Here is a 57,544-nt window from a genome sequence, read left to right as displayed (position 1 = left end):
AAATCAATGACACTGAGATCGCCTCCCCAAGTTGGCATGGGTTTCTTCATAAAAATTTCAAATGAACGTAATCTAAAATCAAGCATCCATTGTGGTTCATCTTTCATTTTGCTGATGCCAATTACTGTGTCCTTAGTCAAGCCTTTCTTGCTAAGGTGGACATACATTTCTGTAGAGTCTTTAAAATCATATTTTGAATAATCCATGTCAAGGTTTTCAGTTGCCATGAGCAAAATAACCCCGTTATATTATAAATACATGAGGAAAAATAGGCGGAGCTAAATAGGATGAGCTAAATTACTTGTTCAAGATTTTTTTGAGTTCTTTGATTTTTTCTTGTCTTTCTTTTTGTCTTTCTTTTTGTCTTTTTTCTTGTCTTTTTTCATATCTTTCTTTTTCTTCTCTTCGATTTCTAGCTCGATTTCAATTTCAGTCTCTATTGCTTTTTCACAATGGGGACATGTGATATGGATCTTCTTTTTAATTTCATACTCCATAATTTGAAAAGAATTCCAAAGTATTAGAATTTGATCATTAATTATGCAATAGTAAGGGTATTTTTCATGGCTTCAAAAGCACCTGCAACAGTGTGAACTTCAGCTACGGTGTTTTTAACTTTGAATTTCTTTAGTTCATCAGAAGTGAATGGTCCAATAGATATCACAGATAGTTTAGCAAGATTATCTAGCAAAGAATTTTCATCATAATCTTTAGTCATTATTTCAAAGAATCCTCTAACTGAAGATGCACTGGTAAACACTACACCATCAATCTTGTTTTGCGAGAACAGCTCCCTAAATCCATTCCACTGAGAGGTATCTCTAAATGCACAAACATCATACAAATGAATTTCAAAAACATCTATTCCAATTTTGTTTAGTAGTTCTTTAAGAAAAGGAGTAGATGCGCCACTTCTAGGAACTATAACCTTTTTTCCAACTGCATTGAGTTGTGTGAATAATTCTCCAACACCAACAGACGAGAATGTTTTTTCAGGTTGATGGTTAACTTTGATTCCTTGTGCTTCAAGAGCAATGGTTGTTTTTGGACCAACTGAGATCACAATGGTATTTGCAATTGCCAGTTGTAGAGTTTCAAGTTTTCCAGAGTCCTTTGCAGTATCAAATAACAATTTTACAGCCTTTGAACTCATAAAAACAGAGTAATCAGGATTGTATGTTTTTACAGAGTCTAGAAATTCATCAACGATTTTCTCACCCTTACTAACTAGTTCAATAGTTGGCAATGCTATTGGGGTTGCATTGTTTTGTTCTGCAAGAGATATGAATTCAGAAGCGTCATCACGTGAACGAGTAATGGCTATAGTCTTTCCATCAAGCATCATTTCCACCCAATAGTGTCTGACAAATCAACAACGTTTCCAATTATAATATTAGCAGGAGGGGTTATTTTGTTTTCTTTGACTTTTTTTGCAATGTTTGTAACAGTTCCTTTGATCATTTTTTGTTTAGGAGTGGTTCCATTTTGAATTACTGCAACAGGTGTTTTTTTATCCATACCTCCTGCGATAAGCTGTTTACAAATAATATTGATTCTAGACAATCCCATCATGATTACTATGGTATCTACGGATTTTGCAAGTCGCTTCCACTTTACAATCTCTTGTTTCTTTTCAGGATCTTCATGACCAGTTACAAAGACTACTGAGGATGCATGTTTTCTATGAGTGAGAGGGATTCCAGCATAAGTAGCTGAACCAATTCCAGAAGTGATACCTGGAACAATTTCATATTTTACCTTGTTTTCTTTGAGAAATTCTGCTTCTTCACCACCACGTCCAAAGATTATTGGATCCCCACCCTTTAGTCGGACAACACTCTTTTTTGATTTTGCATATTTTACCATCAAGTCATTTGTGGTATTTTGATGAGTAGTGTCATCACCTACTGCACGACCAACATAGACTTTTTCGGTCTTTTTTGGAATCATTGAGATGATTTTTTTGCTTACCAATCTATCATACAAAACAACATCTGCTTTTTGTAACAATTCAACTGCACGAAGTGTAATTAATTTACTGTCACCAGGTCCGGCACCAACAAGATACACTTTTCCAGTCATGTCTTATTCCATTCCTCTACTTTTTCTCTCCAATTTAATGCAAGATCATTTACTCCTTTCTCACGGAGTTCTTCTCCTGCACTTTTACCAAGAGATTTTGGATTATTTTTATCTCCAGTTTTGGTTACAGATAGTGATTGTTTTCCATCAACAGAAAACGCTGTCACAGTCAGAGTCATCTCAGAACCATTGGACTTTGCATATGCCCCAACAGGGAATCTACACCCAGAATCAACAAAGTCAGATAGTGCACGCTCTGCTTCTATTTCTAAACGAGAATCAAAGTCTTCGATTTTTTTGAGCATCTCAATAGTTTTAGAATCATCAGCTCTCGCAACAATTGCAATTGCACCCTGGCCAGGAGATGGAGAAAAATCATCAGTGGATAACTCTGTATATTTCACATCAACACCCAATCTTGTAATTCCTGCCTTTGCAAGAACAATTGCATCATAGTTTTCGCCAGATGTTTTTTTGATTCGAGTCTCAATGTTTCCACGAATTGGTTTAACTGTAACATCAGGTCTTTTTCTAGATACCTGAACTGCTCTTCGAAGTGAGCTTGTTCCGATTACAGAACCAGACGTTATAGAGTCAAGAGAAGAACCATCTTGGGAAATAAAGACATCATTTACTGTTTCTCTTTTAGGAATACAAGCTAGTATCAGGTTTTCATCTAGTTCAGAAGGAACATCTTTTAGACTATGAACTGCAAAGTCGACTTCTTTTTGTGCAACTGCTCTATCAATCTCTTTTTCAAAAATTCCTTTTTGGTCTATGGTAAATAATGGTCGGCTGTCTGTATCGCCTTTTGTTGTAATTGTTTTGATTTCATATTCTGCATCAAGATGTACTTTTTTTAGTTCCTCAATTACCAAGTTTGTTTGAGCAACTGATAATTGACTTCCTCTTGCACCTACAACATACTTCAATTTTTCACCGATTTTAGTGCCAAATGATATGCATCAAGTGTTTTGTTTAGATCGTTTTCTGTATGTGCATCAGACAAGAATACAACTTCAAACTGAGAAGGTGCAATGAATATTCCTTTTTTGAGTAGAGTCTTGAACAATTTTTGGAATTTCTTTGCATTTGCTTTCTTTGAGGTTTCATAGTTTGTAACAGGTTTGTTTGTAAAGAAAATCTGGAACATTGAGGCTGTAAAATTGATTTGATGAGGAATACCCATGTCAGTCGCCATATCGTCTAAAGCAGTAGAAAATAAGAGATTGTATTTTTCAAGTTTAGAGTAAAGTTTGTTTTTGAGTTTGTTTATTGTTTTGATTGAAGTAATTGCTGCACTAACGGATATTGGATTACCAGCAAATGTGCTTGCCTGATAGACTTTACCTCCAGGAGAAAGCAAATCCATGATCTCTTTTTTGCCACCTACTGCAGAGATTGTAAATCCATTGCTTAGGGCTTTGGCCATTGTAGTAATGTCAGGTTTTATTCCAAAGTGTTGTTGTGCACCACCTGGTGCGACTCTGAATCCAGTAACTACTTCATCAAAGATTAATGGGATGTTGTTTTCTTTTGTTATTTTTCTCAAGTCAGATAAGAAATTTTTCTCAGGTAAAATCAATCCCATGTTAGCAAGAATTGGTTCAACAATTACTCCTGCAATATCTTTATTTTTTTGAATTGTTTTTTGTAAATCTTCAATGTTGTTGTATTGAACAACCAAAGTATTCTTTGATACTTCATCTAGTCCACCATCAGAAACTGAAATTCCATTGTGTGCTGAACCTGATCCTGCTTTTACTAAAACAGAGTCATGAGCTCCATGATAACATCCTTCAAACTTGATTATCTTTTTCTTTTTTGTAAATCCACGTGCAAGTCTGATTGCAGTCATTGTAGATTCACCGCCAGTGTTCATTAATCGAACTTTTTCAATTGATGGGAAATTACCGATGATTAGTTTTGCAAGTTCAGTTTCTGCTTCTGTAGGGGTACAGTAAAGGGTACCTTTGGTTAGTTGTTTTGAAACAGAATCAATGATTTCTTTTCTTCTATGTCCTAAAAGCAATGCACCATAACCATTACAAAAATCGATTAATTTTCTATTATCAGCATCCCAGATGTATGCACCATCTGCCTTTTTTGTGAAAAATGGATATGGTTCAAAGTATCTAACAGGACTATTAACACCTGAAGGAGTCACTTTTTTGGCATCTGAGAATAGTTTTGAATTTGTCAACATCATAGTCTGAATTAGGTCATTATTATTCGTAAAAGCCTAAATTTTGAGAATTTTCATGCTCAAAACTATGCATAAAGATACTCATCAGTTTTTTCTTTTTTGCACCAACAATTAGGGCTGCATTGACTGTCTCTATTTTCAGACATGACTTGCTCCTTTTTGATTCTCCCTATCATTGCAACTTGGATGAATCGCCGTTGACTCTCGTACAACTTGTTTTATAATGTCTGCAACTTCTTTCGACAGTAAGATTTTCGAAAATGAATAAGCATCATGCTCAAGGAAGCGGGCAGCAGTCATTGATTATAATAATACAAAATTTGTTAAAACATGATTGTAATTATTTTATGTAAAAAACTAAAACATTGTAATCTATATAGAAATGCAATCATCTTAGTTGATTGCAAATATCGTCACAATGAGGACAAAACAAAACATCTTCAGCAAACTTTCCGCGTCTTAAGATTTCAGTATCATTATTACCACATTTTGCACATTTGATTTTTTGCATATTGAGAGTTGATTTTGAGATCTAAAAATAATTTCTAAAGGATTTACGTAAATTATGTAAAATTGATCAAATTACATAAAATTATGAAGCTATAGCGATTGCAACATTACAACTATGATATCGAAGTAATGTTTTTTGTTTGCACTCAAGACATATTTCTTGTATAACAATATTACATGAAGAACATTTCAAATAATTGTTTAAACTACTACCACATTTTCTGCAACTCTCATCAGGCATTATGCAATAATAGTTTCTTTTAATCTCCAATCAAAATCTCGCAGTAAGAAAGAAATTTTCTTTGCAACATAATTTGGAACTACATCCAAATCACATATTACAAGAATTTGCCCTTCTAAATAAGGAAAGATAAATTCCAAAAGGGTTTCTCTTTGAACAGAAATATAATTTAGAGGTCCAATAAGATCATCAAATTCTTTACTTAGTGAAGTTTGAAGACTTCGTTGCATGAAAAACATCTCAACTTCTTGTTTAGACATCTTTGTGAGGATTCTATCATTGCGAAATTGGAACTCAGTGGATTTGCCATTCTTGTTTAAAGAAGACACAAAAAAGATTCTCTCATCTGAGGCTAGAATGTCTTGGCATAGGCGCAAAATTGCTTTATTTCGCTCAAGATTAGATGACATCATCACAAATCATAGGTACAACTGTGACTAAAACACGTGGTCTGTAGATTTGATAAGACTAAGGAAACTATGAGGGCTATGGTTTTTCTATAATTCTTCTCTTCTTTGTTTTTCAAATTTGCCCTTGAACAAAAATGCCACTATTATGGTGCCAACAAATGGAGCAGTCCAATAAAGCCACAAGTCATTTAGAGTACCAGAAAGCAAAGCAGGTGCTAGAGCCCTTGCAGGATTCATAGAAGCCCCGGAAATAAATGCTAAAAACAAAATATCTAATCCAACAATTCCTCCAATTGCAACACCACTAAATCCTCTCAATCCTTTTGTATACACTACATAGAAGATTACTCCCATAAGCATTGCAGATGCCAATACCTCAACTGGAAAAATTAAGGATAGTGAAAAATCATAATTTGGAGCATTTGCCCCAAGATTTGCTTTCTCACCAATAACTTTCATAACAAATAGAGAACCTAATAATGCACCAATAATTTCTGCTGCAAAATAATACAAAATCTGAATTTTTGAAATATGTCCTGTGATATAATATCCAATTGTTACTGCAGGATTGAAATGTGCAAGAGATATTTTTCCAAATGAATAGACACCAATTAGTAATGCAATAAATGGTGCAACAGCTGCAAAAGGAATTCCCAATTGTCCATCAAAAAATTCTGCATCATAAACAATAGAGCCAGTTGCAAAAATAACAAGAATGAATGTTCCAATTAATTCAACCGTAAAGATTTGTAGATTTGAGTATGTCATTATTTGTGCTCTAAGTTTTTTATCAGATTCATTACTTCATCTTTAATTTGATCACGAATTTCTCTAATTTGATCAAGTTCTTTATTTTTAGGATCAGATATGTTCCAATCAATTACATCCTTGACAAATAATGCAGGACATGATTCTTTATCCATACAACCCATATTCACAGTAATAGATTTGGAAATCATTTCATTTGTAAGTTCTTTAGGTTTTTGATTCGTAATATCAATACCAACTTCGTTCATTACTTTAATCACATTTGGATTTAGTTCAGATCTAGGCTGAGTACCGGCACTTAGGACATCTATGTTAGGCGCAAATTTTCGTAGAAATCCCTCTGCCATTTGACTACGTCCTGCATTTTCAACACAAACAAAAAGAATTTTTTTCATATCTCAAAATAACATTATTTTATTGCCTTTATTACAAGACTGGAGATTTTTCTGCCATTAATTTTTTCTCCTTCCATATAGGATCTTTCTTCCAGTATTTCGATCTTTTCAAATCCTGCATTTTTAATGCATGAGAGATAATTTTCTTTTGTTAGGGCTCCATCAATACATTCACACCATTGATCCGAATTAATTTCTCCAGAAGGCAATTCTATATCAGTAATTAGATCAGAGATTACCATTCTTCCATTTTGTTTTAAAATTCGAAATACCTCTTTGAATGTATTTGTTTTATTTGTTGTAAGATTAATAACACAATTACTAATTACTGCATCAACAGAATTAGGATTTAGAGGAATGTTTTCTTCAATATCTCCTTTCTTAAATTCAACATTGGAAAAATTTCCTTTTAATGCATTTTCTCTAGATTTTTCTAACATTTGTTCAGTCATATCAATGCCAATTGCTTTTCCGGAATCCAATACTTTTTTTGCTGCCAAAAAAATATCAATTCCAGCTCCAGACCCTAAATCAACTACAACTTCTCCTTCCTTAAGATTGGCATGGTTTATTGGAGCTCCACATCCAACTCCCAAAATTGCTTCTTGAGGAATTGATTCAAGATCCTTTTGATCATAACCTATCAATTTTGTTGCATCAATTGGAGAATCACCACTTTGGCATTCACCAGGCATGCAACAACAATCGTTATTCCCAGATACAACTATCTTGGAATATCTTTTCTTAATATCATCTTTAATCGAATTTTCCATGTCATGGTTTACTAAGTAAACTATTAAAGTTGTCAAGTATAAAGCAATACAGTAAGTGTAACTATGGAAACTAAAGGAAAAAGACTACCAGTTATTGAAAACAAATGTGAGTTTACAGGCTATGATGCATCAAAATTGTTGACAGAGACTTCAACCATCAGAGAATTAATTACAAAAAGAGCAACACTTGAGATCTTATTTCCACTATGTTGCACAACCGAACCAGTTAGACACAAACAATTCAAAGAATCACTCAAAGGGATAAGCAGTAAGACATTATCCACTAGATTATCTGAGCTTGTTTCAGAAGGAATATTGGAACGACAAACATTTGCAGAGGTGCCTCCACGCGTAGAATACAAACTGACAACCAAAGGACAAGAGCTAATTGAATCAGTTTCTAGTTTACTTGATTGGATGAGAAAATGGTCTAAGAAATAATTATTTAATTTTAAAATCGTTAGAATTTTTCTATTCTAACTACACCAACATCACTAACATAAAGTACAATAGCATAATTTGCAAATAGAGTTCGAGATATTTCCTCGACAACATCTTGTAATTTTTCTTCTCTCATAATTACTTCAACTTTGATATTCTTTTCATTTTTCAATCCCTGTCCACGTAAACCACGTGCCCCATTTCCATCAACTTCATAAGTAGTATATCCAGTGATGTCATGTTTTTTGAGAATTTCAATAATATTTTCTTGTGCTAAAATCTCACAAGTAATTGTAAGTAATTTAACATTGTATAGTTTCATTAGAATCCCTCTGTAATGAAATTGAATAAGTCTATCGCTCCTTCTCCAGAGTGAACAAATGTGGATATTGTAAACAAAATTGGTAATGTTACAATGATGTTAAATGGAAAAGTTATTCCCAATGCAGATGTAATATACAAACTTGGTTTTGCTTGAGGAATAGCATGACGTAAAACTGCAGGAGCGGCAATAAACGAAGCGCTAGCCATGAGTAGTCCAAACATCACTGCACCGCCCACACTCAACCCTAGTGCAGTTGAGACCAGTACACCAATAGTTCCATTGAACAGGGGTATGATTATAGCAAATGCAGTAAGAAAAATTCCTACTTTTTTAATATCATCTAATCTTTGACCAGCAATTATTCCCATTTCAATCATGAAAATTACTATTGCACCAGTGAACATATCATCAAATACAATCTTGATTGGTTCAAATCCATCCTTACCGATGATATAACCAATTACAATACTGCCAAGAAGAATTACTATTGCTTTTCCAGTGATTGATTCATGTAGGACTTTGGATAGTTTTGTCTTTGTTTGATTTAATCCAATATCAATTTCTGTGGAATCATCATCTGAAAAAGACTGCTTCTTTGCTTTGATCTGTTTTGCTACTGCCATATTTGTCATAAATATTGCCAAAATGAATGCAAGAGGTTCTAGTACTGCAAGAATTGCTGCAATATATCCTTCAGAACTTACTCCTTGATTTTTTAAAAATGACAAACCGACAGAAAAGTGCACTGCACCTACTGCACCATAAGTTGATGCAAGTGCATAGGAATCAAAGAGATTGAATTTTCCCAATCGTCTCAAAATTTGATAGTGATTTAATGTAAACAGTAATGACAATCCAATTGCAACAAACATCGGAATCAACATGTTTTCAAATCCAGTATTTCGCATCTCTATTCCACCATGAAGTCCAATTGCAGCTAACAAGTAGATTGGTAAGAATTCTGAAATTGCTTCAGGAATTTTCAAGTCAGATTTTATTCGAGCTGCAATAATTCCAAACAAGAAGAAAAGAATTATCGGAGTAAGAAGATTAGCCTGGATTAGTTCTAGTATTTCCATTTGAATATTTCAGCCAATTTTTGGCTGAATAAAAACCAAGGTACGCCTAGTCAGACTTTGTGTGAGATGCGATTCTAGCCTCACTTGGTCTATGTTTTCCAGTAACGATGTAGTTGATTGCATCGCTCATAAACACAGCATGGTCACCAATTCGTTCTAGATATCGTAAGAGTAATGCTTCAGCTAGAGCACATTTTGTATTGTTTGATTCAATGAGTTTTGGCAATCTATCTTTGTAGATTTGATCAATTACCTTTTCATCTTCACGAATTTTGACTGCTTTTCTTACATCAAGTTCTGCAAAAGACATTACAGCTTCTTTGATCATGTGTTTTACTTTTTTTGTAGATTCAATTAGTGAGGCATTGGTACATTCTGAAACATCTCCAAACAAATCACGTACTTGTGTAATGTCATATGCATATCTACCAAATCTAGCAAATGCATAAGAGATTTCAGTTGATGAACGAATTAATCTAAAGTCATCTGCTACTGGTTGGAATTTTAATAACATGTCAAAAGTCAAGTCTTCTACTTCATAGTATTTGGAACGAATAGAATCAGAAAGTGCAAGGACTTTATCCATAGTATTTGTTCCATCAAGATACGAATCTATTGCAAGTGAAATTGATTCAATTACCATATCACCCATCTCTGCCATGATAAAAGACAGTTTTTGTAAAGAAGGATCAATTAAACGAGTCATTATCCAAACTGACCCTGAACATATTTTGCAGTTAATTCATTTTTAGGATCTGTAAAGAGTTTCTTTGTTTCTCTAAACTCTATCAAATCACCAAGATACATGAATCCAGTATAATCAGAAACTCTGACTGCTTGTTGCATGTTATGGGTGACAATAATTATTGTGTATTCTTTTTTGAGTTCAGTGATTGTTTCTTCAATTTTTTGAGTTGCAATAGGATCAAGGGCAGATGCAGGCTCATCCATCAATAAAACTTCAGGCTGGATTGCTAAAGCTCTTGCAATACATAGACGTTGTTGTTGACCACCAGATAATTCAATTGCGGATTTTTTCAAATCATTTTTTACTTCATCCCAAAGATATGCCATCTTTAGAGAATCTTCTACAATTTCATCAAGAATTCTTTTGTCTCTAACACCATTTAGTTTCAGTCCTGCAGTTACATTATCATAAATTGACATTGTTGGGAATGGGTTTGGTTTTTGGAAAACCATTCCAACTTTTCGTCTGTGATAAATTGGATCAATTGACTTGTCATAAAGATCAATATCATCAATCATTACTTTACCATCTACATGAGCATTTTTTGTCATATCATGCATTCTGTTCAAACAACGAAGAAACGTGGTCTTTCCACATCCAGATGGACCAATCAAAGCAGTAACAGATTTTTCTTTGAATTTCATCGTAACATCTTTTACAGCTTCAATACCATCATAACTAATTGTGACATTTTCAGCAATCATCTTGTATTTTTCAGAATCAACTGTTAGAGTTGGATCAGATGTAACCTGTGTTTCCATATCAGTTGGTTTTATGCTCAATGCTGTCAATTTTTAGTCTTACCTCCTTTCTTAATTAATTGTCCGAAAATTCCATTCTTTCCTTTCTTATTTGCAAAAAAGTATCGTACAGCAAGATTGATTCCAAGAATTATAAATATCAGAACTAATGCAGAGCCCCATCCTTGTAGTTGAGCGCTATCATATGGTAATAAGGACAATCTCCAAATTCTTAATGGAAGCGCATCCATTGGTACATCCATACTACTAAAGAATTGACTACTTCCAAGAATAGTCATAATCAATGGCGCAGTTTCTCCACCAATTCTAGAGACAGATAATAAAATACCAGTAATCATACCGTTTTTGGCAGCAGAAATTACAATTCTAAAGGTAATCACCCATTTTTTGAGCCCAAGTGCAGTTCCAGCTTCACGATAAGTTACTGGAACCATTTTGAGAGATTCCTCAGTAGTTCTTGCAACAATAGGAAACATAATCAAAGATAATGCAAAAGCTCCTGCCCATACAGAAAAGTGCCCAAGAATTAATACAATCATCAAGAATGCAAAGATTCCAAGCACAATTGATGGGAATTCCATAAACACATCATTGAAGAATCGAATTGACTTTGCAAGTTTGTTATCACCATATTCAGAAAGAAAGATTCCAGACATTACGCCAATCGGGACTCCAATCAAACTAGAAAGACCAATGATTATCAGAGTGCCTTGAATTGCAGGGCCAATTCCTCCTTCCCCTGAACCAATTGCACCAGGGGTTTCAGTTAGAAATTCATAGCTTATTGCAGCAATGCCATTTTTGAAAACTTCAACTAGAATACTACCTAATGGAATAATTGCAATAATAACACATGCAAAAACAATAATCCTAACAACTTTATCAACAACTAGACGCTTCTCTACATTTTGTTTAAACATGGCACGATATTCTTGCCTTCTTTCATTTGTAGTACTCAATTGTTTATTGCACCCTCCTTTACTTTGAGCATTCTAGTAACTAGTAGATGAGCAACAACATTGATTGCAATTGCAATTAGTAACAAAACTAGTGCAACACCAATTAATGCAGGAAGATGTAATGACGCAGGAGATGCTTCAACAAACTCGTTTGCAATGATACTAGACATTGTTTGACTTGGTTTGAAAAATGATGAAGGTATTGCAGCAATGCCTGTAGCATTTCCAATCAACATGGTGACAGCCATAGTTTCGCCTACTGCTCTACCTAAACCAAGAATTGAAGCACCAATTAGACCAGTTTTAGAATATGGAAATACAGCAAGCTTGAACATCTCCCATTTTGTTGCACCCAGCATGTATGCAGCTTCTTTTTGTTGTTGAGGAACTGCTTTCATTACTTCTCTAGCAACAGCCGACACTGTTGGAATAATCATAATAGCTAAAATTACACTTGCAGTAAGAATATCTAATCCAAATGGAGTTCCAGAAAATAACCATATTGAATCACCAAATGCATCATGAAGTGGTTTTTCTACCCAATCTTTGAAATAAATTCTAAAAACAAACAAACCCCAAAGTCCGTAAATTACACTTGGCACTGCAGCTAATAGTTCAACAACAAATCCTAAAGGCCCACCAATCTTTGCAGGGGCATCAGAGATAAACATGGCAATTCCAATGCTCAGTGGAACGCCAATCAGCATTGCAAGTCCAGCAGTAGCTAATGTTCCAAAAATATACGGTAATGCACCAAAGGATTCACGTCCTTCTACAGCATTCCAATCAGTGCCAACAATGAATCCAAGTCCATCTTCTTCCCAAATTGGATAAGACTCTGAAAATAATTGGAAAACCAACAATGCAACCATAACTAAAACATAAACACCAGCAACAGTAGCACCAATTTTGAAAATTTTATCAGAGATTGGACGTCGATTTGGCTTTTCAGGTTTTAGTTTTATCTTTCCCACAATTTTGGGCGCGAATTTGATGTTATCTAGGATCTGATCATATTTTATGAGAACATCGTAGTTCTATATAGATCCTAAACTAAATTGTAAATAAGAAAATTTTCTAATGGAATTTAATTGGAAACCATTGAAAGTACAAAGCAAACTAGGCGTATTCAGCTCAGTGGAGGTTCCACATACATTATTTCATTACCAAAAAACTGGATAGAAGAATTGAAGATCAAAGTGGGTCAAAACATTACAATTGTAAAGAATTCTAATCAATCATTAACATTATTTTCAAATGAAAAGACCAGTACTGAAAAAAAGACAGTTGCAGTCATCCCATCCAGCCAAAAAGACACAGGAGACTCGATAAAGAGAAAGATAATTGCAGCATATCTGAGAGGGTATAACACCATTGAGATAAAATCAAAAGGGATCAGACTTCCTGCAGAACACACTAGAAATGTCAGAGAGTTAGTCAGGACAAGTATGATCGGAACTGAGATTGTAGAATCTAGTTCAGAAAAAATTTCAATTCAGGTTTTAACTAGACTGCCAGAATTATCATTTGAAACCGCATTAAAGAGAATGTATCTTATGGCAAGCAATATGGTAAGAGAGTCCATTGAGAGTATTGATGAAGAAGATGATATTCATGCAGATGAAGTGGTAAACATGGATGATGAAGTAGATAGATTTGGATTATACATGAGACGTAATCTAGTATTGGCAGTAGAAAACGAAAATATACTACAAGACATGGGATTAAGAAAACCGTCAGATTGTCTTGGGTACAGAGCAATAGTTACAAGAATTGAAAGAATTGCAGACCATGCATCACATGTAGCAAAAAGGAAAAAATTCATTGAAGGAAAACTTGATACAAAGTTATTTAATAAAATCAAAAAATTATCTGAGGAATCTTTAACAGTATTTGAAGAAGCAATCACAGCAGTTCAAAATCAAGATTTCATTAAAGGGGAAAAAGTTGCACAAAAGGTTGCAGACATCATCGAAGATGAACGACAGATAATGTCCAAGGTTTCGGATTCTGATAAAAATTCCATTTCAATCAGATTCATCCTGCAAGACTTGAGAAGAATTGCAGAATATTCAGGAGATATAGCAGAGGTAGCCATAGATGAAAATATTCAAAGTATCATCAAAGAAGAGTAAATTTTAAAAAAATTTAGATATAAGATAAAGAATTTTTCAAAAAAACTACCTAATTTGTCAAAAATATATTCGTCATATTAGATTTAACAGATTATTGCCTATAGTATAATGAATGATTGAATGGTTCTCTCAAGTATTGTGTTGGAAACATGAAGGAGTAATTGACTCATCAACGATTGCAAATGCATACATTTGGTTGACTGCACACTTTGGTGATGTTGCAGGATATACCAGCTGCAATGTAAATCATATAATGACTATTTAACAAGCCAAACTAAAACAAGTAAATGATTTTTCTAGTGTTTACTAAAAATAAAAAAAGAAAGGATGAATCTACTCTACGTAGAAGCCTCTATTCCAATCTTGGGTATTTCTAAGATCTACAGATGTAATATTTTCTGCAGAATCTATTTCTAACATTGCATCATAGATAGGATTGTTTGGATGATATCCTTGACATTCAAAATCAATGACAGTCTCTAAGGCAAATTTGTTTTTGACATAGCTTTCATCTTTGTTAGGATCGGTCTCAACAGTATAGTCTGTTGCTCTACAATTGTTATAATTGAATCCACGAATTACTTCACCATTAGAAATAATTGCCACATCAATATCTGCAAGTTCTCTATTCTGAGTACCAATAATACCTTGAACTTTTTGATTTTTATCCAGGTGGTTGTAAAGCAATGGATAATCACCCACAATTCCTCTTAATTCAAGAGTTGGGTAAACAGTCTTTCTAGTAAATGCTTCAGCAGCAACATCTCTGTCGCCATTGTCGTCATTAACTTTTTCAGTTGCAGTCAATACTTCATTTTGTTTAAACATTGAAAACTCTATTGTTTCAACTCCATCTCCAAAAGTAAATGTCGTGATTACATCTAATCCACGATCAGTGTTTTGCAATGATTCCTCGTAAACGTTAGAGATTCCAGATACTTTCCAGATAGGGGTGTCACCATATAGTTTTTCATAGTTGTCGTTTATTGGATCAAATCCTGAACAGACGAAATCCATGGTATGAACAACAGCAAATCCACTCTTACCTGTAAATCCTTCTTCTTTGTCAGTTTGGGTTGTAATTTGTGAAGAATCTACAATACAGTCTCTGAAATCAAATCCTCTAAGAACATCATTACTACTAACAAATTCTACAGTTGCATCAAAGTCTTCATTTGAAGCATATGTAGTACCTGAAATATTTCTAGAATTCTCAATTGCTTGATAAAGCAATGGATAGTAATCTAAAATACCTTGTACTTGGAATTGTGCAATAGTTCTTGTTGAGGATTCTTGATATGCTGAAACCAGATTAAATACTGGAAACTCTATTTTTTCAGAGCCATGATCAAAATTAAAGGTCACAAAAGTGCTTGTGTCCTTTGCAAATTTGAATCCAGATTTACCGTAATCAGTTAGAGATGTTGTTGGCATTACAAATTCATTCATAGAATTTACACCACTGCAAACAAAAGTGATTTTATCTACAACTGCAAATCCAATGTCTTTGAAATAACTCTCATAGTCATTTGAATCAAGAGTTTCAACGTTGTAATTATCAACTCTACAATTGTTATAATCTAATGATTTTACAGATTCACCATCTTTCATGAAATCAGCATTTACATCAAAGTATTTCATTTGATAATCAAATGCGGCATTTGAGAATCTATACTTGTATGATTCATCCAAAGCCTCATGAAGTAGGGGAGATTTTGTGACAGTCCCCTCTACTGAAAATGAAACACCAGAATCATCTACAAAGTTTTCACCCATATTAAAGACAGGAAATGAATATACTTCAACACCATCTCTGAATGTGAAAGTTAAGACGGGAGTAACATCTCCAACCATTTTGTAACCTTCACTTTCTTCAGCAAATGCATGAGAGCTTGCAAAAGCAGCAAATGCAATTGTTGCAATAATGCTAAACACTGCAATGTTTTGTACGTTTTTAATAGTCATTGAAAATCATAATGAAATTATATCTATAAGCTGGATCCTTATTCTATCCGTATGTATCATAATGGTAGATAGACATCGTATTACTATATAGAAAATATCAAAGAAGATTCTAAAAAACTAGAATAAAAATTTGGAGCATGACTTGAGAATTTATTTCAAAAAAATAAAAGTAAAAAGAAAAGAGTTTAGACTTTGAGAATTCCTTCTTTAATGAGGAATTGTAGTCCGTTTATATAGTCTTGATCAGATATCAATCCTTCTGACCACCATTTTGCATTATCTCTAATCCATTTTGGAATTTCTAAACTATCAGACATTGCTGATGCTTTGTAATCCCAAAGAATTTCACCATCATAGGTTACTTTGGATAATCCTTGTTTTCCTAGTTCTACTACTTTATCAGCCAGTGGAACATACAAGAGACTAGAAGAGAATTCTTGACCATCGGTAATCATCCAATGTATCATGTGAATGACTGCTTTTGCTTGCTCTTTGTTTTTAGTAACTGGTTTTAGATCATCATACACAAGTAGGTATGTGAAACTAGCAAGAGGATAAGAATCTGGACCAGGTGCATTTACTAGAGATACTCCAACCCAGCTGTCTTCAGCTGCAGGTAAAGAATCTGCAACCCCACTAGATGCAGCAGAGATGCTGTCTAATGTTGGTTCGATAAATGAACTCTTGTCACCATTTTCAATGAATGCAAAACTCATTCCAGTTTGGAATGCATATGCAAGTTCAATGTATCCAATTGCGTATTCAGTTGACTTTACAATTCCAGCAACACCTTCATTTCCTGCAGCAGCAAGACCTGAAGGCCATGGAACAGATTTTCCTTTACCTATCTGTTCATCCCAAGTTGGGCTAATAGTAGATAGATAATCTGTAAAGATGAATGTGGTTCCTGAACCATCTGATCTGTGTGCAGTAACTATTTCCTTATCAGGTAAATTCAAACCTGGATTCTCTGCAGTAATTGCAGGATCATTCCATTTTGTAATTTCACCTAAGAAGATTTTAGCTACAACATCTCCAGTTAGTTTTAGTCCTTTGTCTGGAACTTCAGGAACGTTGTATACTACAACTACACCTCCAATTGATTCTGGAATGTGTAATGTTCCTGTAGCAATTTCTCTTTCAGCTTCACTCATTGGTTTATCTGATGCTGCAAAGTTTACAGTTTGTTCAATGTGCTGTTTGATTCCACCACCACTTCCAATTGATTGGTAGTTTAGATTTACGTTGTTGTATACATTGTTGTATTCAACTCTCCACAAATCAATTAGTGGGAATGGAAATGTTGCGCCTGCTCCGGTCAGATCAAATTGTAAATTGTCTGGTGGAGGTGCAGGCATTGCATCGGCATTGGCATTAAGAGGTGGTACGATTGCAACTAATGCTGCGATCATCAGTATTGACGTTATTTGTCTTCTCATTGAAAGAACATGTTTTGAAATTTATTTACAAATAACAATCATAGATTACGGGAAAACAAGATCACTCTATTAACTATATAGAAACACTATTCGTTGCAGTTTAGGATAACATTTTCTAGAGAGTCATAACAGTTGTCATTATCAGAACCACCATCAAGTACATCAGAACCTGTTCCACCATAAATTACATCAGAGCCAGAATCTCCTTTGAGAATGTCATGGCCACCATTTCCATTAATGGTGTCATATCCGTCATTTCCATAGATAACATCATCACCATCTCCACCAAAGATGCAGTCATTTCCTTCTAATCCACTAATGATATCATTTCCTTCTAATCCAAAGATTAGATCATTACCCGAAGTTCCTTGAAGAACATCATTTTCATCAGTTCCAACTACCATATTATAATCAGAGTAGACATTACCACATGCAAAGACTGTAACATGTTGAAAATCTTCAGCGGTGTTTCCAGCATTATCAAATGCAATCCAAGTCACTTTATTGACACCCAAAGAAAATTCCTCAGGAGCATTGTTCAAGATTGCCTTGATTCCACTTTGAGAGTCATCTGCAATTGCTTCACCTATAGATACAGGAGTAAATAGATCAGTTGCTTCTAATTTGATGTCACTTGGAGCCATGATTGTAGGATCAATGTCATCAGATTCATAACCTTCAGTTACTTCTGGGGCAATAATTTCAGTTGTTTGAACAATTTTTGTTTCATCATAAAATGGAGTTTCAAATAATTTTACTTTATGTGCAGTAGAGTCTACTACCAATAATTCACCATAAAATCCCAAGGCAATATTGGTTGGATCAACAAAGGAATTACCATATGGTCCAAGTTGTTCAAATATATCTAAACGTAAATTATCATCAAGTTCAAGATACAAAACTCTATTATTTGCAGAGTTTACGACAAATATTTTTCCATCAGAGTCAATGGCAATTCCTTCAGGTGCAAAGACATAGTTTGATGCACGTAATGGATGAGATTCAATTAAAATTCCATCAGAGGTAAATATTTCAATTTTACGATTTCCCTTGTCTGCAACATAGATATTTCCGTCCTCATCAACTGCAATACCACTCAAAATAAGAAATTGGTCATGATTCATGCCACCAGAACCAAAGGATAATACAAATTCACCACTAGTAGTAAATTTTTGAATTCTATAATTATCAGCATCTATAACATAAAGAAAATCAGAATCTACTACAATACCTTTTGGAGACTTAAATTCACCTGCATTATTACCGTATTTTCCCCATTCATCTACAAAGATTCCATCAAGAGTGAATTTTTGAATTTTATGCAAGTTTTGATCTGCAACATAAACAAATTCAGAATCAACTGCAACACCAGAAGGATGATGGAATTGACCTGCTAGTCTTCCACTTTCTCCAAACTCAAGAAGGAATTCACCAGAACTAGAGAATTTTTGAATGCGTTTATTTCCCAAATCACTGATGTATGAATTTCCTTCAGCATCAACTGCGACAAATTGAGGATGTGAAAGGTGTCCAGGAGTTAAGATTCCAAATTCTCCCCATTCAGCAAGAAAGTCATAATCGCCTAGAGCAAAAGATGGAGTTATAGTACCAGATAGTAAAATTGCAGTAATTACGGCCACAGTAGCAGTGATTGTTTTCAACAGATAGTGATTTCAAAATTTCTCAAAGATCAACAGAGTTAACAATTGTTTGATTTTTTGTCAATTTTATCTCAAAATGGCTTGTTTACCTCACGCGTAAACACATAGCTTGCAAGTCCAACCATCACCAAAACAAAGGCAAAGATTATTCCGAGGCTAAGAAGAATGGAAACATCACCTTCAGACACACCTGTCATCATCTCGCGTACAAGCAAGACAGTATAGGTTACAGGATTTAGTTTTGCAATAGTTGCAAGCCAGTTTGGAAGTAACTCTAGTGGGAATAATGCAGGACTTAGCATGAATAAAGGCATTCCAAGAAAATTGATGACTCCCCAAAAAGTTTCTTGAGACTTGGCAGTAGCTGCAACCATTACAGAGATTCCAGAGAATCCCAGAGAAAACAAAATTACAATTGCCATGATAGGTGCAATCATTATTGGATTGGGAAATGTTACACCAATTGCCAAAGCAATTCCCAAAATCAAACTAGCTTGCAGAGCTGCAATCAAAGATATTGCAGACATTTTTCCTAGTGCAATGGAAGAACGAGAAATTGGAGACGTTAATGCTTTATTCATAAAACCATAACGTCTATCCCACAAAGTGTTAACGCCACCAAAGATACTTGTAAAAATTGCAGTAAGAATAATGACACCAGGTGCCATAAATTCAATGTATTCTCCTTCAAAACCAACTGACTGAATTAGTGGTTGGGTTCCTGAAAATGTATTTCCAATAACTATAATCCAAATTGCAGGTTGTATCAGTCTAATTAAAACACCACTTCGAGATTTTTTGTATCTCTTGAGTTCCCTCCAAAAAATTGTATAGGTATCATACATCAAAGTATTCATGCACGTAACCTCTTCATTTTTGCATGTTCTCTTTTCCGATTATACGTTCCATCATCATCTCTAATTTCATGTCCAGTGTAAGAGATGAAGACATCATCAAGTGTGGGTTGAGTCAAAGAGATAGAAGTAATTTTAATTGCAGTGTCTGAAGAAATTTGAAAAACTTTTGGAATCACTTCAGTTCCATTTGATACAAAGAGAGTAAGTTTAGAGCCATCTTCGTTGATTTTGTTTACAGATTCTATTTTTTTGAGTTTAGACAAAAAGGAATCTCTAGAATTGTTTTCTTCAATTACAATGGAAATAACCTCATTTCCCATAGCATTTTTCATGTTTTCAGGAGAATCAATGACTTGAATTTTTCCACCATCAATAATTCCAATTCTATCACAGAGTTGATCAGCCTCTTCCATGTAGTGAGTTGAAAGAAAGATGGTCATCTCAAACTCATCATGAATTTTTTTGATATATTCCCAGATTTTTCGCCTAGTCTGAATGTCAAGGCCCACAGTAGGCTCATCAAGAAACAGAACCTTTGGTCTATGCAGTAGCCCACCTGCAATATCCAATCTCTTTCTCATTCCACCCGAATAAGTTACAACTGACTCGTTTTGTTTGTCAGAAAGTTCGATTAAATCTAAAACCTCATCGATTCTTGAATCAATCTCATTTTTTGGAATATGATTAAGTTTTGCCTGCAACAAGAGATTCTCACGTCCTGTGAGATATTCATCAACAGTAGTTTCTTGTTGTACATATCCAATGTTTTCACGAACCTTTTTTGGATCTGACATTACATTATATCCAGAGATCAAAGCTTGTCCAGATGTTGGTTTTAGCAAAGTTGTCAGTATCATCATTGTAGTGCTTTTTCCTGCACCATTAGGTCCAAGAAATCCAAAGATCTCACCATTTTCAACAGTAAAGGAAATATCATCTACAGCAGTTACATCACCAAATGATTTTGTCAGAGATTTTGTTTCAATCGAATACAACACATAGATCGCATTTTTCAATTATAAATTGCTAAGGATCCAATTTCAATCCACAAAAAAATTTAAGGAGTGATTTTAGAGTTTTTTGTATGAAAGGATTATGCCAAAAATGTCACTCATCAAACGTTGAGGTTGCAGTAAAGGAAGGAATTCCTGTTTGTGAAAACTGTGCAAAGAAAACAGATTAAGTGTATTTTTGAAAAAAGAAATTAAAAAAGAATCATTCAAGATTCTTGAATTCTTCTTTGGTCATTCTTAAAATGACTTTTTCTCCAATTCCCCAAATTTCAGATTTGGATAGAATTTTTGAATGCATCAATCCATCTGATACTTCAATTGATTCTAGTTCATTAGTATCAGGGTGTCTATGCAATCTCTTTACTTTACCAATTTTATTTTGGTCAATATCAATTACAGGAATTCCTGTTCTGACAGGAGGTCTACTAAGAAGCAATGTCTCTTCAGAGAATTTGTCAATGTAATCATCTGAGAGAAAATAGTCCTTGTTAAATCCCTGGTGGATTGTAACACCAGATACGGTAAGTGTATCTTGATTGATGTGAATATGTTTGACTTTACCGTACTGTATTCCTTCTCGGTCTATGACCTTTTTTCCAGTAAAGGTATCTGCAGTGGCCATGTTTGATGGCATTCCTTCGAGTTTTACTGACATGGCTTGAAATGTTGAGATTTGCTTATCATACCAAATATCAGAAATTTCTAGCAATGGGGTTAAATTACTTGACAGAAGAAATTTACGCATGAAGATTTCTGAAGATTTGTTTCGACCAATTCTAATCACCAAAGGAAGGAAAACTGGAAAAGAACACAGAGTCATGCTAAGAGCAGTAAATCATAATGGTAAAATCTATTTTTCAAGACACAGACCAGATGGGGATTGGTTTCAAAATGCATTAGCAAGCCCTACGGTAAAAATTCAGTACAAAGATTCAGTTTTTGTAGGCCAGGCAAAAGAGGTAACTGATGAGGAATTAAACAAAAAAATTTCTGAATTAAAATATCCAGGAGAAGAAAGGGCAAAAGAAAAAAGAGTTACAATCGAAGTAACATTAGACTAGTTTTATCTTCTAAGTTTCCAAATATAGTAAGCAGTCAATCCACCTAAAATTATTGTAACGATTACAAATGGAATAGACAAATCAATTCCAGAAACACCTGAATCAATTGCTTTTTCTGTAATTTCCACACCTGCTGAAAGATCTTGAGATTCAGATTCTGCCACAGGGGCAGATGCAATCATAGATTCTACAGACTCGTCAAAGGAATCCATGCGTTTTGACTCTTCAATTGCTGCAAATTGTCTTGTATTTTCTATTGGAATGGTTTTGTTTTGGAATTGAGATAATGAGAATAATCCAGAAACACCAGTAGCAACTGCAAGTCCTGCTACTTTGTAGATATGTCTAAAAGAGCGAACCAATAGTTTGCTTTCTTTAGTTTTTTCAGATAGTTTTGGCGGAACAATTACAATGCTAAATTTTGTTGCAGAGTAAACCTTCATGTCTTGGGATTTTGAATTCTTTTCAACTTTTGAAATCTTTACAACTCCCAAATCCTGTAATTTGTTTAGATGATACTTTACTAGTTGAAGTGAGATGTCAGTTTTTTGTGCAATTTGATTTGCAGTCAAATCTTCGTTGAACAGTAATTGTAAGATTTCACGGCTAGAATCATTGGTAAATAGTTCTCCAAATGACTTTATTTTCTCATCATCTGTGGCTAGAATCTTGATTTTTTCAGTTAAACCATCATCAGGATTTTCAGACATTAAGATTGTTGGTGGCAATCTTGAATATGTAAGTTGTTTGGTAAAATTCCAATTTCACTAATCCTTTTATCTCAAACTACCAAGGAATAGTAATCACTAAAACTGATGAAACAAAAAAGATGATAAAATTGAGTTCAAAAATAATAATTCCAATTGCAGTAGCCATTTCGGTAATAGTAACAGCAGGAATTATGTATGCAATTGGTTTTGAACAAAATGTAGAGATACAAGTAGTTACTGAAACACCAGAACCAGAAATCATCTATGTAGACAAGTCAGTTTCAGAATTTTTTGAAGGAACAAATGATATCAAGCAAATATCATCACAAGAAGACCTAGTATCAATTCTTGAAGCATCATCATTGTTTGGCGGAGGATTTTATGATACAAGATCTATTAGAACTATGGCAGTAGCAGAATCTGCAATGTGGGATAGTGCAGAATCTGTTGTACTATCAGCACCACAAGCAGAATTCAAAGGTGATAACGGAGGAGCAGATTATTCAACAACAAATGTCCAGGTAGAAAATGTAGATGAGCCAGACTATCTCAAAAATGATAACAAGTATGTATACATTGTTTCAAGAAATACACTTTCAATAATTGACGCATATCCAGCTGAAGATGCAAAACTAGTGCTCAAAATTGCACTAGATATTGAATCACAATACATTCAGAATATGTTTCTTAACGACAATAGGCTAGTGATATTTTACAAAGGACAAAGTGATGAGGAAATCATACCACAGTTTGACTTTATTCCAAGACCATCTTACAGTCCAGTTACTCACGCATTAATTGTAGATGTGTCAGATAAAGAAAGTCCAACCATTCTCAAAGACTACTCTATTGATGGTCATTTCAGAGATGCACGAATGATTGGGGATTATGCATACTTTGTTACAAATAACCACATCAACCACCAAAATCCTAGACTTCCAGTAATAATGGAGGATTCAGTGAGAATCATGACTCCAGATGCATTCTATTTTGATAATCTTGAAGAATTTTCAAACTTTAACACATTAACTGCTATTGATATTTTTGGAGATACAATAAACTCTGAAACATTCTTGATGGGATATTCAGGTTCATTCTATGTTTCTGAGAACAATTTCTATTTGACATATCAACAAAATATGCCATTTGGATATTATGAAGATTCATCACGAGATAGATTCTTTGATGTAATTGTTCCATTATTACCAAGTAACATCCAAGATGAAATAAAGAATATTCAAAATGATTCTTCATCAAGTGCATCTGAACAATGGGTAAAGATTTCAGAATTAATGCAAAATTCCTATAATGGTATGGACAAAAAGGAAAAAGAAAATTTGTTTGAAAAAATTAGAGAGGCATTAAACGAATATGATGCAAAAATTCAAGAAGAAAACAGAAAGACAATCATTCACAAAATTTCAATTGATGAGGAAAAAATAGAATATGTTGCAAAGGGAACAGTTCCTGGAAGATTACTAAATCAGTTTTCAATGGATGAGTCTGGAGACAGATTCAGAGTTGCAACAACAGTAGAGTATTACATTCAACATGAAGGAACAATCCGTTCAAATGCAGTATACGTCTTAGATGAAGAACTGGACATAGTTGGAGAATTAGAGGATATTGCACCTGATGAGAGCATATTCTCCTCAAGATTCATGGGAGACAGGCTCTATTTGGTAACCTTTGAACAAATTGACCCATTCTTTGTGATTGACCTCTCAACAGACACACCAAAGATTCTAGGAGAGTTAAAGATTCCAGGATTCTCAAACTACTTGCATCCATTTGATGAGGATCATGTGATTGGCATAGGAAGAGATACCAAAGTAGACAGCAATGACAGAGTTCAACAATTAGGAGTCAAAATCGCGTTATTCAATGTAGCAGATGTGAGTAATCCCAAAGTATTAGATGACTTTGTTATCGGAGACAGATCAAGCCATTCTGAGGCATTACATAATCACAAGGCATTCTTTTTTGATAAAACAAGAAATGTATTATCAATTCCAATAAGTGGAGATTCAGATGGCTTGGAGCACATCACATCAAAGATGTTTGCACCAGAGTATAATCGCTGGAGTGGATTCTATGTCTTTGATGTTGACAGTACAAATGGATTTTACATAAAGGGAACAATCACACATCAAGATAGTGATTCTAGATACTATGGAATGGGTGATGCAAGAACATTTTACATTGATGATGTATTGTACACTGCATCTCAAGGACACTTGAAGATGAATTCATTTGAAAATCTAGAGGAAATCAATTCAATAAAACTTGAAAATACTGGCAAGTTTATTGAGTATTTTGGTGAAGAGCCAGCAATGGAATTAGAACCAGTTAGATAAAATCAATTCAAACTATGTGAATTATTGTACTTAGGCCTCTTTTTTCCATCTCAACATCATTTTCAATTTCATAAACGGTAACTGTAAAGGAGATAACATCTCGTTGTTTTGCATTTTCTGCATGAAGTGTCAAGTGAATATCCATCATATCAAAATCCTCTTGCGGAAGATTTGTCTCATCCAGATATGCGCCACATGTAGATTCTATTCTAAAGCGGTCATCTTTGAAGTGATATCCCAATCTCACTTTTCTGCCTTCTCTTCCACTTGCCTTTACATTAACATCAATGACTCCCGGTTTTGCTTCAGTATAGCTTGCAGTTTTGTTTACAAAGACTCCAATTTGAAGTGGTTTTCCAGCAGTGGATTCTGCCATCTTTTGTATTCCATCATTCATTACAACATCAATTGCAGGAATGGATGTTGCCACTTTTGCAATCCAAGTATTTGTTTTACTTATGGTTGCACAAATTCCTTCCCTCCTTCTCTTATCTTCATCTTCAGGCAATTTGTAATAGTCAACCCAAGCCTCATAATCATGAGAGATGTCCTCGATAAAGTCCATGCATGTTCTCTGGTAAGAATTCACATCAGTTGTTCTCTCGGATTCATCACCGATTCGCATAGAGTCATCAGTTGGCATTGCCATACTCTAAGCCAATCAAAGTTCTAAAAAAACCAATCTGGGAGAGGATTAATGATTATAATAGGAATTTCTTTTCATAGTATCATGATATTTTCAGAATTAATTTTAGATCTTCAAAATGCATTGAAAAAAGATTTGGCACAGATTAGATTTCTCCTAAAGAAAAACCCTGCAATGGGATACACAAGAATTGTAGACATTGGAAAGGAAGTAGGTAAAAAATACAATATCAAACTTGTTGTAAATTTTCCAAAGGAAGGAAGAATTGAGGAATTTGAGATGTATGGGAAAAGAGATTTGAGTTTGATTGTAGACTATGAAAGAAAGCGATTTCCAATAGAAAGAGAGCAAATCAAACAAAAGGCATTAGAGTTCTTAGGAGATGTTCAGACCGAAGACGCATACATGTATGAAAATAAAGAAGGAGTCAGAGTATTTGGAAAGAATTGGAAGATAGACATCTTGCCTCACTCAGTACACATTTGGACAGAGTTTGATGACAAGGTCACAGCATTTTGTGATTGGTTGATGGAAAATGCATACCAGATGAAAAAGAAATAGTCTACAAACGTTCTAGTTGATCAATTAAATCGTGGGCTTCATGATTTTTTGGATCTATATTCAGAATTCGTTCACAACAGTGAATGGCTTCATCTTTTTGCTCCAAGGCCAGGTGAACATTAGTTTTTAGTCTAAGCATCTCGATGTCATTTTGATTTAATTGAAATGCTTTTTCAAAATAGGGTAGGGCCTTTTTTGGCTCATCAACTAAAAAGTAGACACTGCCCACAATGAACATAAAGTCAGAGTCATCAGAATATTCAGATTCCAAACTTTTTCCTAGTTGGATTGCTTCTTCATAGTTTCCCTGTTTGATCAATTTCTTTATTTTTCGTTTAGGATGTTTGAATAGTCCAACCATTTTGCTTCAAAAACTTTTCAAATGTTTACAATTTGAATGTAGGTAATTATGAGGAAATACTCATGAGTCCTTCTTTGATTAAGAATTGAATTCCCTGAACAAAGGAGTCATCGTCAATGGCACCTTCTGCCCACCATGCAGCATTTTGTTTAATCCATGATGGAATTTCATTAGAAGAGCCTGTACCCTGTGCAGTTGGAGGAATTTGCATTATTCCTTCTTTGATTAAGAATTGAATTCCTTGAACAAAGGAGTCATCGTCAATGGCACCTTCTGCCCACCAACCTGCATTATTCTTAATCCATTCAGGTATTTTTTTAGGAGTTGTATCTACAGGTGGCACCACTGGCTGTACGACAGGGGTGTTTTCCCCAGCATAGATAGTCACAGGAATTTCTACATAGTCTGAAGCAGTACCAGGTACAATTCCTTCAGGAGCTAATCCATAAATCCAGATAACATAATTTGCCTCACCTGGAGATTCTTGAACTACCATATCAAGTATGTATTGACCAGATGGAGAATAGAGATACTGTCTTCCCTCCTCTTGTGCCATAGAACGCAATGGAGTCAAGTCATCATCTACAACTAGAAAATCAAATTGAACTTGATTCAAAAATTCTGTGTCATCAAATTTGCTGATAAATTTTATGAGCCATTGCATCTCACATCCTTGAACAGGGTCTTCAGGGCCATAAAATACATGAACTTGATAATCATAATTAGCTGTAGGTTTCTTTATAGTGGTGTCTCTTTCAAAATCGGTGTCACATCCTTGTTCGAAAAAAGTGTCAGCAGTAGATACAATTCCAGAGAAAGGACTTGTAGAAACATTTTCTTTGTAATCTAGCAATTCAAATTTGTATTCAGCCGGAGGGATTCCTTCAGACACATGGGTTAACGTATGAGCTTTAACAGGGAATGGAAACTCATCTACAATCCAGACCTTACTTACATATCCACCAGTCTTCCAACCAACTTGAACAGTATCCCAAGTTCCAGATGAAATAGTAATATCTTCAATTAGTTTTGGGAGCACTTGTTCTCCACCAATATTTCCAATCTTTCCCCAAGAGGCTGCACTAAATGCTTTAGGTCCTTTTCCACCTGCACTGCCATCAGAAGTTGCAAATGCAGACAACCATGCAACTGATGATTTGAATGCACCTCGATACACACCTAGTTCTTCACTTCCACCAGTTGGTTCAGGTGCAATCTTTCCTAATTCCATTTCACCGACAATTACTTTGTTGCCGTCATAGACTACAACTTCGGCTAACCATTTTGTCTCAGTTCCGACTTGTTTGTCACCTTTAATCCACATATCTAGACCAAATTCAGCACATTCTTTGTAATCTACATGACACATGTTGTATGAAAAATAGTCACCGTGTTTGAGACCTTCTCCAACATACCAAGTTCCTTCTTTATCAACCCCACCAGATTGGATTTGAGCAAATGCTGAAGGAATCATCAAAGTACCCAAAAGCACCGTCATGAGAATTGGAAGGATTAACAGTTTATTCAAATCTAAAAAAAATTGTAAAAAGAGATAGTTAAACGTTATTCAACTTGCTTCAAATAAGCAAATATAGAGGAAAATTTAGAGACTGGATAGACATGTGCGAATGCTCAAAAGTCCACTTGTATGAAGTAGAATTCAAGTTAGATGGAATGAATGTTGTTCCAACACACAAAAATTGTGGATACGCACTAGATGCAAAACAAAATGACAAATTCCAAAAAGAGTTAGTAAAATCATGGGGATTTGAGGAAGAAGAAGAATAATTTTAAAAATAAAAGAAAAAATTGGAATAATCCAATTACATGTCTTTAGTAGCTTCTTTACAAACGTCAGTACCACATTTGCAGTCTGCACTACAGATGCAATGACCTTGCATTGCACAATCACATGAATAATCAGGATCGCCGCTATCAGCTTCGCATCCACATGCTTGATCTGTCATGACAAAACATATTCTTACTTATTTTAAAAGGTTAGTACATGAATGAAGAATTTATTTTTCAGAAATAGCCTCAAGAATTGTATTGCATGATTTTTTAATAAGATCAGATTGTTGTTTTAATAATTCTGAATCGGCTTCAACATCAAATGCAGTTTTTAGTACATGAATAAGATCTGGATTTTTACTCAAAGTATTTTTTATTTTAATGAAATTCTCCTTATTGACATATCCCAAGTAAAAATAACAGTCTGAGATCATTGAATTTTTTACAAAATAGTCATGTGTTTTTTGAATAATTTGAGAATGATTATTCTTTTCAACCATATCAGAAAAGCCAATTGTAGACTTTACCATACGTTCAAGTAAAACAGGAGTTGCTCGCTCTATTCCAACTGTTTGAGTTACAACAGAGATGTGTTCATTAATTGGAGTTTTTGCAAATTTTCTCAGAGAATCAAGCATGTGTGTGGGCCCCAATCTTTTGTTATTGAGTGAGGTAATTGCATCAGCCAGATAAAATGATGCACATTTTTGCCAACATGGTGCAAAATCATCAGAATTATCAATAGATTCTTTTGTTTTTTGACAGCAAAACATGGATTCAATTAAAGAGTTTTTTGCAAAATCAGCATATAATGATGAGCGTTTTTCTTTGATTTTTGATAGAAACATTCTGAGATCCCAAGAGGCATCTTGGATTATTTTCAGATTATCATACTGCAAAAGTTTCTTTGAATTTGTTTCAGAAAAGGTTCCATGATGAAGAACAAACATTTCATTATCAATTGAGATGGTTTTGTCAGGTTCGTTTTTTTCATCAAAGACAACAACATCATATCCACAAGAATCAAAAAAATTTTCACATATTCTACAACCACCCAAACCTACAGGGAAATCAGACAAACCCAATTTCTCAGGAATTTTTTGTAAATCCATGCAGAGAGATATTCTAGATTTTCTATAAATGACCTAACTCACAAAGTTTAACAAATTCATGTAAAGTCAAAACCTTTCCTTTAAATTGAGACAAGAATTGTTTTGGATTAAGCTCCTATAGTGTAGTCCGGTTAAGCATACAGCCCTCTCAAGGCTGTGACCCGGGTTCAAATCCCGGTGGGAGCACCATAATCTATACCAAGATTATGAAACACTATACAACAAGAATACCTTCTTGAATCAAATATCGGATTCCGTTGACAAATTCATCTTCAGATATTTTATCTAATGCCCACCAATTAGCATTATTTTTAATCCATGTTGGAATATCTTCATCACTAGAACTCTGAGATTCAGGCATGTTAGAAATTATCAAAATATTGTTTTGAATCATGAATTGAATACCAGAGACGAATTCGTCGTCACTTACTTTTCCTGTTGACCACCATTCAGCATTATTTTTAATCCAATCAGGAACAGGAACAGGATCTGGAAATCCTAGAACTTGGTAAATAGTATGGTTTGGGAATTGAGAATCAAACCAAGATTTGTAGCTAGGTTCACTGTTGTATCGGTCTATATAATATTGAGGAGTTTGTGAATTGTCAGGAAAACCTGTTACGCTAGTTTCTGCAAAGCCAACAACTTGGAGCATTGTTCTGTTTGGGAATTGAGAATCAAACCAAGATTTGTAGCTAGGTTCACTGTTGTATCTATCCACATAATATTGAGGGGACTTGTTCAAAGATGGAAATCCTGGGATGTGGGTCTTGGGCTCATTTCTAATTATTTCAGTAGGGTCGTTAGGTGATTCAGGTTCTGGTGTTGGTTCAGGTTCTGGTGTTGGTTCAGGTTCTGGTGTTGGTTCAGGTTCTGGTGTTGGTTCAGGTTCTGGTGTTGGTTCAGGTTCTGGTGTTGGTTCAGGTTCGGTAATAAATTCAAATGAGGTTTGTAGTGTTTCCCCATTGTAAACTATCTTAATAGTGTAAACTCCATCAAGATTCCATCTAGGTCCTTCAGCTTTGTAAGTTCTTGAAAAGGAACCATCAGAGTTTGGAAAAAAAGTATCAATTTGAACTAAATCAGATTGAGGTGGATTTAGGATTTGTACAGAAACAAGCTGGCCTTCAGATATAGGATCTACAGAACCACTTAAAGTGACAACATCGCCATAATCATAACTGGATTTATCAACAGAAAAACTGGTTGCAAATACAGGGATAAGAAATACAGGGATTAATAGAAAAAACAAAAAAAATCTCAAATTCACAACAAGTTCTATTTTTGTTTTTTATTAAAATTATTCCATTTTAAGATCACAACGATCTATCGACAGTTCATGTTTTTTGTATTATAATAGAAGTTGCACTTTCTAGTTCATCAATAATTTGGTTTATGATCTTAATGTCAAATGGCTTGTGGATAATTGCAGATGCGCCATATTTTTCCAATGTTTCTTCCATGTTTTTTGACATATCTCCAGTCACCATTACTATCTTTACATTCTTGTCAATTGCTCTAATTTCTTGCAAGGCTTGATCTCCATGCAATTTTTCCATGTGGACATCCATGAAAATTACATCTGGTTTGAATTTTTCATACATCGTTATGGCATCTCCACCATCATACCCTTTAGCTAGAACATCAAATCCAAGCATCTCTAAAATATCAGAAAATACATCTACAATATCATAATCATTGTCCACAACAATTGAGGTCTTCATATCATTTCCATATTTGGAAATGGTATTTAATCATTAGTCTGGATTTGCTTCGTAATGTATTAAATTATTGAATTCACACTATGGCCTTGAGGAATGGAATATTTTATTTAGTTTGTAATCTTTTGTGATTCCCAGTTGCTGATGTTTGGAATTTGTACCAAATTAAATACAAATTCATCTAATTGAGATACGTCGGGTTATTTTTCAAGAAAAATATTCCAACAGATGTTATTAAAAGGGATACAGGATGAATTTGTGTTTAAGGGTTAATGGTCTGAATAAATAAGCTCTTTTCAGAATCCATCAATTGTAATTCTACACTTGTCTTTTTGTTTTCGATGTTAATCCTAAGATTACTAAATGAGCAGACATACAGGTTAATTTTTTTATTATCACGTAAAATGTGTCCCGTTTTATAGAGCAATCCATCATCAATTAGGTTGTTAATTTTTCTGTATCCAGATGTCTGAGATAGATTACAATCTTTAATAATTTCATTAATGATTTTTGGAGTTTCAGTAGCTGATTCTAAAATTGCTTTTTTCTCAGGATCCCCAAAAGATTGTAAAATTAGTTCAGATAATTTTTCATCACGCAATTTGTACCATGCATCTTTTGATTTTGACTTTGATTGAAAGATTGTTTCGAAGAATTTTTTTTCTAAGCCATCGGTTCCCTTACCAAAAAATTCTCTTAAAACCAAATCCAACTTGTCGAAATTCTCAATTGATTGAGCAAATGAAATACCATATTTTTCAAATAAACGATCTTCGATTTTTTTAACCATATTTTTTCCAAGATCTTTTGTAATGGAATCCTGCAATGATTTTGCAAGTAGGCTATCTAATCCAGGCATACTATGGATATTTTGTTATTAGTTATTAATATTATGGAAGGAAATGAGGGATATTTTTATTAATTACTGTTCCCGAATTTGGTAGTATAAATATAAGAACATCATACCTTAATCAGTACCTACCCTATTTCGCAGCACAAATAGCCCAATTAACACACTACAAGTTGAAACAACATTCAGGATTGTGAGGCCTTCAGATAAAATCAAAATGGAATAAACTATACTAAAGATAGTCGTAGATGAATAAATCAAAACAGTTCTTACAGCACCAATTAATCGCAGGGCAATGACAAAAAACATCATAGTGACACCAATACCCAAAAATCCAACAAAAGACATTACAGATAATTCCTCAAATGAGATATCAAATGGGATTTGAAAGAACAACATCAACCCCAAAGTCATTATTGCACCAGTACAAGACATGATATGGACTATATGACGAGTTTTAATGGAATCATCTAGTTTTTTTGCAATAAAGGTATCAAGACAATAAAAAAATCCAGACATAACGATAAGTAAATCACCCATCATAAAGTCAGACAATTCCCAGTCGTTGTTTTGTATGTCTGCTCCAACGGGAATTAAGATAGAACCAGCAACAATCAAGAGAAATGGCAGAACTTCTTGTTTACTTAGTTTTTCTCTAAAGATCATAATGCCTAACAAAATAGCAAAAACTGTTTCAGAATTTACTAAAATAGATGCATTTGTTGCACTAGTTTCCTGAAGTCCAAACGTATAGGTTAATGTTCCTGAAGCTTCTACAGCACCAAGCAATATTAGTAAAAATAAAGTCATTCTACTGGTTTTTTTTACTTCAAATTTTCTTTGGGATTTACGAAATGGTGCAAACAGTAAACTGTTAACAACATAAATCACAAAAACTAGCATCAAAGGATTTGGAATTATTGTAGCATCTACAGCATGTTCATCTAAAAATGACTTGGGGATAACATTAGGTAATGCTGAAAATGCAGCTGCTAAAATAGCAAATAAAAAACCCACACCAACGGTTTTATTTTTTAATTTTGAGAATGAGAAAATTTTTTTGATTCTTGGTTTTTCAATGGTTTTAGAGATGGTTTGATATTTAGATCTCACGCTCATTATAGATTAGACCCATTAGTTCCAATAATGGGAATAAGCATATATCTATATCCAATAATTTACCAAAAATTGAAATAGTAGTATATTCACATGTTATCACCAATCATGAGTACGGTCAATATTCCAGATGAATTTGATAAGATAATCAAGGCTCTTCCACTAGAAGAGAGATTTTTGAGGTTGGAAGAAGTATTCAAGACATCTAAGGACGAATCAGAAAGATGGGACGCAGTATGGCTTGCAGGGGAAATACCAGTAGAGGTCGAACTAAAGGGACCACTATTTGAAAAAATGACAGATTTGTTTGCATGGGTTTTGAAAAATGATCCTAATGATGTAGTTCGTCATGAAGTATGCTACCAAATTGCAGCTAGAAACATGAGAAGAATCATTCCAGAACTTGCATATGCTGCAAACTATGATCCTAGTCCACTAGTACGTCATGAAGCAACTGAATGCTTGATGATTATCAGGGCAACTGATCAGATGGAAGCAATAGAAAGATCATGTCATGATGAGAATGTAAGTGTCAGAAATACTGCGGAATTAGTATTAAAAAGAATGAAGAGATACAAATCAAAATTTAACGCAGAATCAGAATGGGTATCAATCTAGACAGTTTTAAGTTGTTTCCATAATGCATAGATGATAAACATGTTTGCAACAAACCAAACAGTAGTTACAGGATGAGCATCAAAATACAAGCCAAATATTTCTAGATGATAGTACCAAACATCTCCAGCAGCATTAATCATCAGTCCGAGTACAAGTAACAGCCAAACTGCCCCCAATATTCCTTGTCTAAAAATTGAAGCTCCCAAAATAGTAAAAGATAATGTGAAAGATGCGCCAGTTACAAAAATGAAACCATAGTAAAAGTCAAAATTTAATTCAGCATCAGGTACGCTTAGAGACAAAACAACATAGACAATTAATGCAATGACAGGAATTATCGGAATCCAGATTTTTTCTAAAGTAGTGTAACCAGAATGAAAGTATCGAATGTTTAAGAGTAAATGGCCTAGAACAAATGGGTATAGAGCAAAAAAGAAAATATCTGCAATTGAAGGATAAGCTTCAATCCCCAAGACTAAATCAAATGTGTAATACAATAATTCAGCTATAAGGTAGGAAGTAAATCCTAGCCCTAATGAAAGATAAGATTTAGCTAAAAGGCCTGTCTCATGTTGTTTAGATACAATAAAGCAAAAAATGGCAAGACAGATTGTAAGTGAAATTGAGATAATAAATGCCAAAATACCAATATCGTCTTCAGGAAGCAAATTCATTGCTGTAAAAATTACAACGCCTGTTACCAAAATTGCAATGATGATGTATCGATTTAGTGGATTAGATAGTTTTTCAGGCACAATATCAGGATTATTCATATCTTATCACCATAATACCAATCCGTTTTCCTTTAAATTTTTTGATCTAGTTTGAATCAAGGTATCAAAGATTTTTTCATCTATCCATCAGACCATATTCTTCAAAAAAATTTCCTTAAAATCAAATCTGTTTTTTAAATTTAGAAAAAAATAATCTCTATATACAAGTGAGGAAAATATGAACATATGCCATTGAGAATTAGTTACAAATTCAAAGACGATCCTCAGAGCTATGCTTGCATAGTCACTTATCCCCAATACATCAATTTTAGAAATTTGTCAGTAATCGAAAAATGTGAAATAACAAACAAGAATGAAATTTTACAACAAAATATACAAGATGAGATAGAAGAGGCACTATACATGGCATGTAAGAACGAGTTAACCCCCATCAAAAAATTGTCATGTCCTGAGAAATACGTCTAGGCAAATTTTCAGAAAATACTAATTTCAAAATTATGATTCAGAACTTGTGGTATCTTCTGTACTAGTTTCTTCCCAAGAGGTAACAAAATACTCGTATTTGTTTGAATGTTTTGTTGACTCTTCGACTACAAACCAAACGTTGAGTCTTGACTTGTCTTCTTCTAAAATGCCGCATGGAAGTGATAATGTCTCATTATTTCTATCATACTTTAGTTCCTTAATGATGTCATCTGCTCTTGCAAAATACTGATGATCAACTATTTTATCAAAATTTTTAGCAGATACAGTACAACTGCCATTTTCCATATCTAAAATCTCAATTGGAATGGATGAGCGGACTATATTTCTTTCAAGGACATCATCCCAAACAACTGGCGCATATTGATTAAAGAACAAAAATACAAGGCTGTTTTCATTTGTAGCAAAAATTAAAACCAAAACGGCTATGATAGCCAAACCTAAAAGTAAAATTTTATCATTTTTTGAGCTCAACGCAACATCCTCTATTTGATACTAAATAAAAATATAAAAAAAATGTATTTTGACTAAGATCCGGCAGATGACAAATCAAATGTATATGTGATATCTACTGTTTCACCACTTGCTAGAGTAACATCTGATGTGTTAACTAGGGCAAATAGTGTTGTTGTACATCCACGAATATCTGCATCTGATGATTCTGCATCACAAATTCCAATTGCTTTGATTGTGTCTCCTGGATACCAGTTGTTTGTACCTGTTCCGGCTTCAAACGTTAGTGGTCCTACGGTTGCAACTTGGGAGGCTTTGGTAACAGTAGCATCGGTTCTACAGTTTTTCTCGGTAGATGCTGAGGCATTGTCGGCACCATCATGTGAGGTGTTGAATGTACCAGCTGTAGTTGATTCATCTGTTACTTCTGTTGCAGCACTTAGACAAATTGAACCAATGTCAATGTTGTCAGCTACATCAGTCAATCCTGTAAATGCATTGTCAATTAGGAAATCTTCACCAGCATCAAACAATTGATTGTGTACTGTTTGTGTCAGCATTTCATTTCCATTTGCATCATGATATGTCATTGTGGCTTGTCCGTATAGGTTAAAGCCATCATTAGTCATTGATTGTGTTCCTGCGGGAATTACTAGAATTGCAATTAATCCCAATAGTCCCATAGAAGCTATCTTGTACATTAAACACAAAACCCGTACTGTTGTTAATATAGTTAGTTTCTACTTCCCATTGATGGAAAAATCCCATCTGTGCTCAAAATTATTTTTCAAATCATTTTCCCAATAATGGGAAATTCTTTGGAGTTTAAATTTTAAAAAATATGTAATATTTTTTTGAAAAATAATTCAAGATAAATACCATCGATGTAGATTTTGTTCATGAAAATCAAGTCAAAATTATTTTTTGGTTTTGCAATAGTTGTTTCAATTACCATGTTTTTAGGAATATTAACAAATTCTCAATCAAATATCGCATCTGAAGATTTCCAATCAATGGCAGAACAGGACATTTTAGTTATACAAAATGCCGAAAAATTACAAAGACTTGCTATAGATTCCGAAAATGGTCAAAGAGGATTCATCATTACCGGCAATGAATCTTTTTTAGAGCCATACACTAAAGGTGTAAACGAATTCTTTGTCTTACTTGAAGAAGAAAAAGAACTGGTGTCTTACAATCCTTCACAAGTAAAGAAATTGGAACATATTTCTCAACTATTTTCAGAGTGGATAGAACTTGCTGCAGTTCCCGAAATTGATCTTGCAAAAAAAATCCACAATTCCCAAGATAATGCTTTGGAAGCAATATTATCCAATGAATCTGACGCAATTTTAGATGAAATATATCAAATAATTTTGCTACTAGAAGGAAATTTACGAGATTCTGAAAACATAGATGAATTTTTGCTACTTTCAAAAATTAAAACAGATATCTATGATACTGAGGTATCTCAACGAGAATATTTAATTTCAGGAAACGAGGATTTTCTAGTTTCTTTTAATAATTTAAAAATTGAATTACATGAAGATATTCAAAATTTAGAAAATAATCTAATAGATGATGAAGAAAACCTCCAATTGATTTATTCCATTGATAGATTGTATGAAAAATGGGATCAAGAAATTGTATACCCTAACATTGAATCTAGAAGAAATATCTCAGAAAATTATAATTTGGATGAAGCATCAATACTTCTTGAACAAGGAACGGGAAAAAGAATTCTCGATGAAATAAGATTAGAGTTTTCGGAATTTATTCAAATTGAAAATGAAAATACAGAGCAAAGATTGGCTGATTCTTTAAGTGCTCAAGAACTTGTTCGAAATGTAATCATTATTGTGTTAATAATTAGCATAATATCTGCAGTAATTCTAGCATTCCTTATTCTTAATTCGGTTTTAACTCCATTATCTAAATTAGAAAAAGTCATTCAACAATTCAAAGAAGGGGATTACACTCAGAAAATAGATATTAATTCCAAAGATGAATTGGGTGATTTTTCAAAATCATTTGAGGTAATTAGAGAAATTTTAGTGAAAAAAGAGAAATTAAAAAACATAGGAGAGTTAGCCACTAGACTTGCTCATGATCTACGAAACCCTCTAGCTGTTATTCATGGATCAGTAAATTTGATGAAAATTGAGTTGTCAGATAAAGATGAAAAACTTGAAAAACGTTTTAGAATGATTGATACTGCAATTACAAGAATGACTCATCAAATCAATGACGTGATGGATTTTGTACGAGTGTCTGATCTTCAAATTGAAACCCATTCATTATTGGAACTCTTACAATCCTCTGTATCTAGAACATCAAAAAAGGATACAGTTACAATTGAATTACCTGAAAATGACATAAAACTACGATGTGATTCCCATAAACTAGACATCGTTTTTGTGAATTTAATATCTAATGCAATTGATGCTGTTAAACAAAACGGAACAGTCAAAATTCGTCTATTTGATGAACCATCATACGTGAAGATAGAGTTTGAAGATTCGGGACCTCCAATTCCTACTGCCATTCTCAAAGAAATGTTTGAACCGTTGTTTACTACCAAGCAAGTTGGAACAGGTTTGGGATTGACCAGCTGTAAAAACATTGTAGAACAACATCATGGAGAGATCTCAGTAAAAACCAATCCCACTGTTATCACTCTAACATTGTCAAAGAATTTGTGATTGAGAATTTTTAGGATTTAGACATTTTCAGATAATTTTTTGATATGGCTGGTTATTGATTGTTGGCTAGCAAGATCTAATGCTTTTTGCAATTCTTTTTGATATGCTTCAACATTTTTCTGATTACCTTTAATTATTTCACATTCTGCAACTAATGGAATCTCTTGAAAATTTTTGTATTGTTGATATGTGACTGTGCACGTATATTGACTGTCTTCATTTTTGAATCTATATTTTATTTTAAAAGCCATAACATATGAAATTCATACTTATAATATTTAATTGTGCCGTTATAATCACCATCATCTAATTCAAGGAGAAACCACAGGTTCGGTTTTTGCCACTAGAGTGTAATGACGTTTACCATCCTCATTTACATCATAATTTTGGTTTTCAACATCAACAATTGCACCATCACTCACAGCAGGGTTACTAGAATCAACAGTCACCTCCACAATCGATTCAAGTTTCTCAGAGTCAGATGAATTCACAAGAGAGTATGAAGCAGTAAATGCGATTCCAACAGATATAGCAATTGCGATTCCAACAAATATTCCAGTTCTAGTATTCACCATCAGTAAGGGCTACCTCCATTATTTAAATACAGTTTATTATTTTTTAAACATTTTATTTTTTGAATGGATTCATTAGGTAACTTGCAGGTCAGATAAGATACCAATCCTTAGTTTGACCAATATCTTGTTTCCACATATCATTAGAATCGCAATAGTTTTGATAGTACATCAAAGAATTCAGATATAGAATCTAACAGAGATTTTGATTTGTTTGTGTCAACACCAGGTTCTGGGTCCATCTGTAAGTTTGTGTCAACACCAGGTTCTGGGTCCATCTGTAAGTTTGTGTCAACACCAGGTTCTGGGTCCATCTGTAAGTTTGTGTCAACACCAGGTTCTGGGTCCATAGGAATTCCCACATATGTTCCAAGTTCAGGTTCAGATGGGATTTTGACTTTTTCTGATTCAGTTGAGTCGTCTTGTGATACAATTTCTGATTCAGTTGAGTCGTCTTGTGATACAATTTCTGATTCAGTTGAGTCGTCTTGTGATATAATTTCTGATTCAGTTGAGTCGTCTTGTGATACAATTTCTGATTCAATAATATCACTTTCTTCAGAGATAGTTTCAGAGATGGATTCTCCAATAACTACCATTAATGCCTCAGGTAAATGTAATTCAACTGAATTTCTACTATTATCCCACACTCTAAACAATACATCAGATTGTTCAATTTCTTTTTCAAATACTACTTGGAAGTAAAATTGGGATTGTGTATCTACACTTGCTGGAAGTACAGTAGCACTAGAAATTAGATCATATGGATCAAGAATTTCCACACCAGTTTGTCTATCATAAATTATAGCAGTCTCAGTTCTATCGTTAAGGATTCTAGGACCAAATTGATTAACATACATTTCTACATGTTCAATATTTTGAGCACCTGAGTTTTCATAAAGACTCAAAGTTACATGTAGGGGTTGTCCTGTTTCAAGATTTGCAGTATGAACAGAATCAAAACTGCTCTCGTCATATCCAATTCCATCAAATACAAGTGGATAGTTTTTGATTTCTCCTACAGGAGTTAGTGGATTAGTTCCATCATCAACAATTCCTCCAAATCCTTGACTATCAATAGATGGTCCAAGATTAGAAATTGAAGGAGCAGTATCATCACCACTTGAGCCTCCTGAACTAGAACTAGAACTAGAGGCAGGAGTTAATGTACCAAATACCGTAAAGTGAGTAGTCCAGATTACCATATCAGATCCATCTACAAAGTAACATTCTCTTGTGCCATCATTAGATATTGCCACTCCATTGACTTCTGCAGTATCAGCAGCATCACAAAGTGTAGATATCTCTTGCCAAGTTGTATTATCAGAGCTGTAATAAGGTGTCAAATGTCCTTCGTTTGGAATTGTGATTTTTACAGACTTGTTAAAGGTTAACTCATCACCAGACAATCCAACATCAATACAACTTACTATGCTACTGCCGTCAGGATTTATCGGACATGAACTTCCTACCTTTGGTTCAGGCAAGTCTATTTTTCCAGTAAACGTATCTTCAGGACCAGATACCAAGACATCCTTTGGAATAACTATCTGAACTTCTTCAGATGTTCCATCAGATGCAGTAATTGTCATTTCATTTGTAATTTGAACTCTATTCTTGGTTATGCTGTTTTCTGTGACAGTTGTTTTTGTAGGAGACTTACTAAGATCGAGTTTTGCATCAACATTTGCGTCAACTGTAACTTCTTTAATCTCAATTTCTTCAGTTGTGATTACCAATTCTGCAAAGTCTTCATCTAGTTCAACTGGTGCCTCTTCAATGTTAGATATCACTGATACCGGATTATTGCTAGTATCAAATTCATTTCCAAGTGTGTCAGTAAGACCAGATGAAATTGTAATAGTACCATCAGCACGGGCAGTGATATCTGCAGAATTTACCGTTAATGTCACTACATTATCAGAAACACTATGATTATCAATTGTCTTGGAAGTTCCTGTTGGAATCTGGAGACTTGAATAATCAGTTTGTATTGAAGTAACATTCTTGTTAAATAGAATCACTATATTGGATTTTGTTGTAGCATAAGCTTTGATTACCTCTGGAGGAACTTTGTCATCTGGAGTGAAAGATACAGCGTCTACTGCGTTTCCATTGACATCTTTCACAGTACCGTCAGTAATTGCAATTGTTGGGGTTTGGCCAGATGTGATTGCAGAACCAAGAATCAAAGACACTACATTATCAGACACTCTAGTTTCCGTTACAGTAGAAGAAGAATTTGTTAATGTAAAACTAGATGGGTTTGTGTAGAATGGATCCATGTTTCGCTCAAATGCAATATCAATTTGAGTAGTAGATGTAACATTTGCAGATGTAATTCTAGGAGACATGTTTCCAGATTCAGACATTATTGGAATAGAGTTAGCCCAGAGAATGTATTTTCCAGAAGATAATGCAAAGTTTGTGATTTTCGGAGCAGATGTTATTGTCAACTTTGAGTGTTTTAATGTATCATAGGATTCTGATATGACAGGTGTACTTGTTGCACTAATTGTAAATTGTTCAGTTTGACTTTGTGATTCTGCAACATCTAAAGTATCAGTTACTGATATTCTAAATACCACAGTAGTTGTTGCGTTATCAGATACTGTTGGAATGGATGATCCTGATAATAGGATTTTTGGACCACTTGATACTGATGGAGTGGAGTTGGCTGAGATTGTAAACATTCCAGTTGTAGATGCAGTGCTTGATACTGATGGAGTGGAGTTGGCTGAGATTGTAAACATTCCAGTTGTAGATGCAGTGCTTGATACTGTTGGAGTGGAGTTGGCTGAGATTGTAAACATTCCAGTTGTAGATGCAGTGCTTGATACTGTTGGAGTGGAGTTGGGCTGAGATTGTAAACATTCCAGTTGTAGATGCAGTGCTTGATACTGTTGGAGTGGAGTTGGCTGAGATTGTAAACATTCCAGTTGTAGATGCAGTGCTTGATACTGTTGGAGTGGAGTTGGCGTTGATGGTAAACATTCCAGTTGTAGATGCAGTGCTTGATACTGTTGGAGTGGAGTTGGCGTTGATGGTAAACATTCCAGTTGTAGATGCAGTGCTTGATACTGTTGGAGTGGAGTTGGCGTTGATGGTAAACATTCCAGTAACTTGAGCACTGTCTGTTACAGATGGTGTAGAGTTGGCTGAGATTGTAAACATTCCAGTTATCTGTGCATCATCAGATGGAGTTGGAGTAGATGAGGCAATAAGATCAGCTGATGGTGTTGCTGTGCTTGTTACTACAGGTGCAGAGTTAGCTGAGATGGTAAACATTCCAGTTATCTGTGCATCATCAGATGGAGTTGGAGTAGATGAGACGGAGATTGCTAATGCCGTGTTAGCTGCAACTGTTGGTGTTGAGTTGGCTGAGATTGTAAACATTCCAGTTGTAGTTGCATTGTCAGTTACTGATGGAGTGGATGAGACGGAGATTGCTAATGCCGTGTTAGCTGCAACTGTTGGTGTTGAGTTGGCTGAGATTGTAAACATTCCAGTTGTAGTTGCATTGTCAGTTACTGATGGAGTAGAGCTTGCTGAGATTACATGCATTACAGTTTGTTGGGAGTTGTCAGATACTGTTGGAGTGGAAGAAGCTAACAATGGTATTGTTGAGTCACTTGATACTGATGGTGTAGAAGATGCTGAGATTGTAAGTGTACCATAAGTTGCATTGTCAGATACTGTTGGAGTGGAAGAAGCTAACAATGGTATTGTTGAGTCACTTGATACTGATGGTGTAGAAGATGCTGATAGTATGTGCATTACAGTTGTAGTTGCATTGTCAGTTACTGATGGAGTAGAGCTTGCTGAGATTACATGCATTACAGTTTGTTGGGAGTTGTCAGATACTGTTGGAGTGGAAGAAGCTAACAATGGTATTGTTGAGTCACTTGATACTGATGGTGTAGAAGATGCTGAGATTGTAAGTGTACCATAAGTTGCATTGTCAGTTACTGCTGGAACAGTTGAACCTGATAGAGATATTGTTGAGTCACTTGATACTGATGGTGTAGAAGATGCTGATAGTATGTGCATTACAGTTGTAGTTGCATTGTCAGTTACTGATGGAGTAGAGCTTGCTGAGATTACATGCATTACAGTTTGTTGGGAGTTGTCAGATACTGTTGGAGTGGAAGAAGCTAACAATGGTATTGTTGAGTCACTTGATACTGATGGTGTAGAAGATGCTGAGATTGTAAGTGTACCATAAGTTGCATTGTCAGTTACTGCTGGAACAGTTGAACCTGATAGAGATATTGTTGAGTCACTTGATACTGATGGTGTAGAAGATGCTGATAGTATGTGCATTACAGTTGTAGTTGCATTGTCAGTTACTGATGGAGTAGAGCTTGCTGAGATTACATGCATTACAGTTTGTTGGGAGTTGTCAGATACTGTTGGAGTGGAAGAAGCTAACAATGGTATTGTTGAGTCACTTGATACTGATGGTGTAGAAGATGCTGAGATTGTAAGTGTACCATAAGTTGCATTGTCAGTTACTGCTGGAACAGTTGAACCTGATAGAGATATTGTTGAGTCACTTGATACTGATGGTGTAGAAGATGCTGATAGTATGTGCATTACAGTTGTAGTTGCATTGTCAGTTACTGATGGAGTAGAGCTTGCTGAGATTACATGCATTACAGTTTGTTGGGAGTTGTCAGATACTGTTGGAGTGGAAGAAGCTAACAATGGTATTGTTGAGTCACTTGATACTGATGGTGTAGAAGATGCTGAGATTGTAAGTGTACCATAAGTTGCATTGTCAGTTACTGCTGGAACAGTTGAACCTGATAGAGATATTGTTGAGTCACTTGATACTGATGGTGTAGAAGATGCTGATAGTATGTGCATTACAGTTGTAGTTGCATTGTCAGTTACTGATGGAGTAGAGCTTGCTGAGATTACATGCATTACAGTTTGTTGGGAGTTGTCAGATACTGTTGGAGTGGAAGAAGCTAACAATGGTATTGTTGAGTCACTTGATACTGATGGTGTAGAAGATGCTGAGATTGTAAGTGTACCATAAGTTGCATTGTCAGTTACTGCTGGAACAGTTGAACCTGATAGAGATATTGTTGAGTCACTTGATACTGATGGTGTAGAAGATGCTGATAGTATGTGCATTACAGTTGTAGTTGCATTGTCAGTTACTGATGGAGTAGAGCTTGCTGAGATTACATGCATTACAGTTGTAGTTGCATTGTCAGTTACTAATGGAGTAGATGAGACGGAGATTGCTAATGCCGTGTTATCTGTAACTGTTGGAGTGGAAGATGCTGAGATTGTAAGTGTACCATAAGTTGCATTGTCAGTTACTGCGGGTGTTGATGAACCAGACAATGGTATTGTTGCATCACTTGATACTGCTGGTGTAGAAGATGCTGATAGTATATTCATTACAGTTGTAGTTGCATTGTCAGTTACTAATGGAGTAGATGAGACGGAGATTGCTAATGCCGTGTTATCTGTAACTGTTGGAGTGGAAGATGCTGAGATTGTAAGTGTACCATAAGTTGCATTGTCAGTTACTGCGGGTGTTGATGAACCAGAGATGTCAGCTGATGGTGTTGCTGTACTTGTTACTGATGGAGTGGATGAACCACTAAGTACGAACATTACTGTTTGTTGAGCGTTGTCAGTTACTGCGGGTGTTGATGAACCAGAGATGTCAGCTGATGGTGTTGCTGTACTTGTTACTGCGGGTGTTGATGAACCACTAAGTACGAACATTACTGTTTGTTGAGCGTTGTCAGTTACTGCTGGTGTTGATGAACCAGAGATGTCAGCTGATGGTGTTGCTGTACTTGTTACTGATGGAGTGGATGAACCACTAAGTACGAACATTACTGTTTGTTGAGCGTTGTCAGTTACTGCGGGTGTTGATGAACCAGAGATGTCAGCTGATGGTGTTGCTGTACTTGTTACTGCGGGTGTTGATGAACCACTAAGTACGAACATTACTGTTTGTTGAGCGTTGTCAGTTACTGCTGGTGTTGATGAACCAGAGATGTCAGCTGATGGTGTTGCTGTACTTGTTACTGATGGAGTGGATGAACCACTAAGTACGAACATTACTGTTTGTTGAGCGTTGTCAGTTACTGCTGGAGTTGATGAACCACTAAGTACGAACATTACTGTTTGTTGAGCGTTGTCAGTTACTGCTGGTTGATGAACCAGTGTCAGCTGATGGTGTTGCTGTACTTGTTACTGAGGATCCACTAAGTACGAACATTACTGTTTGTTGAGCGTGTCAGTTACTGCTGGTGCTATACTTGTTACTGATGGAGTGGATGAACCACTAAGTACGAACATTACTGTTTGTTGAGCGTTGTCAGTTACTGCTGGAGTTGATGAACCAGAGATGTCAGCTGATGGTGTTGCTGTACTTGTTACTGATGGAGTGGATGAACCACTAAGTACGAACATTACTGTTTGTTGAGCGTTGTCAGTTACTGTACTTGTTACTGATGGAGTGGATGAACCACTAAGTACGAACATTACTGTGGTGTGGTGTTGGCTGAAAGATCAGCTGATGGTGTTGCTGTACTTGTTACTGATGGAGTGGATGAACCACTAAGTACGAACATTACTGTTTGTTGAGCGTTGTCAGTTACTGCTGGAGTTGATGAACCAGAGATGTCAGCTGATGGTGTTGCTGTACTTGTTACTGATGGAGTGGATGAACCACTAAGTACGAACATTACTGTTTGTTGAGCGTTGTCAGTTACTGCTGGTGTGGTGTTGGCTGAAAGATCAGCTGATGGTGTTGCTGTACTTGTTACTGATGGAGTGGATGAACCACTAAGTACGAACATTACTGTTTGTTGAGCGTTGTCAGTTACTGCTGGTGTGGTGTTGGCTGAAAGATCAGCTGATGGTGTTGCTGTACTTGTTACTGATGGAGTGGATGAACCACTAAGTACGAACATTACTGTTTGTTGAGCGTTGTCAGTTACTGCTGGAGTTGATGAACCAGAGATGTCAGCTGATGGTGTTGCTGTACTTGTTACTGATGGAGTGGATGAACCACTAAGTACGAACATTACTGTTTGTTGAGCGTTGTCAGTTACTGCTGGTGTGGTGATGAACCAGCTGAAAGTGCTGTGGTGTTGCTGTACTGTTAAAGTTTGTTGAGCGTTGTCAGTTACTGCTGGTGTGGTGTCAGCTGATGGTGTTGCTGTACTTGTTACTGATGGAGTGGATGAACCACTAAGTACGAACATTACTGTTTGTTGAGCGTTGTCAGTTACTGCTGGTGTGGTGTTGGCTGAAAGATCAGCTGATGGTGTTGCTGTACTTGTTACTGATGGAGTGGATGAACCACTAAGTACGAACATTACTGTTTGTTGAGCGTTGTCAGTTACTGCTGGTGTGGTGTTGGCTGAAAGATCAGCTGATGGTGTTGCTGTACTTGTTACTGATGGAGTGGATGAACCACTAAGTACGAACATTACTGTTTGTTGAGCGTTGTCAGTTACTGCTGGAGTTGATGAACCAGAGATGTCAGCTGATGGTGTTGCTGTACTTGTTACTGATGGAGTGGATGAACCACTAAGTACGAACATTACTGTTTGTTGAGCGTTGTCAGTTACTGCTGGAGTTGAAAGATGCTGATGGTGTTGCTGTACTTGTTACTGATGGAGTGGATGAACCACTAAGTACGAACATTACTGTTTGTTGAGCGTTGTCAGTTACTGCTGGTGTGGTGTTGGCTGAAAGATCAGCTGATGGTGTTGCTGTACTTGTTACTGATGGAGTGGATGAACCACTAAGTACGAACATTACTGTTTGTTGAGCGTTGTCAGTTACTGCTGGAGTTGATGAACCAGAGATGTCAGCTGATGGTGTTGCTGTACTTGTTACTGATGGAGTGGATGAACCACTAAGTACGAACATTACTGTTTGTTGAGCGTTGTCAGTTACTGCTGGAGTTGATGAACCAGAGATGTCAGCTGATGGTGTTGCTGTACTTGTTACTGCGGGTGTTGATGAACCACTAAGTACGAACATTACTGTTTGTTGAGCGTTGTCAGTTACTGCTGGAGTGGTGTTGGCTGAAAGATCAGCTGATGGTGTTGCTGTACTTGTTACTGCGGGTGTTGATGAACCACTAAGTACGAACATTACTGTTTGTTGAGCGTTGTCAGTTACTGCTGGTGTTGATGAACCAGAGATGTCAGCTGATGGTGTTGCTGTACTAGATGGAACTGGAGTAGAGTTTGCGGATAGAGTAAATGCAATATTGGCAATACTTGATACAGATGGAATAGTTGATGGATTAAGTACAAACATTGCAACTGTTGTTGCGTTGTCAGTTACTGTTGGGGTAGTTGAACCAGAGATGTCAGCTGATGGTGTTGCTGTACTTGTTACTGCTGGTGTAGAGTTTGCATTAATTGAAAATGAAATTACACCATTACTTGCAATGTTTGGTGTTGATGAACCAGAACGTGTATAATTTTTAAATTCAGTATTTTGTTCTGCAACATCTAAAACATCAGATGCAGTTCTTGTATATTGTGCAACAGTATTTCCAGAATCAGAAACTGATGGAGTTGAATTTGCATTCAAGAAATATCCTTTGAATGCAGTAGCAGAAGATGTTACTGCTGGAGTTGAATTTGCATCATCAATAATAGAGTTACCAGTTGTTATTGCTGAATCTGCAGGTACAGGGGTAGAAGTTCCAGATATTGCATATTTCTTTACAAGATCTACAGATTCTGCAACATCCAAAGTATCAGAATCAGAAAATGCTAATTCGTTTGATGTATCAATTGTAGTGATAAATCCATCATTACCATTTCCTCTATGTGCAATTGCATACGTGTTAAGATCAACTGCAATTATACTAGGATTGTATCCATTTGTTGTATTGTATTCAAGTGATTCATCAACAGAGCTTCCAATGTTTCCTGCATTATCGATTGTTACAATTACAAAGAATCCATCATTACTTCCACCACGATAAGCTATTCCATACGTATCAGAACCAAGACTAACAATGTCAGGGGTATGACCAGTACCAGTATCAAATTCTAGTGTATCAGTTATAGAATTGCTAATGTTACCAGAGCTATCAATGTCAAATGTATCGATAAATCCATCACTGCCTGCGCCTCGTGATGCTACTACGAATGTGTCTGCATCTATTTTCAGGATTGAAGTATCATAGCTAGCAGTAGTATCATATTCTAATGTATCAATTACGCTGCTAATTACACCAGCACCTGTAATGTCAACTGTCTTTACAAATCCATCATTTCCATTACCAGTATATGAAATAACAAAGGTGTCTGAATCAACTGCGACAATATCAGGCGTTAATCCTTGGGCAGTGTCAAATTCTAAGGAGTTACCGGTGTCAGTGATCGCACCTGCTCCAGTAATATTTAAAGTTTTAATAAATCCATCGTTACCAGTTCCAGTATATACGATCGCAAAGGTGTCTGAATCAACTGCAATAATATCAGGATAAAGACCATCTACAGTATCAAATTCTAAGGAGTTGCCGGTATCAGTAATCACGCCTGCGCCACTAATATTTAAGGTTTTAATGAACCCGTCAGTATCTGTGCCGTTATACACAACTGCAAAGGTATCAGTGTCTACAGGCACGATATTTGGTGTCCAGCCATCTGCAGTATCAAATTCTAAGGAGTTGCCGGTGTCAGTTATTGTGCCTGTGCTGTCAATATTGACGGTTTTTATGAATCCATCAGCATCCACGCCCCTGTAAACCACAGCAAAGGTGTCAGTGTCTACCTGTACAAGATCAGGCGTATCGGTGTGTGCATTATCAAATTCAAAGGTGTCATTAGTCTTGATGGTTGAGATTGTCACCTCATGGGCAGGAACAGGTGTAGATGAGGCATATATAGCCAAAGAAAATCCATGGGAAGGAACAGGTGTAGATACAGGATTGAGTACAGGATTTACAGAGTTTATACCATTACTGATGACGGTAGGTGTAGATGAGGCAGTAATTACTGCAAGTTTTGTTGAATCATCAGTTTCTGCTACAGAAATGGTATCTGTGCCTGTAAGCTCAACATCAATGAATATTGTATCCAACCAACCATCACTGCCTGGACCCCTGGTTGCAATTGCTACAGTGTTTCCATCAATGTTGAAAATTGATGGGTATTGCCCTGCACCACCATCAAATTCATAGGTGTCAGTTATGGCTCCAATATCACCTGAAACAGTAATAGGAATAGTCTTGATGAATCCATCATTTCCTGTTCCTCTGTATGCAATTACAACTGATTTATCATCTAATTTGATTATATCTGGCCATGATGCATCTACGGTCTCATATTCCAATGTCTCAACGAGTGTAATTGTGCCTGTACTAGTAACATCAAGCGTTACTAATCGTCCATCATTATCTACATCGCGATATGCCACTGCAAATGTGTCTGAATCAATCTGAGTTACATCGTTGTAGAAGGCATCAAAAGTGGGTTCAAACTCTAATGTGTCTTCAATGGAATTAATTGTACCATCAGTTGAGACGTTAATGGTTCTTGCAAATCCATCATTGTCTACACCTCTGTGCACAACCAAAAATGTGTCTGAATCTACGCGTATAATGTCATTATCACGTCCATTTGAATTATCATATTCAAATTGATCTTCTTGTGTTATTGTAGAACCATCTGCAGAGATGTTCAGTGTCTTGAGCCATCCATCATTACCACCTCCTTGATAAGCTACTGCAAAGGTGTCTGAATCTACTGCAACAATGTGAGGGTCGTTTCCACTAGCAGTGTCAAATTCGTATGCAGTTCCATTTGTAATTGTACCAGTACCACTAATGTCAACTGTTTGAATAAATCCATCTCCACTGGCAGTATCTCTGTATGCAATTGCAAATGTGTCTGAATCAATTTGAACAATACTAGAAAAAGTAATACCATGTGGTTGGAATTCTAATGTGTCTTTTGATGTAATTATTCCTGCACTGGTGATATCAAATGTTTGGATGTAGCCATCTTGTTCATTATTAACTCCTTGATATGAAATTGCAAATGTGTCTGAATCAACCTGTACAATAAATGGATAAGAACCATAAGAATTGTTAAATTCAAATGAATCAACAAGAGATTTTGTAATATCGCCAGAATCTGCATATGCATGATTATAAACTGGAACAACTAAAACAACAAAAAGCAACAAAACAACAATAATTTTTTTAGAAACAAAGAATTTTTTAGAATTTATTAATACATTAGAACAATTTCGACACAAAACAAACGAATTGTTTTGTAATTTTACGTTTGATGAAGATAAAACTACAAAAATTTCTTTTAGATTAATTTTGTTTTCTGAAAATAATGTTTGCGCAAAATTATTTTTCAAAAATAAATTAATGTAATCAGATGCAAAGGTTTTTAGTACAGAATGTTTTACTTGCAAAACGAAATTGCTACGATACAATAAAACTAACAACAACACGAACAAAAAGAAAACAAAATACGGATCTTGTTCATCAAAATCAATTTCACGGTTGTATTTAGAAAGAGATGTTGCAACAACATCAAATGATGAAATATTTTTTTCAGGAGTTAAAACATAATGTTTCAAACCGTTTTCATCAATTGTAAAATTACTATCAAGGACGGGAAACGATGAAAAAATTCCGAGCAAAAGCACGAAACTTACCAGTAGAGGTATTTCCCATTTCATAGTAAAAAAAATTTTTTGACGACTAAAAAGGCTTGAATGTACTTTCCACAAATGGAAAATCTATCAAAGAAAAATTTCCAAAGTTGGAAGTTTGCCCATAACTATATTAGTAAATTTTCGATTTTTACAAAATGTAATGCAAAAAAGGACATCGTATACAATTACCTCCGCAGTACTTTTTGCAGTTTTTACAACGATGGTAATTCCATTTGAATTTGAAAAAAATGATGTTGAACAAAAATTTTACGGTTATGCAACAATTGAAAAGTTAGATGAGAATGGAAACAATGTTTTCACACAACAAGTTCACAACAGACTAGTTGATACTGGTGAAACTTTTCTCTTAGAGCAAACATTTCAAGATTCAAACAGTGCAGCTGACAACACACAGATAGGTGCTATCTGTGTTAGTGATGAAGCAATTACAGTTGCAGAAACAATTACTGCTGCAACATTTGATAGTGGAAACGGAATTACAGAAAATAATTGTAAAGAAGATACAACAGTAACGATTTCATCACAAACGGCACAAGTTGGTCCTTTAACTTTTCAAGCTGGCTCTACAAACGTAGCTGATGGTGACACAATTCGTTCAATAGGCATATGTCAAAATGATGTAACAGATGACGGAGACTTTAATGATTGTGCAACAGAGGGAATTTTGTTTTCAGCCATAGACACATCAGATGTCACATTAAACAGTGGTGAAACGGTACAAATTACATACACATTTGATATTACATCAGCTACAACATAATATTTTTAGTTTAAAATTATCTTTTTACTCTTTAATTGATGGAGCATCTCCAACTTCAATTGTGTACTGTTTTTTTCCTTCTTCATCAACTGTAACAACAAGATCAGAGTCATCAACGGTGTTTGAATGAGACACAGTAGGAGAATCAGGATATGTCAAACTCAATGATGTATCATCACTAATCGACAAATTACTTTCAATTGATGGAGTCATTGATTCTTCGAATTGTTGTGTAGATGACATGTATGCAATACCAACAATAGATACTACAATAACACTGATAACAACAATTCCTTTTGAGTTCATAATTTTACAAGTCATTGTAATACTAAAAAATGTTATCATGTATTTGATACAAGGAGTTTGTACAACATCAAAAATGAAATTTGAATCAAACAAGATCAAAAAGAAAATTTTGTTTAAACAATATCAAAAAATTGGGTTAAACTATATCAAAAAGAAAATTTTGTTTAAACAATATCAAAAAATTGGGTTAAACTATATCAAAAAGAAAATTTTGTTTAAACAATATCAAAAAGAGAACTTGATTCAAACATTTTCTTTTTAATTAATATGTCCAAAAGTACATCGTTTCTCTTTATTTCAAAAAATATTTTATGATAAAATGTGGTATATTGATCAACAGGACGTCTATTTTCAATCATTTTACGTTTTGTTTGGATTAAAAATCCATCACGAATCAATGCGTTGACTTTTCTATATCCCGAAGTTGTTGAAATTTTTTGCAATCTTAAAACATCAGAAGTAGAACAACTTTTGTCAGTCATAGATGTAAGAATTTTTCTTGATTCATCATCACCTAATGTTTCCATAAATTTTCTTTTAAGGGAATTATCCGAAACTGTAACTATGTAGAATTTTCCATCATCAGATTTTTTGAAAGTGCAAATTTTGTTCAAATATTTTTTTAATTGAGAATAATCAACTTCATCAAGAAGTTCTTTTCTGATTTGATGTAATTTTTCTACATCTTCGACTGATTGTCTAATTGAAATACCATATTTTTGAAACATGGTTTTTTTCATCAGGTATTCTGTTTCTTGATCAAGGTCTTTCTTTATTGCAGTTTCAATGGATTCGGATAAGAAACGATCAATTCCGGGCATAATTTAATAACAAAGATTTTGTTATAAAAACATCATGAGTGATTCAAGTACGAAAATAACAGGAATCGTTGTTGATGATGAACCAGACATAGTAGATGTATTCAGTGAAATGCTAGAAGAAAGAGGTGTTGAGGTGGTTGGAAAAGGATTCAATGGAAAAGACGCAATTGATCTTTATTTTGCAAATAAACCAGACATAGTATTTGTAGACATGATGATGCCAGATGGTTCAGGATTTTATGCAATTAAAAAAATACGTGAAAAAGATAAAGAAGCTGCACTAATTGCAGTTACTGCAGATGTTACATCATTAACTCAAGAAAAACTCAAGAAACTCAAAGTGAATGGTGTTGTTTACAAACCCATAGACATGGATGAACTAATGGAGATTGTCAAAACCATTCAAAATTCCAAACATAACAAATAGTTAGTTATAGAGGACTTTGCGGATTTGAATCTAATACTATGTATCAAAACTAAGATATGTTCTAATTTTTGAAAAAATTGTTTCTTTAAATAACAAATTCACCAGTGAGTAATTATGGGATTAAGGGACATAGAACTAAAAGAAGAGTATCGTTCTGACACAGATGACATTGTAGCAGAATTTTTCTTTCCGTGTCTTGGAAATTGTATAGAATATGATAGATGTGTAGATTTTTTGTCAATTCAAACATTAGCAACAATTGCATTGGCCTTTGATAATTTTGCAATAGGAAAAGCAAAGTTAAGAATGATAACAGGTCACAGATTTAGAACAGAAGATCTTAATCTGTTTACAAAACTCTTCTCTGAAAAATACACAAAATCATTTGAAGGGAAATTAATCAAAGATACCAAAATACAAAAATTACAAAATATTGTAAACAAAGGTCAGATTGAATTAAAGATTGCAATTCCAAATTCTGAACAAATTGCAGATTCTTTTTCAGAAAGAATTGGAGTGTTTATAGATGAAAAAGATGATTCAGTTGCATTTACAGGAACATCAAGAGAATCATTTTCTACTCAAACAAGAGATTTTGAATCAGTAGATGTGTTTACATCATGGAATGACAAGTCAAGAGTAACAAGAAAGATAAAAGACTTTGAAGAGTTGTGGGAAAATAAAACAAAACATTTGGAAGTTTATGATTTTATGTATGCTGAAGAAAAAAATCTACTAAAATATTCTTCAGATTGGGTTCTCAAAGACTAAATGATTCTTCCAGTCTTGCTTTGTTTTCATAAAAGTTCATTTTGTTGATTTTGTAATAGATTACTTCACCACGACGTTCGATTACTGCAATTATTGGTTCTTTACCCATTTGAGTTATTTCTTGAATTTTTTTTTGTAAATTGCCCATTTTTTCTTGTTGTCCTTCATTTAGACCAAATATCAAAAACTTTGCTCCTTTCTCACCAAAATGCCCCCTTTCATACACTCTAAAATCAGAACCAAATCCAAATCCATCTTTTACAACATAGCCTCTATTCCTTAGATCACGATATATCAAAAATTTAGTTAAGATTTCAGAATCAGTTTTTTGACATGTATTCATGAAAAAATCAAAGTCGATTTGTTTTTTGCCTTTCTTTAGAACTAGTTTGTTAGTATACAGAAGGTAGAGAGTCTCAAATTGTTTTAAGAATAATTTTTCGTTTTCAATTTCCCCATATCCCTTTAGTTCAAGTTCATGAATCATATTCTTATCAACAATGCAGGCTTGATCTGAAACCAAAGCACCTCTAACCAAAGGGGTTTCTTCCATGATGAAAAGAAAACCAAATGATTTCCATATAAGCATTGGAAAATACGAACAAATGTCTTCTAACCGTTAAAATATGGGCAGTCAGGCGTTATCATATCATGCATGGCGCCAATTATAGAGAAGGAAACGGTCAAGTCTTTACCAGAAAAAAATACATCAAAGGTAAGCCACAAATCAAAATTGCAAAATTTCAAGGTGGCAAAAGAGGAACTTATGAGTATTGTGTACAATTATGCATCAATGAAAAAATGCAGTTAAGACACATGGCAATTGAATCAACAAGATTGGCAGCAAATAAAACACTAGAAAAAACAACTGGCGAATCAGGATATTATTCCAGACTTAGAATTTACCCACATAACATGTTAAGAGAAAATAAACAAATTGCAACTGCAGGTGCAGACAGAATTTCAGAAGGAATGAGAAGGGCATGGGGAAAAGCAACTAGTTTGGGTGCAAGAGTAAGAGAAGGTCAATGTATTATGGAACTTTATGTTAACGGTGATGCGCACTTGACAGCAGCAAAGAAATCACTCAAAAGTGCATGTGTAAAGTTACCAGGAACACCAACAATCAAAGTTATTGATTGGAATAAACCATCACCATAGATTTTCTAAATCAGATTTCTTGTTTTGAATATATTCTAAAAATTCTTTAAATTCAGATTTTGTTGGTTCTCTATTCAAAATTCGTTTTGATTGGTAATAAAATGCATTATAGATTCTTCCAACAATAATACCCAAGGCAAAAGATTTAGAATTATCAATATTTGATAACATGGAAATTAATTGTTGAATATCATCTTTGTTTGAAATTGTATCTTGAATTTTTTCCTCAATCTTTTTTAGAAGAGTTTCATCCATAGTAACTCTGCATTAAAATAGTTAAAAACAGTTTAATATCCAAATTCATCCTCTAGGTTTGTTGCAGTTATAGTACAGTCTGGTTAGTACTCGTGCTTGCCAAGTACGTGACCCGGGTTCAAATCCCGGTAACTGCACCATCTACTGATTTTTAGGGATTAAAGCAGATTTAATGATTTCAAGTGCGTCGTGGGCTTTTTCAGGTCGAGGTAGTTGAATTGCAATAACATTGTCTTTACCATATTGAGATTCAGGGGAATTGAGTACAAGCATGGAAGTGTTAGCAAGAGTTTCAAAAAAATTTAAATCAGTTTTTGCATTAATGAGGAATTTTTCAGAAATGTTTCCAATTGAAAAAGTCAAAACAATTTCAACAAAGACATTTCCCAATCCATCTTGTAAGATATTCAAATCAGTGTTTACTGAGAAGGGTTGTCCTTCAATTTTTGCTCGAATAGTTCCGTATTTTGTTGCATCAATTACAATGCAAGGAGTTTCTTTTCCTTCAAAATCAAAAGTAGTGATGCCAGTGTGAACTTGTTCTAGCATTCGCTTTAGTTCATCAGACATCGTCTTTTTCCAATTTAGGAATTATTTTGTCTCCAGCTTTTACCATAAATGGAGAAAGAAATGCAGTGATAATTGAAATGATACCTATTAGAGGGAACAAGAAAGCGCTAACTGCTCCAATATCAACACCAGCTTTTACAATTACAATTGAAAATTCACCTCTTGGAGCACCTAAAGTAAATGCAGAGCGAAGGGCTTTGCCACGTTTTTGTCTGAACAAAATATTTCCAATCATGTTTCCTCCAAATTTCATACCTGTTGCAACTGCAATCAATGCAATTGCTATCCAGATGTAATCTCCAAGTTGTGAGACATCCATCAATGCTCCAACGGAGATAAAGAATATTGCAACAAACATGTCTTTGATTGGGCTAGAAAGAAGTTTTGCTACTTCAGCAGACTTTGATTCAGCCACCAAAACACCTGCCAAAAAGGCACCAATTGCAACTGACAATCCAACAATATTTGCAAACAAGGCATAACCAAAGCAAACACCAAGAACACTAAGAAGTAAAATCTCACGATGTTCTGCAGCAGCAACTCTATCAATTAATGGAGGAATCACACGGGTTCCAACAGTAAATGTTCCAACAATTAATCCAGTTGCAACTAGAACAACTACAACTATTGATTCAACAGAAACGCTTCCAACTAATGCAACAGACTGTAATGATGAAATCAGAATAACTGCAATAACGTCTTCTACAATTAAAATACCCAATACAAGAATCGAGGATTCTTTTTTGATCTTTCCCATGTCTTCTAAAATTTTAACAATGATTGCAGTACTAGAAATTGATAATGCAGCAGAGATAAACAACGCATCCATAAATTCTAGACCCAGAGCAGTAGCAGTGTAAAACACTACACCCAATGTGGAGAACAATCCAATAGTTCCGACTCCAACTGCAACTCGACCTATGCTTCTAATTTTTGCATACGGGAATTCAATTCCAATTACAAATAACAGTAAAATCACACCGATCTCAGCAAAAAGATTCAATGCAGAAATGTCAGATAAAATTCCAACGCCTTCTAAAACATCAGCAGAAGGGCCTCCTTCAGGTAGCACCCAAGACCAAAATGGAGATAGTGGTCCAATGAGCATTCCTGCAAAAAGATATCCAATGATTAAGGGTTGTTTAATTTTGAAAAATGCAAGAGTGACAACTGCTCCAATAATCATGATAAATGCTAAATCAGTAACAAATGATGTGTGAGGAAGTTCAGGAGTAACTTGTTCAATCAAACTGGAAACAGTATTGTTAAGTGAGCTTTGAATTCCACTAGGATTTAGTTGAAGTGCAATGTTTTGCATGTTATCACTTGACAAATTTGTTTAAAAATGATTGCGGATTGAAAATTTGAAAATAAAATTCTGCGTAAGACTAATGATTGAACACAGGCTCAAAAAAATTTCAAAATGTTAATCTCTTTATTCTAAGAAATAATTATCAAAATGCAGAGTGATGATTAGGTCAACTGAATCAAATGTAGAGATATGACCTGGGGTATCTGACTGCATAATTGGTTACGTTGTCATAACCTTGATATTAATAGTACGGTACCATACCGTACTATATGATTCAATGTGAATTTTGTACAAGAGGTTTTATCGAGACAGCAAATGGTTTGGCCGAAAAGACCTTTCACGAGTTACTTCACGAGCCAGAAGTTGTAAACAAGTAACTCTTTACATTTTTTATTTTAGACCTAACTTTTTTATCGTTAATTTTTAATTCAATTGATATGGCTGCAAAAACTACAAAGAAGAAAACAACAACTAAAGCAAAAAAAGAAACAAAAAAAGTTACAAAAAGAGAACCAAGTCCATCAGTTTTACTAAAAAAAGTAGCATCAGTCTCAGATTCTAACAAAGCATTACAAAAAGAGATCAAAGTAATGTCAAAGATTTTTGGAGAAAATCAAAAAGTTTTAGTTTCTATGAAAGGAATGATCGATTCATTAACATCAGCATTAGAACATATTCAAAAACAATCAAAACAACTTAACTTAATTGAAGATGACACACAAAAGCTATATGCAGGACTAAATCAAGTAAGAACACAATCAAATCTAGTAACAAAAATTAACAATCAAACTGCAAAATTACAAGAAGAGATTAGCAGAATTTCAGAGGAACAGAAATTA

62 protein-coding genes and 2 tRNA genes (2 of these 64 cut by a window edge) are annotated in these 57,544 nt (G+C 34.8%); 17 read left to right on the top strand and 47 right to left on the bottom strand.

Going from position 1 to position 57,544, the window contains the following annotated elements:
* The 10 genes from sufB to arsM all read right to left on the bottom strand — a co-directional run.
* Positions 1-227 carry the beginning of a Fe-S cluster assembly protein SufB gene (sufB, locus tag ACQY2P_RS01025; RefSeq protein ID WP_428326571.1) on the bottom strand. 1,174 nt of this gene lie to the left of the window's left edge, so only the first 227 of its 1,401 coding nucleotides appear in the window; it begins with the start codon at positions 225-227; its stop codon lies off the left edge, out of view.
* Positions 228-305: 78 nt separating this feature from the next.
* On the bottom strand, positions 306-497 hold the full coding sequence (locus ACQY2P_RS01020; protein WP_428326570.1) for a hypothetical protein: 192 nt from the start codon (positions 495-497) through the stop codon (positions 306-308).
* A gap of 41 nt (positions 498-538) precedes the next feature.
* Positions 539-1,342, bottom strand: coding sequence for a uroporphyrinogen-III synthase (locus ACQY2P_RS01015; RefSeq protein WP_428327298.1), 804 nt, complete (start codon positions 1,340-1,342; stop codon positions 539-541).
* A complete protein-coding gene (gene cobA / locus ACQY2P_RS01010) occupies positions 1,342-2,082 on the bottom strand; it encodes a uroporphyrinogen-III C-methyltransferase (protein WP_428326569.1) in 741 nt (246 codons plus the stop codon). The genes ACQY2P_RS01015 and cobA overlap by 1 nt, the downstream gene beginning before the upstream one ends.
* A complete protein-coding gene (gene hemC, locus ACQY2P_RS01005; protein ID WP_428326568.1) occupies positions 2,079-3,014 on the bottom strand; it encodes a hydroxymethylbilane synthase in 936 nt (311 codons plus the stop codon). Before hemC ends, cobA begins: the two co-directional genes overlap by 4 nt.
* Entirely contained in the window at positions 3,011-4,288 is a 1,278-nt protein-coding gene (gene hemL, locus ACQY2P_RS01000) for a glutamate-1-semialdehyde 2,1-aminomutase (RefSeq protein ID WP_428327297.1), read from the bottom strand. Before hemL ends, hemC begins: the two co-directional genes overlap by 4 nt.
* Before the next feature lie 750 nt (positions 4,289-5,038).
* Positions 5,039-5,269: a hypothetical protein gene (locus ACQY2P_RS00995; protein WP_428326567.1), complete on the bottom strand. Its 231-nt coding sequence runs from the start codon at positions 5,267-5,269 to the stop codon at positions 5,039-5,041.
* 267 nt (positions 5,270-5,536) lie between these two features.
* Positions 5,537-6,217, bottom strand: a complete 681-nt coding sequence (locus tag ACQY2P_RS00990) for an MIP/aquaporin family protein (RefSeq protein ID WP_428326566.1) — start codon at positions 6,215-6,217, stop codon at positions 5,537-5,539.
* Entirely contained in the window at positions 6,217-6,612 is a 396-nt protein-coding gene (locus tag ACQY2P_RS00985) for an arsenate reductase ArsC (protein WP_428326565.1), read from the bottom strand. The genes ACQY2P_RS00990 and ACQY2P_RS00985 overlap by 1 nt, the downstream gene beginning before the upstream one ends.
* 14 nt (positions 6,613-6,626) lie before the next feature.
* A complete protein-coding gene (gene arsM, locus ACQY2P_RS00980) occupies positions 6,627-7,385 on the bottom strand; it encodes an arsenite methyltransferase (RefSeq protein WP_428326564.1) in 759 nt (252 codons plus the stop codon).
* A gap of 63 nt (positions 7,386-7,448) precedes the next feature.
* Between arsM and ACQY2P_RS00975 the strand changes: the two genes are divergently transcribed.
* The gene (locus ACQY2P_RS00975) at positions 7,449-7,826 is read left to right on the top strand and encodes a winged helix-turn-helix transcriptional regulator (protein ID WP_428326563.1); all 378 of its coding nucleotides are present in this window, start codon (positions 7,449-7,451) and stop codon (positions 7,824-7,826) included.
* A 19-nt stretch (positions 7,827-7,845) separates the two neighbouring features.
* Here the strand turns inward: ACQY2P_RS00975 and ACQY2P_RS00970 are convergent, their stop codons facing one another.
* From ACQY2P_RS00970 to pstC, 6 genes are read right to left on the bottom strand one after another with little or no spacing between them, the layout of a single operon-like run.
* Positions 7,846-8,148 carry a P-II family nitrogen regulator gene (locus ACQY2P_RS00970; protein ID WP_428326562.1) on the bottom strand — a complete coding sequence of 101 codons (303 nt, stop codon included), beginning with the start codon at positions 8,146-8,148 and terminating at the stop codon, positions 7,846-7,848.
* The gene (locus ACQY2P_RS00965) at positions 8,148-9,230 is read right to left on the bottom strand and encodes a sodium-dependent bicarbonate transport family permease (protein ID WP_428326561.1); all 1,083 of its coding nucleotides are present in this window, start codon (positions 9,228-9,230) and stop codon (positions 8,148-8,150) included. Before ACQY2P_RS00965 ends, ACQY2P_RS00970 begins: the two co-directional genes overlap by 1 nt.
* Before the next feature lie 46 nt (positions 9,231-9,276).
* Positions 9,277-9,936, bottom strand: coding sequence for a phosphate signaling complex PhoU family protein (locus tag ACQY2P_RS00960; protein ID WP_428324583.1), 660 nt, complete (start codon positions 9,934-9,936; stop codon positions 9,277-9,279).
* Complete coding sequence (gene pstB / locus ACQY2P_RS00955; RefSeq protein ID WP_428326560.1) at positions 9,936-10,769, bottom strand: phosphate ABC transporter ATP-binding protein PstB; 834 nt, start codon at positions 10,767-10,769, stop codon at positions 9,936-9,938. Before pstB ends, ACQY2P_RS00960 begins: the two co-directional genes overlap by 1 nt.
* Positions 10,766-11,698, bottom strand: a complete 933-nt coding sequence (pstA, locus tag ACQY2P_RS00950; protein WP_428324585.1) for a phosphate ABC transporter permease PstA — start codon at positions 11,696-11,698, stop codon at positions 10,766-10,768. The genes pstB and pstA overlap by 4 nt, the downstream gene beginning before the upstream one ends.
* Positions 11,695-12,672 (bottom strand): phosphate ABC transporter permease subunit PstC, encoded by a 978-nt coding sequence (gene pstC, locus ACQY2P_RS00945; protein WP_428326559.1) that lies wholly within the window; start codon positions 12,670-12,672, stop codon positions 11,695-11,697. Before pstC ends, pstA begins: the two co-directional genes overlap by 4 nt.
* Before the next feature lie 117 nt (positions 12,673-12,789).
* Between pstC and ACQY2P_RS00940 the strand changes: the two genes are divergently transcribed.
* Positions 12,790-13,833 carry a PhoU domain-containing protein gene (locus ACQY2P_RS00940; RefSeq protein ID WP_428326558.1) on the top strand — a complete coding sequence of 348 codons (1,044 nt, stop codon included), beginning with the start codon at positions 12,790-12,792 and terminating at the stop codon, positions 13,831-13,833.
* 112 nt (positions 13,834-13,945) lie between these two features.
* Positions 13,946-14,098: a hypothetical protein gene (locus ACQY2P_RS00935; protein ID WP_428326557.1), complete on the top strand. Its 153-nt coding sequence runs from the start codon at positions 13,946-13,948 to the stop codon at positions 14,096-14,098.
* Between the two features lie 68 nt (positions 14,099-14,166).
* Here ACQY2P_RS00935 and ACQY2P_RS00930 read toward each other — a convergent pair whose 3' ends face one another.
* The 6 genes from ACQY2P_RS00930 to ACQY2P_RS00905 all read right to left on the bottom strand — a co-directional run bounded on the left by ACQY2P_RS00930 (position 14,167) and on the right by ACQY2P_RS00905 (position 21,513).
* Positions 14,167-15,798 carry a hypothetical protein gene (locus ACQY2P_RS00930; RefSeq protein WP_428326556.1) on the bottom strand — a complete coding sequence of 544 codons (1,632 nt, stop codon included), beginning with the start codon at positions 15,796-15,798 and terminating at the stop codon, positions 14,167-14,169.
* 185 nt (positions 15,799-15,983) lie between these two features.
* A complete protein-coding gene (gene pstS / locus ACQY2P_RS00925; protein WP_428326555.1) occupies positions 15,984-17,210 on the bottom strand; it encodes a phosphate ABC transporter substrate-binding protein PstS in 1,227 nt (408 codons plus the stop codon).
* Between the two features lie 113 nt (positions 17,211-17,323).
* Complete coding sequence (locus tag ACQY2P_RS00920; protein ID WP_428326554.1) at positions 17,324-18,877, bottom strand: 6-bladed beta-propeller; 1,554 nt, start codon at positions 18,875-18,877, stop codon at positions 17,324-17,326.
* Between the two features lie 92 nt (positions 18,878-18,969).
* Positions 18,970-19,755 carry an ABC transporter permease gene (locus tag ACQY2P_RS00915; RefSeq protein WP_428326553.1) on the bottom strand — a complete coding sequence of 262 codons (786 nt, stop codon included), beginning with the start codon at positions 19,753-19,755 and terminating at the stop codon, positions 18,970-18,972.
* Positions 19,752-20,750, bottom strand: coding sequence for an ATP-binding cassette domain-containing protein (locus tag ACQY2P_RS00910; protein ID WP_428326552.1), 999 nt, complete (start codon positions 20,748-20,750; stop codon positions 19,752-19,754). Before ACQY2P_RS00910 ends, ACQY2P_RS00915 begins: the two co-directional genes overlap by 4 nt.
* 220 nt (positions 20,751-20,970) lie before the next feature.
* A complete protein-coding gene (locus ACQY2P_RS00905; protein WP_428326551.1) occupies positions 20,971-21,513 on the bottom strand; it encodes a PRC-barrel domain-containing protein in 543 nt (180 codons plus the stop codon).
* Here ACQY2P_RS00905 and ACQY2P_RS00900 point away from each other — a divergent pair.
* Positions 21,512-21,829: a nitroreductase/quinone reductase family protein gene (locus ACQY2P_RS00900; RefSeq protein ID WP_428326550.1), complete on the top strand. Its 318-nt coding sequence runs from the start codon at positions 21,512-21,514 to the stop codon at positions 21,827-21,829. The two genes, ACQY2P_RS00905 and ACQY2P_RS00900, sit on opposite strands and share 2 nt — an antisense overlap.
* Positions 21,830-21,831: 2 nt before the next feature.
* Here ACQY2P_RS00900 and ACQY2P_RS00895 read toward each other — a convergent pair whose 3' ends face one another.
* Entirely contained in the window at positions 21,832-22,539 is a 708-nt protein-coding gene (locus ACQY2P_RS00895; RefSeq protein ID WP_428326549.1) for an ArsR/SmtB family transcription factor, read from the bottom strand.
* Positions 22,540-22,658: 119 nt separating this feature from the next.
* Here ACQY2P_RS00895 and ACQY2P_RS00890 point away from each other — a divergent pair, with 119 nt between their 5' ends.
* On the top strand, positions 22,659-24,896 hold the full coding sequence (locus ACQY2P_RS00890; protein ID WP_428326548.1) for a beta-propeller domain-containing protein: 2,238 nt from the start codon (positions 22,659-22,661) through the stop codon (positions 24,894-24,896).
* A gap of 7 nt (positions 24,897-24,903) precedes the next feature.
* Here the strand turns inward: ACQY2P_RS00890 and ACQY2P_RS00885 are convergent, their stop codons facing one another.
* Positions 24,904-25,545 carry a hypothetical protein gene (locus ACQY2P_RS00885; RefSeq protein WP_428326547.1) on the bottom strand — a complete coding sequence of 214 codons (642 nt, stop codon included), beginning with the start codon at positions 25,543-25,545 and terminating at the stop codon, positions 24,904-24,906.
* A gap of 81 nt (positions 25,546-25,626) precedes the next feature.
* Between ACQY2P_RS00885 and ACQY2P_RS00880 the strand changes: the two genes are divergently transcribed.
* Complete coding sequence (locus ACQY2P_RS00880) at positions 25,627-26,103, top strand: hypothetical protein (protein WP_428327296.1); 477 nt, start codon at positions 25,627-25,629, stop codon at positions 26,101-26,103.
* A gap of 1 nt (position 26,104) precedes the next feature.
* Here the strand turns inward: ACQY2P_RS00880 and ACQY2P_RS00875 are convergent, their stop codons facing one another.
* Both ACQY2P_RS00875 and ACQY2P_RS00870 read right to left on the bottom strand, forming a co-directional pair.
* Complete coding sequence (locus ACQY2P_RS00875; protein WP_428326546.1) at positions 26,105-26,464, bottom strand: tetratricopeptide repeat protein; 360 nt, start codon at positions 26,462-26,464, stop codon at positions 26,105-26,107.
* A gap of 46 nt (positions 26,465-26,510) precedes the next feature.
* Entirely contained in the window at positions 26,511-27,962 is a 1,452-nt protein-coding gene (locus ACQY2P_RS00870) for a peptidase (RefSeq protein ID WP_428326545.1), read from the bottom strand.
* A gap of 122 nt (positions 27,963-28,084) precedes the next feature.
* Here ACQY2P_RS00870 and ACQY2P_RS00865 point away from each other — a divergent pair, with 122 nt between their 5' ends.
* Positions 28,085-28,252, top strand: a complete 168-nt coding sequence (locus tag ACQY2P_RS00865) for a hypothetical protein (RefSeq protein ID WP_428324600.1) — start codon at positions 28,085-28,087, stop codon at positions 28,250-28,252.
* 35 nt (positions 28,253-28,287) lie between these two features.
* On the opposite strand, the gene ACQY2P_RS00860 is transcribed toward ACQY2P_RS00865, so the two are convergent.
* Both ACQY2P_RS00860 and ACQY2P_RS00855 read right to left on the bottom strand, forming a co-directional pair.
* Positions 28,288-28,431: a hypothetical protein gene (locus ACQY2P_RS00860; RefSeq protein ID WP_187146555.1), complete on the bottom strand. Its 144-nt coding sequence runs from the start codon at positions 28,429-28,431 to the stop codon at positions 28,288-28,290.
* A 51-nt stretch (positions 28,432-28,482) separates the two neighbouring features.
* The gene (locus ACQY2P_RS00855; RefSeq protein ID WP_428326544.1) at positions 28,483-29,367 is read right to left on the bottom strand and encodes a hypothetical protein; all 885 of its coding nucleotides are present in this window, start codon (positions 29,365-29,367) and stop codon (positions 28,483-28,485) included.
* Positions 29,368-29,478: 111 nt separating this feature from the next.
* Here ACQY2P_RS00855 and ACQY2P_RS00850 point away from each other — a divergent pair.
* A tRNA-Glu gene (locus tag ACQY2P_RS00850) sits at positions 29,479-29,556 on the top strand.
* Between the two features lie 25 nt (positions 29,557-29,581).
* Here ACQY2P_RS00850 and ACQY2P_RS00845 read toward each other — a convergent pair.
* The 4 genes from ACQY2P_RS00845 to ACQY2P_RS00830 form a co-directional block, all read right to left on the bottom strand.
* Positions 29,582-30,619 (bottom strand): hypothetical protein, encoded by a 1,038-nt coding sequence (locus ACQY2P_RS00845; protein ID WP_428326543.1) that lies wholly within the window; start codon positions 30,617-30,619, stop codon positions 29,582-29,584.
* 85 nt (positions 30,620-30,704) lie between these two features.
* Entirely contained in the window at positions 30,705-31,091 is a 387-nt protein-coding gene (locus ACQY2P_RS00840; RefSeq protein WP_428326542.1) for a response regulator, read from the bottom strand.
* Between the two features lie 259 nt (positions 31,092-31,350).
* Positions 31,351-31,947 carry a hypothetical protein gene (locus ACQY2P_RS00835; RefSeq protein WP_428326541.1) on the bottom strand — a complete coding sequence of 199 codons (597 nt, stop codon included), beginning with the start codon at positions 31,945-31,947 and terminating at the stop codon, positions 31,351-31,353.
* A 108-nt stretch (positions 31,948-32,055) separates the two neighbouring features.
* Positions 32,056-33,057, bottom strand: a complete 1,002-nt coding sequence (locus tag ACQY2P_RS00830) for a DMT family transporter (protein ID WP_428326540.1) — start codon at positions 33,055-33,057, stop codon at positions 32,056-32,058.
* 90 nt (positions 33,058-33,147) lie between these two features.
* Here ACQY2P_RS00830 and ACQY2P_RS00825 point away from each other — a divergent pair, with 90 nt between their 5' ends.
* Positions 33,148-33,672 (top strand): HEAT repeat domain-containing protein, encoded by a 525-nt coding sequence (locus ACQY2P_RS00825; RefSeq protein WP_428326539.1) that lies wholly within the window; start codon positions 33,148-33,150, stop codon positions 33,670-33,672.
* On the opposite strand, the gene ACQY2P_RS00820 is transcribed toward ACQY2P_RS00825, so the two are convergent.
* The gene (locus ACQY2P_RS00820; protein WP_428326538.1) at positions 33,669-34,445 is read right to left on the bottom strand and encodes a histidine kinase; all 777 of its coding nucleotides are present in this window, start codon (positions 34,443-34,445) and stop codon (positions 33,669-33,671) included. The genes ACQY2P_RS00825 and ACQY2P_RS00820 overlap by 4 nt on opposite strands.
* Positions 34,446-34,631: 186 nt before the next feature.
* Here ACQY2P_RS00820 and ACQY2P_RS00815 point away from each other — a divergent pair, with 186 nt between their 5' ends.
* Positions 34,632-34,871 carry a hypothetical protein gene (locus ACQY2P_RS00815; protein ID WP_428326537.1) on the top strand — a complete coding sequence of 80 codons (240 nt, stop codon included), beginning with the start codon at positions 34,632-34,634 and terminating at the stop codon, positions 34,869-34,871.
* Positions 34,872-34,901: 30 nt separating this feature from the next.
* Here the strand turns inward: ACQY2P_RS00815 and ACQY2P_RS00810 are convergent, their stop codons facing one another.
* Together ACQY2P_RS00810 and ACQY2P_RS00805 are read right to left on the bottom strand one after the other, a co-directional pair.
* Positions 34,902-35,327 carry a hypothetical protein gene (locus tag ACQY2P_RS00810; RefSeq protein ID WP_428326536.1) on the bottom strand — a complete coding sequence of 142 codons (426 nt, stop codon included), beginning with the start codon at positions 35,325-35,327 and terminating at the stop codon, positions 34,902-34,904.
* Positions 35,328-35,416: 89 nt separating this feature from the next.
* Positions 35,417-36,043 (bottom strand): hypothetical protein, encoded by a 627-nt coding sequence (locus ACQY2P_RS00805; protein ID WP_428326535.1) that lies wholly within the window; start codon positions 36,041-36,043, stop codon positions 35,417-35,419.
* Between the two features lie 198 nt (positions 36,044-36,241).
* Between ACQY2P_RS00805 and ACQY2P_RS00800 the strand changes: the two genes are divergently transcribed.
* On the top strand, positions 36,242-38,044 hold the full coding sequence (locus ACQY2P_RS00800; RefSeq protein ID WP_428326534.1) for a CHASE3 domain-containing protein: 1,803 nt from the start codon (positions 36,242-36,244) through the stop codon (positions 38,042-38,044).
* 17 nt (positions 38,045-38,061) lie between these two features.
* Here ACQY2P_RS00800 and ACQY2P_RS00795 read toward each other — a convergent pair whose 3' ends face one another.
* From ACQY2P_RS00795 to ACQY2P_RS00770, 6 genes are all read right to left on the bottom strand, one after another.
* A complete protein-coding gene (locus tag ACQY2P_RS00795) occupies positions 38,062-38,295 on the bottom strand; it encodes a hypothetical protein (RefSeq protein ID WP_428326533.1) in 234 nt (77 codons plus the stop codon).
* Positions 38,296-38,355: 60 nt separating this feature from the next.
* Positions 38,356-38,619, bottom strand: a complete 264-nt coding sequence (locus ACQY2P_RS00790) for a hypothetical protein (RefSeq protein WP_428326532.1) — start codon at positions 38,617-38,619, stop codon at positions 38,356-38,358.
* Positions 38,620-41,220: 2,601 nt separating this feature from the next.
* Positions 41,221-44,766 carry a beta strand repeat-containing protein gene (locus ACQY2P_RS00785; protein ID WP_428326531.1) on the bottom strand — a complete coding sequence of 1,182 codons (3,546 nt, stop codon included), beginning with the start codon at positions 44,764-44,766 and terminating at the stop codon, positions 41,221-41,223.
* 99 nt (positions 44,767-44,865) lie between these two features.
* On the bottom strand, positions 44,866-45,132 hold the full coding sequence (locus tag ACQY2P_RS00780; RefSeq protein ID WP_428326530.1) for a hypothetical protein: 267 nt from the start codon (positions 45,130-45,132) through the stop codon (positions 44,866-44,868).
* Entirely contained in the window at positions 45,132-46,199 is a 1,068-nt protein-coding gene (locus ACQY2P_RS00775) for a hypothetical protein (RefSeq protein ID WP_428326529.1), read from the bottom strand. The genes ACQY2P_RS00780 and ACQY2P_RS00775 overlap by 1 nt, the downstream gene beginning before the upstream one ends.
* Positions 46,200-46,218: 19 nt before the next feature.
* Positions 46,219-50,325, bottom strand: coding sequence for a beta strand repeat-containing protein (locus tag ACQY2P_RS00770; RefSeq protein ID WP_428326528.1), 4,107 nt, complete (start codon positions 50,323-50,325; stop codon positions 46,219-46,221).
* Between the two features lie 136 nt (positions 50,326-50,461).
* Between ACQY2P_RS00770 and ACQY2P_RS00765 the strand changes: the two genes are divergently transcribed.
* Complete coding sequence (locus tag ACQY2P_RS00765; protein ID WP_428326527.1) at positions 50,462-51,082, top strand: hypothetical protein; 621 nt, start codon at positions 50,462-50,464, stop codon at positions 51,080-51,082.
* A 24-nt stretch (positions 51,083-51,106) separates the two neighbouring features.
* Here the strand turns inward: ACQY2P_RS00765 and ACQY2P_RS00760 are convergent, their stop codons facing one another.
* Both ACQY2P_RS00760 and ACQY2P_RS00755 read right to left on the bottom strand, forming a co-directional pair.
* Entirely contained in the window at positions 51,107-51,388 is a 282-nt protein-coding gene (locus ACQY2P_RS00760; RefSeq protein WP_428326526.1) for a hypothetical protein, read from the bottom strand.
* Positions 51,389-51,603: 215 nt separating this feature from the next.
* Complete coding sequence (locus tag ACQY2P_RS00755; protein ID WP_428326525.1) at positions 51,604-52,209, bottom strand: hypothetical protein; 606 nt, start codon at positions 52,207-52,209, stop codon at positions 51,604-51,606.
* A gap of 34 nt (positions 52,210-52,243) precedes the next feature.
* Between ACQY2P_RS00755 and ACQY2P_RS00750 the strand changes: the two genes are divergently transcribed.
* Complete coding sequence (locus ACQY2P_RS00750) at positions 52,244-52,636, top strand: response regulator (RefSeq protein ID WP_428326524.1); 393 nt, start codon at positions 52,244-52,246, stop codon at positions 52,634-52,636.
* Between the two features lie 114 nt (positions 52,637-52,750).
* Positions 52,751-53,407 carry a DNA repair helicase gene (locus ACQY2P_RS00745; RefSeq protein WP_428326523.1) on the top strand — a complete coding sequence of 219 codons (657 nt, stop codon included), beginning with the start codon at positions 52,751-52,753 and terminating at the stop codon, positions 53,405-53,407.
* Here ACQY2P_RS00745 and endA read toward each other — a convergent pair.
* Complete coding sequence (gene endA, locus ACQY2P_RS00740) at positions 53,397-53,960, bottom strand: tRNA-intron lyase (protein ID WP_428326522.1); 564 nt, start codon at positions 53,958-53,960, stop codon at positions 53,397-53,399. The genes ACQY2P_RS00745 and endA overlap by 11 nt on opposite strands.
* A 98-nt stretch (positions 53,961-54,058) precedes the next feature.
* Here endA and ACQY2P_RS00735 point away from each other — a divergent pair, with 98 nt between their 5' ends.
* The gene (locus tag ACQY2P_RS00735; protein ID WP_428326521.1) at positions 54,059-54,568 is read left to right on the top strand and encodes a 50S ribosomal protein L16; all 510 of its coding nucleotides are present in this window, start codon (positions 54,059-54,061) and stop codon (positions 54,566-54,568) included.
* On the opposite strand, the gene ACQY2P_RS00730 is transcribed toward ACQY2P_RS00735, so the two are convergent.
* Positions 54,560-54,823, bottom strand: coding sequence for a hypothetical protein (locus ACQY2P_RS00730; protein WP_428326520.1), 264 nt, complete (start codon positions 54,821-54,823; stop codon positions 54,560-54,562). The genes ACQY2P_RS00735 and ACQY2P_RS00730 overlap by 9 nt on opposite strands.
* Positions 54,824-54,886: 63 nt before the next feature.
* Here ACQY2P_RS00730 and ACQY2P_RS00725 point away from each other — a divergent pair.
* Positions 54,887-54,963: transfer RNA gene (locus ACQY2P_RS00725), tRNA-Gly, on the top strand.
* Position 54,964: 1 nt separating this feature from the next.
* On the opposite strand, the gene ACQY2P_RS00720 is transcribed toward ACQY2P_RS00725, so the two are convergent.
* The gene (locus ACQY2P_RS00720; RefSeq protein WP_428326519.1) at positions 54,965-55,393 is read right to left on the bottom strand and encodes a hypothetical protein; all 429 of its coding nucleotides are present in this window, start codon (positions 55,391-55,393) and stop codon (positions 54,965-54,967) included.
* Positions 55,386-56,711: a cation:proton antiporter gene (locus ACQY2P_RS00715; protein ID WP_428326518.1), complete on the bottom strand. Its 1,326-nt coding sequence runs from the start codon at positions 56,709-56,711 to the stop codon at positions 55,386-55,388. The genes ACQY2P_RS00720 and ACQY2P_RS00715 overlap by 8 nt, the downstream gene beginning before the upstream one ends.
* A 431-nt stretch (positions 56,712-57,142) precedes the next feature.
* Between ACQY2P_RS00715 and ACQY2P_RS00710 the strand changes: the two genes are divergently transcribed.
* Positions 57,143-57,544 carry the beginning of a chemotaxis protein gene (locus tag ACQY2P_RS00710; RefSeq protein ID WP_428326517.1) on the top strand. The gene runs 1,128 nt beyond the window's last position, so the window shows 402 of its 1,530 coding nt (coding positions 1-402); it begins with the start codon at positions 57,143-57,145; its stop codon lies beyond the right edge, outside the window.

Origin of the sequence: Candidatus Nitrosopumilus sp. (genome assembly GCF_965262695.1) — an archaeon.
GTDB lineage: Archaea > Thermoproteota > Nitrososphaeria > Nitrososphaerales > Nitrosopumilaceae > Nitrosopumilus.
The sequence above is the reverse complement of the archived record's forward strand: the minus strand, read 5'-3'. Positions and strand labels throughout refer to the sequence as shown.

Excerpts from the sequence above, each read along its gene's own strand:
- ACQY2P_RS01020 (WP_428326570.1), bottom strand. The coding sequence starts at position 497 with ATGGAGTATGAAATTAAAAAGAAGATCCATATCACATGTCCCCATTGT.
- ACQY2P_RS01015 (WP_428327298.1), bottom strand. The coding sequence starts at position 1,342 with ATGCTTGATGGAAAGACTATAGCCATTACTCGTTCACGTGATGACGCT.
- cobA (WP_428326569.1), bottom strand. The coding sequence starts at position 2,082 with ATGACTGGAAAAGTGTATCTTGTTGGTGCCGGACCTGGTGACAGTAAA.
- hemL (WP_428327297.1), bottom strand. The coding sequence starts at position 4,288 with ATGTTGACAAATTCAAAACTATTCTCAGATGCCAAAAAAGTGACTCCT.
- ACQY2P_RS00995 (WP_428326567.1), bottom strand. The coding sequence starts at position 5,269 with ATGCAACGAAGTCTTCAAACTTCACTAAGTAAAGAATTTGATGATCTT.
- ACQY2P_RS00990 (WP_428326566.1), bottom strand. The coding sequence starts at position 6,217 with ATGACATACTCAAATCTACAAATCTTTACGGTTGAATTAATTGGAACA.
- ACQY2P_RS00985 (WP_428326565.1), bottom strand. The coding sequence starts at position 6,612 with ATGAAAAAAATTCTTTTTGTTTGTGTTGAAAATGCAGGACGTAGTCAA.
- arsM (WP_428326564.1), bottom strand. The coding sequence starts at position 7,385 with ATGGAAAATTCGATTAAAGATGATATTAAGAAAAGATATTCCAAGATA.
- ACQY2P_RS00975 (WP_428326563.1), top strand. The coding sequence starts at position 7,449 with ATGGAAACTAAAGGAAAAAGACTACCAGTTATTGAAAACAAATGTGAG.
- ACQY2P_RS00970 (WP_428326562.1), bottom strand. The coding sequence starts at position 8,148 with ATGAAACTATACAATGTTAAATTACTTACAATTACTTGTGAGATTTTA.
- ACQY2P_RS00965 (WP_428326561.1), bottom strand. The coding sequence starts at position 9,230 with ATGGAAATACTAGAACTAATCCAGGCTAATCTTCTTACTCCGATAATT.
- ACQY2P_RS00960 (WP_428324583.1), bottom strand. The coding sequence starts at position 9,936 with ATGACTCGTTTAATTGATCCTTCTTTACAAAAACTGTCTTTTATCATG.
- ACQY2P_RS00935 (WP_428326557.1), top strand. The coding sequence starts at position 13,946 with ATGATTGAATGGTTCTCTCAAGTATTGTGTTGGAAACATGAAGGAGTA.
- ACQY2P_RS00930 (WP_428326556.1), bottom strand. The coding sequence starts at position 15,798 with ATGACTATTAAAAACGTACAAAACATTGCAGTGTTTAGCATTATTGCA.
- pstS (WP_428326555.1), bottom strand. The coding sequence starts at position 17,210 with ATGATCGCAGCATTAGTTGCAATCGTACCACCTCTTAATGCCAATGCC.
- ACQY2P_RS00915 (WP_428326553.1), bottom strand. The coding sequence starts at position 19,755 with ATGAATACTTTGATGTATGATACCTATACAATTTTTTGGAGGGAACTC.
- ACQY2P_RS00900 (WP_428326550.1), top strand. The coding sequence starts at position 21,512 with ATGAAGATTTCTGAAGATTTGTTTCGACCAATTCTAATCACCAAAGGA.
- ACQY2P_RS00905 (WP_428326551.1), bottom strand. The coding sequence starts at position 21,513 with ATGCGTAAATTTCTTCTGTCAAGTAATTTAACCCCATTGCTAGAAATT.
- ACQY2P_RS00895 (WP_428326549.1), bottom strand. The coding sequence starts at position 22,539 with ATGTCTGAAAATCCTGATGATGGTTTAACTGAAAAAATCAAGATTCTA.
- ACQY2P_RS00890 (WP_428326548.1), top strand. The coding sequence starts at position 22,659 with ATGATAAAATTGAGTTCAAAAATAATAATTCCAATTGCAGTAGCCATT.
- ACQY2P_RS00885 (WP_428326547.1), bottom strand. The coding sequence starts at position 25,545 with ATGGCAATGCCAACTGATGACTCTATGCGAATCGGTGATGAATCCGAG.
- ACQY2P_RS00880 (WP_428327296.1), top strand. The coding sequence starts at position 25,627 with ATGATATTTTCAGAATTAATTTTAGATCTTCAAAATGCATTGAAAAAA.
- ACQY2P_RS00875 (WP_428326546.1), bottom strand. The coding sequence starts at position 26,464 with ATGGTTGGACTATTCAAACATCCTAAACGAAAAATAAAGAAATTGATC.
- ACQY2P_RS00870 (WP_428326545.1), bottom strand. The coding sequence starts at position 27,962 with ATGACGGTGCTTTTGGGTACTTTGATGATTCCTTCAGCATTTGCTCAA.
- ACQY2P_RS00865 (WP_428324600.1), top strand. The coding sequence starts at position 28,085 with ATGTGCGAATGCTCAAAAGTCCACTTGTATGAAGTAGAATTCAAGTTA.
- ACQY2P_RS00860 (WP_187146555.1), bottom strand. The coding sequence starts at position 28,431 with ATGACAGATCAAGCATGTGGATGCGAAGCTGATAGCGGCGATCCTGAT.
- ACQY2P_RS00855 (WP_428326544.1), bottom strand. The coding sequence starts at position 29,367 with ATGGATTTACAAAAAATTCCTGAGAAATTGGGTTTGTCTGATTTCCCT.
- ACQY2P_RS00840 (WP_428326542.1), bottom strand. The coding sequence starts at position 31,091 with ATGAAGACCTCAATTGTTGTGGACAATGATTATGATATTGTAGATGTA.
- ACQY2P_RS00835 (WP_428326541.1), bottom strand. The coding sequence starts at position 31,947 with ATGCCTGGATTAGATAGCCTACTTGCAAAATCATTGCAGGATTCCATT.
- ACQY2P_RS00830 (WP_428326540.1), bottom strand. The coding sequence starts at position 33,057 with ATGAGCGTGAGATCTAAATATCAAACCATCTCTAAAACCATTGAAAAA.
- ACQY2P_RS00825 (WP_428326539.1), top strand. The coding sequence starts at position 33,148 with ATGTTATCACCAATCATGAGTACGGTCAATATTCCAGATGAATTTGAT.
- ACQY2P_RS00820 (WP_428326538.1), bottom strand. The coding sequence starts at position 34,445 with ATGAATAATCCTGATATTGTGCCTGAAAAACTATCTAATCCACTAAAT.
- ACQY2P_RS00815 (WP_428326537.1), top strand. The coding sequence starts at position 34,632 with ATGCCATTGAGAATTAGTTACAAATTCAAAGACGATCCTCAGAGCTAT.
- ACQY2P_RS00805 (WP_428326535.1), bottom strand. The coding sequence starts at position 36,043 with ATGTACAAGATAGCTTCTATGGGACTATTGGGATTAATTGCAATTCTA.
- ACQY2P_RS00800 (WP_428326534.1), top strand. The coding sequence starts at position 36,242 with ATGAAAATCAAGTCAAAATTATTTTTTGGTTTTGCAATAGTTGTTTCA.
- ACQY2P_RS00795 (WP_428326533.1), bottom strand. The coding sequence starts at position 38,295 with ATGGCTTTTAAAATAAAATATAGATTCAAAAATGAAGACAGTCAATAT.
- ACQY2P_RS00790 (WP_428326532.1), bottom strand. The coding sequence starts at position 38,619 with ATGGTGAATACTAGAACTGGAATATTTGTTGGAATCGCAATTGCTATA.
- ACQY2P_RS00785 (WP_428326531.1), bottom strand. The coding sequence starts at position 44,766 with ATGTTCGTACTTAGTGGTTCATCAACTCCAGCAGTAACTGACAACGCT.
- ACQY2P_RS00780 (WP_428326530.1), bottom strand. The coding sequence starts at position 45,132 with ATGTTCGTACTTAGTGGTTCATCCACTCCATCAGTAACAAGTACAGTA.
- ACQY2P_RS00775 (WP_428326529.1), bottom strand. The coding sequence starts at position 46,199 with ATGTTCGTACTTAGTGGTTCATCCACTCCATCAGTAACAAGTACAGCA.
- ACQY2P_RS00770 (WP_428326528.1), bottom strand. The coding sequence starts at position 50,325 with ATGAAATGGGAAATACCTCTACTGGTAAGTTTCGTGCTTTTGCTCGGA.
- ACQY2P_RS00765 (WP_428326527.1), top strand. The coding sequence starts at position 50,462 with ATGCAAAAAAGGACATCGTATACAATTACCTCCGCAGTACTTTTTGCA.
- ACQY2P_RS00760 (WP_428326526.1), bottom strand. The coding sequence starts at position 51,388 with ATGAACTCAAAAGGAATTGTTGTTATCAGTGTTATTGTAGTATCTATT.
- ACQY2P_RS00755 (WP_428326525.1), bottom strand. The coding sequence starts at position 52,209 with ATGCCCGGAATTGATCGTTTCTTATCCGAATCCATTGAAACTGCAATA.
- ACQY2P_RS00750 (WP_428326524.1), top strand. The coding sequence starts at position 52,244 with ATGAGTGATTCAAGTACGAAAATAACAGGAATCGTTGTTGATGATGAA.
- ACQY2P_RS00745 (WP_428326523.1), top strand. The coding sequence starts at position 52,751 with ATGGGATTAAGGGACATAGAACTAAAAGAAGAGTATCGTTCTGACACA.
- endA (WP_428326522.1), bottom strand. The coding sequence starts at position 53,960 with ATGGAAGAAACCCCTTTGGTTAGAGGTGCTTTGGTTTCAGATCAAGCC.
- ACQY2P_RS00735 (WP_428326521.1), top strand. The coding sequence starts at position 54,059 with ATGCATGGCGCCAATTATAGAGAAGGAAACGGTCAAGTCTTTACCAGA.
- ACQY2P_RS00730 (WP_428326520.1), bottom strand. The coding sequence starts at position 54,823 with ATGGATGAAACTCTTCTAAAAAAGATTGAGGAAAAAATTCAAGATACA.
- ACQY2P_RS00720 (WP_428326519.1), bottom strand. The coding sequence starts at position 55,393 with ATGTCTGATGAACTAAAGCGAATGCTAGAACAAGTTCACACTGGCATC.
- ACQY2P_RS00715 (WP_428326518.1), bottom strand. The coding sequence starts at position 56,711 with ATGCAAAACATTGCACTTCAACTAAATCCTAGTGGAATTCAAAGCTCA.